The 57671-nt window shown below is 72.1% G+C and carries 48 protein-coding genes (2 of these 48 running past the window's edge); 34 read left to right on the forward strand and 14 right to left on the reverse strand.

Annotated features, from left to right (window positions below; all coding sequences use genetic code 11):
- On the reverse strand, positions 1 to 1257 hold the 5' portion of the coding sequence (locus ABZ865_RS34895) for a SpoIIE family protein phosphatase (protein WP_361239448.1). 822 nt of this gene lie to the left of the window's left edge; 1257 of the gene's 2079 nt are visible here — the first part of the coding sequence; the start codon lies at positions 1255 to 1257; its stop codon lies off the left edge, out of view.
- 346 nt (positions 1258 to 1603) lie between these two features.
- Here ABZ865_RS34895 and ABZ865_RS34900 point away from each other — a divergent pair, with 346 nt between their 5' ends.
- The 4 genes from ABZ865_RS34900 (at position 1604) to ABZ865_RS34915 (ending at position 5810) form a co-directional block, all read left to right on the forward strand.
- Positions 1604 to 2485, forward strand: a complete 882-nt coding sequence (locus tag ABZ865_RS34900; RefSeq protein WP_361239450.1) for a hypothetical protein — start codon at positions 1604 to 1606, stop codon at positions 2483 to 2485.
- A gap of 150 nt (positions 2486 to 2635) precedes the next feature.
- Positions 2636 to 3010: a hypothetical protein gene (locus tag ABZ865_RS34905; protein ID WP_361239452.1), complete on the forward strand. Its 375-nt coding sequence runs from the start codon at positions 2636 to 2638 to the stop codon at positions 3008 to 3010.
- A gap of 165 nt (positions 3011 to 3175) precedes the next feature.
- On the forward strand, positions 3176 to 5191 hold the full coding sequence (locus ABZ865_RS34910; protein ID WP_361239454.1) for an NADPH-dependent 2,4-dienoyl-CoA reductase: 2016 nt from the start codon (positions 3176 to 3178) through the stop codon (positions 5189 to 5191).
- A gap of 31 nt (positions 5192 to 5222) precedes the next feature.
- Positions 5223 to 5810, forward strand: coding sequence for a PadR family transcriptional regulator (locus ABZ865_RS34915; protein WP_361239456.1), 588 nt, complete (start codon positions 5223 to 5225; stop codon positions 5808 to 5810).
- A gap of 86 nt (positions 5811 to 5896) precedes the next feature.
- Here the strand turns inward: ABZ865_RS34915 and ABZ865_RS34920 are convergent, their stop codons facing one another.
- Entirely contained in the window at positions 5897 to 6445 is a 549-nt protein-coding gene (locus ABZ865_RS34920; protein ID WP_361239458.1) for a hypothetical protein, read from the reverse strand.
- A 217-nt stretch (positions 6446 to 6662) separates the two neighbouring features.
- Positions 6663 to 7640 (reverse strand): fibronectin type III domain-containing protein, encoded by a 978-nt coding sequence (locus tag ABZ865_RS34925; protein ID WP_361239460.1) that lies wholly within the window; start codon positions 7638 to 7640, stop codon positions 6663 to 6665.
- A 394-nt stretch (positions 7641 to 8034) separates the two neighbouring features.
- Here ABZ865_RS34925 and ABZ865_RS34930 point away from each other — a divergent pair, with 394 nt between their 5' ends.
- Positions 8035 to 8733, forward strand: coding sequence for a glycoside hydrolase family 75 protein (locus ABZ865_RS34930; RefSeq protein WP_361239462.1), 699 nt, complete (start codon positions 8035 to 8037; stop codon positions 8731 to 8733).
- 66 nt (positions 8734 to 8799) lie between these two features.
- On the opposite strand, the gene ABZ865_RS34935 is transcribed toward ABZ865_RS34930, so the two are convergent.
- Genes ABZ865_RS34935 through dhaK form a run of 3 tightly spaced genes read right to left on the reverse strand, consistent with a single transcriptional unit; the run spans position 8800 to position 10856 of the window.
- Positions 8800 to 9210, reverse strand: coding sequence for a PTS fructose transporter subunit IIA (locus ABZ865_RS34935; RefSeq protein ID WP_361239464.1), 411 nt, complete (start codon positions 9208 to 9210; stop codon positions 8800 to 8802).
- 1 nt (position 9211) lies between these two features.
- Positions 9212 to 9814, reverse strand: a complete 603-nt coding sequence (gene dhaL / locus ABZ865_RS34940; RefSeq protein WP_361239466.1) for a dihydroxyacetone kinase subunit DhaL — start codon at positions 9812 to 9814, stop codon at positions 9212 to 9214.
- Positions 9815 to 9860: 46 nt separating this feature from the next.
- Positions 9861 to 10856 carry a dihydroxyacetone kinase subunit DhaK gene (dhaK, locus tag ABZ865_RS34945; RefSeq protein WP_361239468.1) on the reverse strand — a complete coding sequence of 332 codons (996 nt, stop codon included), beginning with the start codon at positions 10854 to 10856 and terminating at the stop codon, positions 9861 to 9863.
- Positions 10857 to 11238: 382 nt separating this feature from the next.
- On the opposite strand from dhaK, the gene ABZ865_RS34950 reads away from it, so the two are divergent.
- From ABZ865_RS34950 to ABZ865_RS34975, 6 genes are all read left to right on the forward strand, one after another.
- Positions 11239 to 12246 (forward strand): alpha/beta fold hydrolase, encoded by a 1008-nt coding sequence (locus tag ABZ865_RS34950; protein WP_361239470.1) that lies wholly within the window; start codon positions 11239 to 11241, stop codon positions 12244 to 12246.
- Positions 12243 to 14378 (forward strand): hypothetical protein, encoded by a 2136-nt coding sequence (locus ABZ865_RS34955; RefSeq protein ID WP_361239472.1) that lies wholly within the window; start codon positions 12243 to 12245, stop codon positions 14376 to 14378. The genes ABZ865_RS34950 and ABZ865_RS34955 overlap by 4 nt, the downstream gene beginning before the upstream one ends.
- Positions 14378 to 15343 carry an AAA family ATPase gene (locus ABZ865_RS34960; RefSeq protein ID WP_361239474.1) on the forward strand — a complete coding sequence of 322 codons (966 nt, stop codon included), beginning with the start codon at positions 14378 to 14380 and terminating at the stop codon, positions 15341 to 15343. Before ABZ865_RS34955 ends, ABZ865_RS34960 begins: the two co-directional genes overlap by 1 nt.
- A complete protein-coding gene (locus ABZ865_RS34965; protein ID WP_361239476.1) occupies positions 15336 to 17537 on the forward strand; it encodes an SAV_2336 N-terminal domain-related protein in 2202 nt (733 codons plus the stop codon). The genes ABZ865_RS34960 and ABZ865_RS34965 overlap by 8 nt, the downstream gene beginning before the upstream one ends.
- Positions 17538 to 17703: 166 nt before the next feature.
- Complete coding sequence (locus ABZ865_RS34970; RefSeq protein WP_361239478.1) at positions 17704 to 18036, forward strand: DUF3040 domain-containing protein; 333 nt, start codon at positions 17704 to 17706, stop codon at positions 18034 to 18036.
- 86 nt (positions 18037 to 18122) lie between these two features.
- Positions 18123 to 18578, forward strand: a complete 456-nt coding sequence (locus ABZ865_RS34975; RefSeq protein ID WP_361239480.1) for an RpiB/LacA/LacB family sugar-phosphate isomerase — start codon at positions 18123 to 18125, stop codon at positions 18576 to 18578.
- 133 nt (positions 18579 to 18711) lie between these two features.
- On the opposite strand, the gene ABZ865_RS34980 is transcribed toward ABZ865_RS34975, so the two are convergent.
- The gene (locus ABZ865_RS34980) at positions 18712 to 19077 is read right to left on the reverse strand and encodes a DUF6479 family protein (protein ID WP_361239482.1); all 366 of its coding nucleotides are present in this window, start codon (positions 19075 to 19077) and stop codon (positions 18712 to 18714) included.
- A gap of 110 nt (positions 19078 to 19187) precedes the next feature.
- On the opposite strand from ABZ865_RS34980, the gene ABZ865_RS34985 reads away from it, so the two are divergent.
- From ABZ865_RS34985 to ABZ865_RS34995, 3 genes are all read left to right on the forward strand, one after another.
- Positions 19188 to 19562 (forward strand): ferredoxin, encoded by a 375-nt coding sequence (locus tag ABZ865_RS34985; RefSeq protein WP_361239484.1) that lies wholly within the window; start codon positions 19188 to 19190, stop codon positions 19560 to 19562.
- A gap of 123 nt (positions 19563 to 19685) precedes the next feature.
- The gene (locus ABZ865_RS34990; protein ID WP_361239486.1) at positions 19686 to 20864 is read left to right on the forward strand and encodes an acyl-CoA dehydrogenase family protein; all 1179 of its coding nucleotides are present in this window, start codon (positions 19686 to 19688) and stop codon (positions 20862 to 20864) included.
- A 321-nt stretch (positions 20865 to 21185) separates the two neighbouring features.
- Positions 21186 to 22478, forward strand: coding sequence for a cytochrome P450 (locus ABZ865_RS34995; RefSeq protein WP_361239488.1), 1293 nt, complete (start codon positions 21186 to 21188; stop codon positions 22476 to 22478).
- 36 nt (positions 22479 to 22514) lie between these two features.
- On the opposite strand, the gene ABZ865_RS35000 is transcribed toward ABZ865_RS34995, so the two are convergent.
- Positions 22515 to 23072, reverse strand: a complete 558-nt coding sequence (locus ABZ865_RS35000; protein ID WP_361239490.1) for a GNAT family protein — start codon at positions 23070 to 23072, stop codon at positions 22515 to 22517.
- 140 nt (positions 23073 to 23212) lie between these two features.
- On the opposite strand from ABZ865_RS35000, the gene ABZ865_RS35005 reads away from it, so the two are divergent.
- The 6 genes from ABZ865_RS35005 to ABZ865_RS35030 all read left to right on the forward strand — a co-directional run bounded on the left by ABZ865_RS35005 (position 23213) and on the right by ABZ865_RS35030 (position 30866).
- Entirely contained in the window at positions 23213 to 24124 is a 912-nt protein-coding gene (locus ABZ865_RS35005; RefSeq protein ID WP_361239492.1) for an oxygenase MpaB family protein, read from the forward strand.
- A 67-nt stretch (positions 24125 to 24191) separates the two neighbouring features.
- Positions 24192 to 25751, forward strand: a complete 1560-nt coding sequence (locus ABZ865_RS35010; protein ID WP_361239493.1) for an NAD(P)/FAD-dependent oxidoreductase — start codon at positions 24192 to 24194, stop codon at positions 25749 to 25751.
- A 140-nt stretch (positions 25752 to 25891) separates the two neighbouring features.
- Positions 25892 to 27019 carry a nitronate monooxygenase family protein gene (locus tag ABZ865_RS35015; protein ID WP_361239495.1) on the forward strand — a complete coding sequence of 376 codons (1128 nt, stop codon included), beginning with the start codon at positions 25892 to 25894 and terminating at the stop codon, positions 27017 to 27019.
- A gap of 8 nt (positions 27020 to 27027) precedes the next feature.
- Positions 27028 to 28578 (forward strand): acyl-CoA synthetase, encoded by a 1551-nt coding sequence (locus tag ABZ865_RS35020; RefSeq protein WP_361239735.1) that lies wholly within the window; start codon positions 27028 to 27030, stop codon positions 28576 to 28578.
- A gap of 44 nt (positions 28579 to 28622) precedes the next feature.
- Entirely contained in the window at positions 28623 to 30119 is a 1497-nt protein-coding gene (locus tag ABZ865_RS35025) for an acyl-CoA synthetase (protein WP_361239497.1), read from the forward strand.
- A 228-nt stretch (positions 30120 to 30347) separates the two neighbouring features.
- The gene (locus ABZ865_RS35030; RefSeq protein ID WP_361239499.1) at positions 30348 to 30866 is read left to right on the forward strand and encodes a hypothetical protein; all 519 of its coding nucleotides are present in this window, start codon (positions 30348 to 30350) and stop codon (positions 30864 to 30866) included.
- 134 nt (positions 30867 to 31000) lie between these two features.
- Here the strand turns inward: ABZ865_RS35030 and paaK are convergent, their stop codons facing one another.
- Positions 31001 to 32296, reverse strand: coding sequence for a phenylacetate--CoA ligase PaaK (paaK, locus tag ABZ865_RS35035; RefSeq protein WP_361239501.1), 1296 nt, complete (start codon positions 32294 to 32296; stop codon positions 31001 to 31003).
- A 192-nt stretch (positions 32297 to 32488) separates the two neighbouring features.
- Here paaK and ABZ865_RS35040 point away from each other — a divergent pair, with 192 nt between their 5' ends.
- On the forward strand, positions 32489 to 33355 hold the full coding sequence (locus ABZ865_RS35040) for an alpha/beta hydrolase (RefSeq protein ID WP_361239503.1): 867 nt from the start codon (positions 32489 to 32491) through the stop codon (positions 33353 to 33355).
- A gap of 38 nt (positions 33356 to 33393) precedes the next feature.
- Positions 33394 to 34098 carry an alpha/beta hydrolase gene (locus tag ABZ865_RS35045; RefSeq protein ID WP_361239505.1) on the forward strand — a complete coding sequence of 235 codons (705 nt, stop codon included), beginning with the start codon at positions 33394 to 33396 and terminating at the stop codon, positions 34096 to 34098.
- A 4-nt stretch (positions 34099 to 34102) separates the two neighbouring features.
- Here ABZ865_RS35045 and ABZ865_RS35050 read toward each other — a convergent pair whose 3' ends face one another.
- Entirely contained in the window at positions 34103 to 35764 is a 1662-nt protein-coding gene (locus ABZ865_RS35050) for an acyl-CoA synthetase (RefSeq protein WP_361239507.1), read from the reverse strand.
- 188 nt (positions 35765 to 35952) lie between these two features.
- Here ABZ865_RS35050 and ABZ865_RS35055 point away from each other — a divergent pair, with 188 nt between their 5' ends.
- The 7 genes from ABZ865_RS35055 (at position 35953) to ABZ865_RS35085 (ending at position 41963) form a co-directional block, all read left to right on the forward strand.
- Complete coding sequence (locus ABZ865_RS35055; protein WP_361239509.1) at positions 35953 to 36753, forward strand: crotonase/enoyl-CoA hydratase family protein; 801 nt, start codon at positions 35953 to 35955, stop codon at positions 36751 to 36753.
- 22 nt (positions 36754 to 36775) lie between these two features.
- Positions 36776 to 37717 carry an OB-fold domain-containing protein gene (locus tag ABZ865_RS35060; RefSeq protein WP_361239511.1) on the forward strand — a complete coding sequence of 314 codons (942 nt, stop codon included), beginning with the start codon at positions 36776 to 36778 and terminating at the stop codon, positions 37715 to 37717.
- Entirely contained in the window at positions 37714 to 38784 is a 1071-nt protein-coding gene (locus ABZ865_RS35065; RefSeq protein ID WP_361239513.1) for a thiolase domain-containing protein, read from the forward strand. The genes ABZ865_RS35060 and ABZ865_RS35065 overlap by 4 nt, the downstream gene beginning before the upstream one ends.
- Positions 38781 to 39947 (forward strand): thiolase domain-containing protein, encoded by a 1167-nt coding sequence (locus ABZ865_RS35070; RefSeq protein WP_361239515.1) that lies wholly within the window; start codon positions 38781 to 38783, stop codon positions 39945 to 39947. Before ABZ865_RS35065 ends, ABZ865_RS35070 begins: the two co-directional genes overlap by 4 nt.
- 93 nt (positions 39948 to 40040) lie before the next feature.
- Complete coding sequence (locus tag ABZ865_RS35075; protein ID WP_361239517.1) at positions 40041 to 40283, forward strand: DUF397 domain-containing protein; 243 nt, start codon at positions 40041 to 40043, stop codon at positions 40281 to 40283.
- Between the two features lie 176 nt (positions 40284 to 40459).
- On the forward strand, positions 40460 to 41362 hold the full coding sequence (locus ABZ865_RS35080) for a universal stress protein (RefSeq protein WP_361239519.1): 903 nt from the start codon (positions 40460 to 40462) through the stop codon (positions 41360 to 41362).
- A gap of 103 nt (positions 41363 to 41465) precedes the next feature.
- The gene (locus ABZ865_RS35085) at positions 41466 to 41963 is read left to right on the forward strand and encodes a hypothetical protein (RefSeq protein WP_361239521.1); all 498 of its coding nucleotides are present in this window, start codon (positions 41466 to 41468) and stop codon (positions 41961 to 41963) included.
- Between the two features lie 25 nt (positions 41964 to 41988).
- On the opposite strand, the gene ABZ865_RS35090 is transcribed toward ABZ865_RS35085, so the two are convergent.
- The gene (locus ABZ865_RS35090) at positions 41989 to 43962 is read right to left on the reverse strand and encodes a peptidoglycan recognition family protein (protein ID WP_361239523.1); all 1974 of its coding nucleotides are present in this window, start codon (positions 43960 to 43962) and stop codon (positions 41989 to 41991) included.
- A gap of 257 nt (positions 43963 to 44219) precedes the next feature.
- Positions 44220 to 45365 (reverse strand): aminoglycoside phosphotransferase family protein, encoded by a 1146-nt coding sequence (locus ABZ865_RS35095; protein WP_361239525.1) that lies wholly within the window; start codon positions 45363 to 45365, stop codon positions 44220 to 44222.
- 342 nt (positions 45366 to 45707) lie between these two features.
- On the opposite strand from ABZ865_RS35095, the gene ABZ865_RS35100 reads away from it, so the two are divergent.
- Positions 45708 to 47198 carry a hypothetical protein gene (locus tag ABZ865_RS35100; protein ID WP_361239527.1) on the forward strand — a complete coding sequence of 497 codons (1491 nt, stop codon included), beginning with the start codon at positions 45708 to 45710 and terminating at the stop codon, positions 47196 to 47198.
- A 126-nt stretch (positions 47199 to 47324) separates the two neighbouring features.
- Here ABZ865_RS35100 and ABZ865_RS35105 read toward each other — a convergent pair whose 3' ends face one another.
- Positions 47325 to 48809, reverse strand: a complete 1485-nt coding sequence (locus ABZ865_RS35105) for a SpoIIE family protein phosphatase (RefSeq protein WP_361239529.1) — start codon at positions 48807 to 48809, stop codon at positions 47325 to 47327.
- 348 nt (positions 48810 to 49157) lie between these two features.
- Between ABZ865_RS35105 and ABZ865_RS35110 the strand changes: the two genes are divergently transcribed.
- Positions 49158 to 49571 carry an SsgA family sporulation/cell division regulator gene (locus ABZ865_RS35110; protein WP_361239531.1) on the forward strand — a complete coding sequence of 138 codons (414 nt, stop codon included), beginning with the start codon at positions 49158 to 49160 and terminating at the stop codon, positions 49569 to 49571.
- A 140-nt stretch (positions 49572 to 49711) separates the two neighbouring features.
- Positions 49712 to 51736, forward strand: coding sequence for a phosphocholine-specific phospholipase C (locus ABZ865_RS35115; RefSeq protein ID WP_361239533.1), 2025 nt, complete (start codon positions 49712 to 49714; stop codon positions 51734 to 51736).
- Here the strand turns inward: ABZ865_RS35115 and ABZ865_RS35120 are convergent.
- Positions 51726 to 52751 (reverse strand): Gfo/Idh/MocA family oxidoreductase, encoded by a 1026-nt coding sequence (locus ABZ865_RS35120; protein WP_361239535.1) that lies wholly within the window; start codon positions 52749 to 52751, stop codon positions 51726 to 51728. The two genes, ABZ865_RS35115 and ABZ865_RS35120, sit on opposite strands and share 11 nt — an antisense overlap.
- 405 nt (positions 52752 to 53156) lie before the next feature.
- Here ABZ865_RS35120 and ABZ865_RS35125 point away from each other — a divergent pair, with 405 nt between their 5' ends.
- Positions 53157 to 54881 carry a fatty acyl-AMP ligase gene (locus ABZ865_RS35125; protein WP_361239537.1) on the forward strand — a complete coding sequence of 575 codons (1725 nt, stop codon included), beginning with the start codon at positions 53157 to 53159 and terminating at the stop codon, positions 54879 to 54881.
- Positions 54882 to 55117: 236 nt separating this feature from the next.
- Positions 55118 to 57671, forward strand: partial view of an SDR family NAD(P)-dependent oxidoreductase gene (locus ABZ865_RS35130; RefSeq protein WP_361239539.1) — the 5' end (the start) only. It continues 11831 nt past the right edge of the window; 2554 of the gene's 14385 nt are visible here — the first part of the coding sequence; it begins with the start codon at positions 55118 to 55120; its stop codon lies off the right edge, out of view.

A 57671-nucleotide genomic window follows, 5' to 3' on the forward strand; every position in this document is an offset into this window, starting at 1 on the left:
CAGGGCGCCGAGCACCTCGCCGCGGGCGATCAGCGGGACGGCCAGGTAGGAGTGCAGGCCCGCCCGGCCGAGCAGCATGGCCGCCTCGGGGTCGCGGGCGATCCGCGGCAGGTCGTCGGCCTTCACCTGGGGCACCAGCACGGCCTCGCCCGTGCGGACGCACTCGGTGACCAGGAGGTCGGGCGCGTACCGGGCGATCCGGCCGGGCGGGTCGGCGGCCCGCAGGGCGTCCGAGTCGGTCTCGCCGCGCAGCGCCAGGGCCTGGATCACCGCGGGCTCCGACGGCCCGAGCGTGCTGGGCCGGCCCTCCACGACCGCCTCCAGCAGGTCCACGGCGGCCACGTCGGCCAGCTCCGGCACGGCCACCTCGGCCAGTTCGAACGCGGTGCGCTCCAGCTCGAGGGTCGTACCGATCCGGGCGGACGCGTCGGCGATGACGGCGAGCCGTCGCCGCGCGGCCTCCGCCTCCACGGAGGCCCGGTGCTGCTCGGTGATGTCGACCAGGGACAGGGCCACGCCGAGGACGTTCTCCATCGCGTCGTCGAGGCGGTACAGCGACAGCGACCAGGTGTGGTCCTCGTCCGGATCGGCCGGGGTACGGCCCACGACGGTGTCGTCGATCAGCGGGTCGCCGGTGTCCAGGACCCGGCGGGCCGCGCTCTCCAGGGCGTCGAGGGCCAGTTGCGGCAGCACCTCGCGCAGCGTGCGCCCCACGTGCCGCTCGGCCGTGACCCCGTTGATCTTCTCCAGCGCGGGGTTCACCGAGACGAAGCGCAGCTCGGTGTCGAGGACGGCGAGTCCGATGGGCGACTGCTTCACCATCCGCTCGGACAGCGCCACGTCCTGCTCCAGCCGGCGGACCGTCGACTGGTCGGCGGCCAGGCCCAGCGCGTACACGTCGCCCCGGTCGTCGAGCAGCCGCATGTTGCGGAACTCCACCAGCCGGGTGCTGCCGTCCTTGTGACGGATCGGGAAGCCGCCGGCCCAGCTCTCGCCGGTGCGCATCACATCGGCGAAGAGCTTGCCGACGAGGTGGAGGTGCCGCTCGTGCACCATCAACCGGGCCGCGTACTGGCCGAGCGCCTCCCGCGCGGTGTAGCCGAACAGCTCCTCCGCCTGGGGGCTCCACAGGACGATCCGGCCGTCGGTGTCCAGGACCACCGACGCCACGCCCAGGACGTCCAGCAGACCGCCGGGCCGCACCGGCCCGCGCGCGGGCTCGCCGCTCTCCGTCACCGGAGCCTCGGCTGCACTCATGCCACGCACCGCCTTCGCCCGTCCGCACGGCACGTCGTCCCCCGTGCCGACTCCCCTTGTTCTATCGCGCTCACACCCGACTCTCCGACGCCGTCGTCGTCCATCTCCACCATCTCTCAACACAGGGGCGGGCGTGTGCCGAAGTCACCACGTCGGTGGCGGGCGGGGTACGGCGGTCGTCCCGGGGCCGTGCGGTGCCGTCCGGCCGGAGAGCCCGGCAGGGCCGGTCCCGGGGCGCCCGTGAGAGTTCACGCCCATGTTGCTCGCTTGGTCTGTACATGACCAGCCGACACGGCCAGACTGTCCGCCGACCGAGTGTCCCCACCCCCCTCTTCGAGGAGTCGGCATGCCCGCGCTCGCCCGGCAACGTTGTCACACAGTCCTCGCCGGACTCGTCACCCTGGCCACCGCCGCCGTCGTGTCTCTCGGCGCCTCCGCCCCCGCCTCCGCCGCGGAGACCTGGAGCGAGACCGGGTCCGACCGTGCCGAGCCGCTGACCGAGAGTCAAGGTCTGACCTCCGTGGAGATCCCGGCGAACAGCCCCAACCACTACACCGGCATCGGCACCATCCCGTTCGGCGTCTCCAGCCGCGGCTGGAACCACGTCGGCGACCCCGACGCCTCGTACAACGGCTACTACATCGAGCCCTACCAGCGGGACTCCGGCAACTCCAAGATGTTCCGGGTGCAGGCGCCCGGCGGCGCCTGGTCGGAGTACGTGCACACGCTGAGCGCCGGCGAGGCCCTGAACAACTCCTGGGACGCGATCTCGCCCGACGGCCAGTGGATGCTCGCCGGCGAGTGGGGCACGATGAACCGCCTGCTGGTCTTCCCGACCCCGGGCGTCAACCCCGCCACCTCCCCCTCGGCGAACCTCCCGCAGGCCTCCACGGTCAACCTCGACCACGCCGTGCGCGACATCCAGGGCTGCGACTTCTCCGGTCCGACCACGCTCCTGTGCTCCTCCGACGACCCGGACGGCTCCCTGTTCGGGGTGACCAAGCCGCTGCTCCGGATCGACCTGTCGGCGGCCCCGAACGGCACGGCGGACGTCTCCGGGCATGTCACGGCCCTGCGGCAGCTGCCCTTGCGCAGCTCCTGCTCGGGCACCTTCGAGACGGAGGGCATCGACTACGACCGCCGGTCCGGCATCCTGCGCGTGATCGTCATGTCGCCGGGGTTCTGCGTGCTCACGGACAGCAAGACGTACAAGTTCTCCCGAGGGTGACCTGACGTACTCCCCGGCGGCCGCCGGAGGCGACGCACCCGTTCTCCCGCCGCTGGGGTGTGCTCGTCGGCCGGTGGTGCTTTGCTGGGGTTGGACGCGGTTCGGCGGGGTACCCCGTTCCACCGCAGCGGGGCCACGAAAGGAGCGATCATGAAGCAGACGGAGCGGTCGCACCCGGAAACCGTCTCGGTGGAGATCAGCGGATGCTCCAAGGAGGACGCCCGTGTCGTCTTCGACGTGCTGAGCGCGTGCTTCGCGTCGGACCGCGGCAAGGACGAGGTCCCGAAGCAGCTCCACGAGACCCGCCCGATGGTGTGGCTCGGTACGTACGACGTCGCGCAGGCCCGCAGGGAGAGCTGCCCGCCGGTGCACCTCAGCTCGTCCGTCCTCGCCGACATCCAGGGCGGCTACTGGGCCGTCGACCGGTTCCGGCACACCCTGGACTCGATGTTCACCGTCCACGAGACCTGCACGGCCTCCGGCGACCAGGAGCGCGACCTGCATTTGCGCCTGGAAAGCCGCTGACCCGGGCCCGCACCCGAGGGCGCCCCGGTCGGCTGTTCCCCGGCCGGGGCGCCCTCGTGCGCCGCGCAGTGGCCGGACTCACCCTCCCGCGTTTATGCAACTAGTTGCACAACGCCGGGCCCGTCCTCTACAACAAGAGGGACGACACCGCGCACGGAGGGCCCGATGAGCCGTTACCCGCACCTGATGTCCCCGCTCGACCTGGGATTCACCACGCTGCCCAACCGCGTGCTCATGGGCTCCATGCACGTGGGCCTGGAGGAGGCCGAGCGAGGCTTCGAGCGGATGGCCGCGTTCTACGCCGCCCGCGCGCGCGGGGGAGTGGGGCTCATCGTCACCGGCGGCATCGCGCCCAACGACGAGGGACGGCCGTACGAGGGCGGCGCCAAGCTCACCACCGACGCGGAGGCCGAGCGGCACCGGGTCGTCACCGACGCCGTGCACCGCGAGGGCGGCCGCATCGCGATGCAGATCCTGCACTTCGGGCGGTACGCCTACCACCAGGACCTCGTCGCACCGAGCGCCCTGCAGGCCCCGATCAGCCCGTTCGTGCCGCGCGAACTCAGCGACGCCGACGTCGAGCGGACCATCGACGACTACGCCCGCGCCGCCCGCCTCGCCCGGCAGGCCGACTACGACGGCGTCGAGATCATGGGCTCCGAGGGCTACCTCATCAACGAGTTCATCGCTCTCCAGACGAACCGCCGCGAGGACCGCTGGGGCGGCTCGTACGAGAACCGGATGCGCTTCCCCGTCGAGATCGTCAAGCGCGTGCGCGAGGCCGTCGGCGAGGACTTCATCATCGTCTACCGGCTGTCCATGCTGGACCTGGTCCCGGGCGGCTCCTCCCTGGAGGAGGTCGTCACCCTCGCCAAGGCCGTCGAGGCCGCCGGCGCGACGATCATCAACACGGGCATCGGCTGGCACGAGGCCCGCATCCCCACCATCGCCACCTCCGTCCCGCGCGGCGCCTACACCTGGGTCACCAAGAAGCTCATGGGCGCGGTGAACGTGCCGCTGGTGACCACCAACCGCATCAACACCCCCGAGGTCGCCGAGGAGTTGCTCGCGAACGGCCACGCCGACATGGTCTCCATGGCGCGTCCGATGCTCGCGGACCCCGACTTCGTCGCCAAGGCCGCCGCCGGCAAGCCCGAGGCCATCAACACCTGCATCGGCTGCAACCAGGCCTGTCTGGACCACACCTTCAGCGGCCAGATCACCTCCTGCCTGGTCAACCCGCGCGCCTGCCACGAGACCGAGCTGGTGCTCTCCCCGACCCGGCTGCGCAAGACCGTCGCCGTCGTCGGCGCCGGCCCGGCGGGCCTCGCCTGCGCGGTCTCCGCCGCCGAACGCGGCCACCAGGTCACCCTGTTCGACGCCGCGAGCGAGATCGGCGGCCAGCTGAACGTGGCCCGCAAGGTCCCGGGCAAGCAGGAGTTCGACGAGACGCTGCGCTACTTCCGCCACCAGCTCGACGAGCAGGGCGTGGACGTCCGCCTCGACACCTGGGTCACCGCCGCGGACCTGGCCGACTTCGACGAGGTCGTCGTCGCCACCGGCGTCACCCCGCGCACACCCGACATCCCCGGCGTCGACCACCCGCGCGTCCTCGGCTACCTCGACGTCCTGCGCGACGGCGCCCCGGTGGGCGACCGCGTGGCCGTCCTCGGCGCCGGCGGCATCGGCTTCGACGTCGCCGAGTTCCTCACCGACGGCGGTGACAAGGCGAGCGAGGACCCGGAGACGTACTTCCGCAACTGGGGCGTCGACATGGACTACGCGGCACCGGGCGGCCTCGCGGCCCCGCGGCGGCCGGCCCCGCCGCGCTCGGTCCACCTGCTCCAGCGCAAGACGACCAAGGTCGGCGCCGGACTCGGCAAGACCACCGGCTGGATCCACCGCACCGAGCTGAAGCACCGCGGCGTGACCATGGTCCCGGGCGTGCGCTACGACCGCATCGACGACGCCGGACTGCACATTACCGTCGGCGACGAGAGCACGGTCCTGGAGGTCGACACGGTCGTGCTGTGCACCGGGCAGGAGCCGCGCCGCGACCTGTACGACGAGCTGATCGCCGCCGGACGCGGTGCGCACCTCATCGGCGGCGCCGACGTCGCGGCCGAGCTGGACGCCAAGCGTGCCATCAAGCAGGGCACCGAGCTGGCGGCGACGTTGTAGGGGCGGTACGGCCGATCCCTAGGATGAGCCCATGTCCCTGCCGCACGCCATCCTCACCGCCCTGCTGGAGAAGCCGTCGTCGGGGCTGGAACTGACCCGTCGGTTCGACAAGTCGATCGGATACTTCTGGTCCGCGACGCACCAGCAGATCTATCGCGAGCTGGGGAAACTGGAGACCGAGGGCTTCATCCGCACCCTGCCGGCCGAGCAGCCGGCCCGCGGGCAGAAGAAGAGCTACGAGGTTCTGCCCGCGGGCCGCGCCGAACTGGCCCGCTGGACCGCCGCCGCCCAGGACCCCAGGCCGCTGCGGGACGTCCTGCTGCTGCGCCTGCGCGCAGCGGCGGTGGTCGGCACGGCGGGCCTGGAGGACGACCTGCGCCGCCATCTGGAGCTGCACCGGCGGCAGTTGGCCGAGTACCAGGACATCGAGCAGCGCGACTTCCCGCCGGACCGGAACACCCCGGAGGACCGGCTGCGCCACCTGGTCCTGCGGGCCGGCATCGACCTGGAGACCTTCTGGACCCAGTGGCTCACGCACGCCCTGGAGGAGTTCGCCGAACTGCCCGGCGAGGCGCCGGGACAGGACGGTCCGGAACCGACGGACGGCACACCCGACTGAGGGCCCCGCCCGCTCGGAAGGACGTACGGCTTTCAGCGCCCGTACGTCCTTCCGCGCCTGTACGTCCTTCCGCGCCTGTACGGCTGTCAGAACCGGTACGGCTTCGAGCGGCGGCGCAGGAACCAGGCCGTGGCGATGACGCCCGAGCCCACCAGGGCCCCGCCGACCGCCAGGGTGATCGGGCCGTAGTCACGGGCGGCGCCGCCCAGACCGCCCGCGACGCCGCGCGACGGTGCCGCCTTCGACGTCGACGAGATCGTCGGCACGGAGGGCGCGGCGGGCGAGGACACGATCACGGACTGGGTGCCCGCGGTGACGCCGTTGGAGCAGACCACCACCACCGTGTACGTCCCGGGGCTCACGCCCGACCAGGCCGCGGACTGGCTGATCGTCGTGCCCGAGAGGGCGACCTGCCGGCCCTGGGCGAAGTTCGCCTGGCCCTTGGCGAGCAACGAGGCGGTGCCCCAGCTGCCGTTGTTCTGGGTGCAGGAGCTGGTGACCACGGAGACCGTGGAACCGGTGGTGCTCACGGAGATTCCCGAGACCGCGGCGGACGGCCCGGCGATTGAGACCGGGAGCGCGGCGGCAGCAGCCAGGGTCAGACCGGAGCGGAGCAGAATTCGTGAGTTGCGCATTGGCTGGCCTCCGGCGGCACGGTTGGCGGTACGTCCCATGCGCCGCCGAGGTCGGGAAACGTCCGTGCTGCCTTCATGGGAAGCCAACGCGGCCTCGTACCGGCCCGCACCCGTAGCGCGTCCGCTCAGGTGACGGTTGCTCCGTCCGGGGCCGGTTCCGCCGCCCCGTGCAAGGCGACACGCCCGACGGCGCCGGCGCCGACACCGGCACCGGTCGTCAGCCCTCCGTGCCCGCGGTCACCGTCCGCTCCGCCGAGAACCCGCCCCAGGTGCCGTCGGGCAGCCGTGCCCGCAGCCGCACCCGGTGCCCGGATCCCGCCTCGCGCCCGAGGTAGAAGCTGTAGCGGGCCCGGCCGCGTGGCGGCTCGCCGCCCCACACCAGGGAGGTGGCGGTCCGGCCGTCGAGCTGGATCTGGTACTCGGTGATCACTCCGTCCACGTCCGGCGGATCCCAGGACAGGTCCGCGTAGTAGGCGCCCGCGGACCGGTGCGTGGTGGCGGTGAAGCCGGTCGGCGCGGTGTCGCGGCCGTCGTCGGAGCCGGGTGTGGTGAGGCGGACCGGCACGCTCGCGGGCGAGAGGTTGTCGGCCGCGTCCCGGGCGCGGACGGTGAAGACGTAGCGGGTGCCGGCACGCAGCCCGGTGACCACGGTCGCCGTCTGGCTCCCGCCCACGCTGTGGATCTTCGCCCCGCCCTGGTAGACGTCGTACGACACCACGCCCCGGTCGTCCCGGGAGGCGGACCAGGACAGCTGGACCGCCCGGCTGCCCACCGTCCGCCCGGCCGGTCTCGACGGGCGGGTCGGTGCCGAGCGGTCGGCCGCCGTCCTGGGAGGCGTCCTCGCTCGCACCGCGCGGCTCGGCGGGCCGAGACGGCCGTCGGTGTCCCGGGCCCGCACGGTGAAGACATACACAGTGGACGGCCTGAGCCTGGTGACGTCCACCATGTGCTGCGAGCCCGGCACTTCGGTGACTTTCGTGGGGCCGCGATAGACCTCGTAGCTGCGGATACCGGGTCCGTCCGGTACGTCGTTCCACATCACGTGCACGCTCGTGGCGCTCCCGGCCGCCGCGGTGACGCCCGTCGGGGCGCCGGGCGCCCGGCCCTCGTCGTCGGCCGCGCCGCTCCAGCCGCAGGACGCGACCAGCACCAGGACTGCGCAGGCCGGCAGGGGCCGGAGGGCAACACGTCGCACGGCTCTGCCTCCCAGGGGACGGCATCACGGCAATGGTCCGGACCAATATGGCGCGGTTGGTGCGGCCGGGGCAAGGGGGCCGTGTTGGTGACCGTGCGGGGGAGTTACGTATGCTGGGGTCTCCCTATGGCTGAACTGCCTGAGAAAGCAGGGGAGTTCATGCCTGTGGCGCGGAAACGCTGTCGTCGCCGAACCCGCGCCGACGCGGGTGGCCGGGGGGTCTGAGCCGACAGCGACTCAGACCCCCGGCCCCTGTTGTCTTCTCACGGCGCGTCAGGGCGATACGAGAAGCCAGGCGATGCTCCATCCGGCCCCATACGGCCCGCCGTCCGTGCGCACCCGCACCAGATTGTGCAGGGTGTCCGGAATGTTCCTATTGAGAGGATTTCCGACAGTGCGTGTCCAGCCGTTGACGCTGGCCGCGGCCGGTGCCGCCCTGCTTGCCCCGACGACACTCCCCGCTGCCGCCGTCCCACCGCAGGAGCGGCTCGTGGCTCATCGGGAGGGCGGCGTGAGCGCCGCCGACCTGCTGGCCCGGGTGCGTGCGTGCGACCGGGTCTCCCGGGGCCGGTACCGCACCGACGACGGCGCGGCGGCCACCGTCGCCGTCTGCGGCACCCGCGACGTGGTGTTCTGGAAGGCCGACCTGGACATCGACTGCGACGGCCGGCCCACCGCCCGCTGCAACCGCCGCTCCGACCCGTTCTTCTCCGCCGCCACCGCCTTCCAGCAGTCCGACGGGCGCTATCTGAACGCCGAGACGCTGCCCTACATCGTGGTTCCGGCCCCGAGCGGTATCTGGAACCACCGGGCGCAGGGCGTCCGGGGCGGGTCCGTGGCCGCCGTGATCTACCGGAACCGGGTGCAGTACGCGGTCGTCGGCGACACCGGCCCCCGCGACCTCATCGGCGAGGCCTCCTACGCCACCGCCCGCGGTCTCGGCATCCACCCCGACCCGCGCGGCGGCGGCGCGCCCTCCGGCGTCACATACATCGTCTTCAAGAACGCGCGCATCCACCCCATCGAGAACCACAAGTCGGCGACGACCACGGGCGAACGCCTGGCCCGCCAGTTCATCGGACAGGCCGGCTGACGAACGGCATTTGCTGCGACGGCTCCGGGGCGGCAGTCAGCACGGCGGGCCCCGCCCCGGCCGGCCTCACACCTTCCGGTAGCTGTACGCCTCCGCTGCCGCTGCCTCCACCGCGTCCAGGTCGGCGCCGGTGGCCGCCGTGACGACCGCGGCCACCGCGCCCTCGACGAACGGCGCGTCCACCAGGCGGGCGCCGTCGGGGAGTTCGTCGCCCTCGGCGAGCAACGCCTTGACGGTGAGGACCGCGCTGCCGAGGTCCGTGAGGACGGCGACGCCGACGCCGCGGTCCACGGAAGCGGCCGCGGCGGAGATCAGCTCGGCGCTGGTGCCGAGCCCGCCGCCCTCGGTGCCGCCCGCCGCGGCGACGGGCACCGACGTGGCCCCGCCGGCCAGCCCCTTCGCCAGCTCGGCGACCGAGGTCGCCACCTCCGCGCTGTGCGACACCAGCACGATCCCGACCAGTTTCTCGTCACTCATCTCAGGCTCCCGCCGCCGCTTCTTCGAGCCCGGCGATCAGCAGGGCCGAGGACGTCGCCCCCGGGTCCTGGTGGCCGATGCTGCGCTCACCGAGATAGCTGGCCCGGCCCTTGCGCGCCTGGAGCGGGGTGGTGGCCACCGCGCCCTCCTCGGCCGCCGACCGCGCCGCGGCGAAGCCGTCACCGAGCGCGTCCATGGCCGGGACCAGCGCGTCGACCATGGTCTTGTCGCCGGGCGCCGCGCCACCGAGCTGCATCACCCCGTCCACGCCCGCCCGCAGCGCCTCGGCCAGCTGTGCCTCGCTGACCTCGCCGGCGTCCCCGAGCGCCTTGCCGGCCCGGCGCAGCAGGGTGCCGTAGAGCGGCCCGGACGCGCCGCCGACCGTGGAGATGAGCTGGCGCCCGGCCAGGGTCAGCACCGCACCCGGGGTGTCCGGCGCCTCCTTCTCCAAGGTGGCCAGGACGGCCGTGAACCCGCGCTGCATGTTGCTGCCGTGGTCGGCGTCACCGATGGCCGAGTCGAGGGCGGTGAGCCGTTCCGCCTCCCGGCCGACGGCAGCGGCCGTGACCGTCATCCAGCGGCGGAAGAAATCGGCGTCGAGCACTGGATCTCCTTGCGTCGTAGGGAACTTGACCGCTGCGTCCGCCGTCTCACATGCCCCAGCGCAGCGCCGGGGTCTTCACCGGCGCGTCCCACAGCCGCAGCAGCTCCTCGTCGACCTGGCACAGGGTCACCGACGCGCCCGCCATGTCGAGGGAGGTGACGTAGTTGCCGACGAGCGTGCGGGCCACGGCCACGCCCCGCTCCTCCAGCACCCGCTGCACCTCGGCGTTGAAGCCGTACAGCTCCAGCAGCGGGGTGCTGCCCATGCCGTTGACCAGCACGAGCACGGGGTTGCGCGGGGTCATGTCGTCGAGGATGGCGTTCACCGCGAAGTCGGCGATCTCCCCGGAGGTCATCATGGCCCTGCGCTCCCGGCCCGGCTCGCCGTGGATGCCAATGCCCAACTCCAGTTCCCCGGCGGGCAGATCGAAGGTCGGGGAGCCCTTGGCCGGGGTGGTCACGGCGCTGAGCGCGACGCCGAAGCTGCGGGAGTTCTCGTTCACCTGGCGCCCGATGGACTCCACCCGCTCCAGCGGCTGTCCCTCGGCCGCCGCGGCGCCCGCGATCTTCTCCACGAACAGGGTCGCCCCGGTGCCGCGCCGGCCGGCCGTGTACAGGCTGTCGGTCACCGCCACGTCATCGTTGACCAGCACCTTCGCGACCTGGATGCCCTCGTCCTCGGCGAGTTCGGCCGCCATGTCGAAGTTGAGCACGTCACCGGTGTAGTTCTTCACGATGAACAGCACACCGGACCCGCCGTCGACCGCGGCCGCGGCCCGCGCCATCTGGTCGGGCACCGGCGAGGTGAACACCTCTCCGGGACAGGCCGCCGAGAGCATGCCCGGACCGACGAACCCGCCGTGCAGCGGCTCGTGCCCCGACCCGCCACCCGAGACGAGCGCCACCTGACCGGCCACGGGAGCGTCCCGGCGCATGATCACCCGGTGCTCCACATCGACGGTCAGATCCCGTGGATACGCGGCCGCCATGCCCCGCAGCGCATCCGCCACCACGGTCTCCGGGACGTTGATCAGCATCCTCATCTGTCTCTCCTGGAAGCCTGGAGGGCAGGCCGTCGACCTGCGCCTTCGCTGGTCACATTAGGTGAGGTCGGGTTTTCGGGTGACTCGTCGTCAGGTAGGGGCGGTCGGACCGGTCCGTGCTGCCCGGGATCGTGCCGGCTCCGGCTCTCGGTACTGACAGTATCGGCCTTGCGGCGTCCAAGGTCACCTCCACGGCACGAATGCGCGAGGTCGCCGTCCGTGACCGGAACGCGCACAGGCGCGCGAGGTTTCCGGCCCGGGTCCCGGCGGGCACAGACCCACTCCCGCCGCATGGAACCCGCTTCCCGGGTTGCGGTGATCAGGGGGCTTCCGGGGCCGGGATTGCGGTATGTTCCCCTGCCGGGGGACGGGGAGGGGTGCCGTGGGGTCGACGGCGAAGCCGCAGCTGCTGCTGGTGCACGGGATCGGGGGAGTACGGGACGCCGACGAGGAGCGTCGGGAGTGGAAGCGGGCGCTGGCCGAGGGGGCGCGCGCCGCGGGATGCGAGCGGCACATCTCCGCGCTCACGGCCGACTGGCTGGCCGACAGCCGCTTCGCCGACTACAGCGACCTCTTCCGCCGCCGGGGCGCACAGGGCGAGTCGCCGGAACCGGACGCACTCGACGACGAGGCGGCGCTGATCACGCTCGCCCTGGCAGTCGCGTACGTCGACGAGCTGGACGGCTCGGCCGGCCACGACGGCGACCTCCGGCGCATCCGGGCACAGGCGTCCTTATACCTGGAGCGGGACGCCGCCGAACGCAAGTCCCAGGGGCTCATGTCCCCGGCGAGGCAGGCCGCCGCGGTGTGCGCCGCGCTCGCCCGGGTGCCGGGCGTCCAGCTGGGCCTGCAGCGGGTCAGCGCGGCACGGTGCCTGTCCATACTGTCGCAGCCGGGCCGCTATCTGCGGCGCAAGGAGCGGCTCACCGGGGACGACGGCAGGGTGACGACGCTCGACGAACGCATCCGTGAACGCGTGGCCAGCGAACTCGACCCGGACCGCCCCCTGGTCGTCATCGGCCACTCACTGGGCTCGGTCGTGGCCCTGGAGACGCTGGCCGCCTATCCGGGCAGGGCCGAACTGTTCGTGACCATCGGCGCCCCGATCGCCATGAACGCGTTCATCTGGCCCCGGTTACGACCCCAGCCGCCTGCGGTCCCCGACCGGGTCACGGAGTGGCTCGACGCATGGGACGGGGACGATCCCGTCGTACCGCTGCGCCGGCTGAGCGAGCTGATCGCGCCCAATGCGGCAGGGGTGCTGCCCCGGCCCCTGCCGCTGTCGTCGAGAGCGGCCTGGACCCATTCGGCCCTGACCTACCTGCGCCGGCCCGAGGTCGCCGGGCCGGTGATGCGCACGCTGGTCCGGCTGGGAGAGGCCGGATCGTGAGCCGAGCACGGGGCACGGCGTTGCGGCATCCCCGGCACGCCCTGGTCGTGGCCACCCAGTGCGGGGAGGAGGACGAGCTGCCCGAGCTGGTGGAGACCGCCGCCGAGCTGCACGCGGTGCTCACCGACCCGGCGCTCGGAGCCTGCGAGGAGACTCCCGCTGCCCACGCCGCGACGGTGCGCTCCGGTTGCGCGGACCGTGCCTGCGTGGACGCGACCGTCCGCGAAGCGATCACGCGCGCCGGTGCCGCCCATGCCGTTCTCGTGCTGGCGCTCATCGGCCACGGACAGTCGCCGCCCGGCTCGAACACCCTCTACTACATGTCCGCTGACGCCGAGTCCGGCAACGGCACCCACGCGGTCGACGTGAACACCCTGATCAGCTGTGCGGTCAACCAACCCGGGATCGCGGGTGTCGTCCTGCTGCTGGACACCTGCCACGCCGGTGCCGGACTGCCTTCCGCGCAGAGTCTGCTCGGCGGCTACCTCCAGGGGCGCACCCGTATTTCCGCACTCGCCGCCTCGCAGTCGCAGCAGGCCGCCTACGACCTGGATTTCACCCGCGAACTCACCCGGTTGATCCGTGAGGGATTCGACGACGTCGGCGAATTCGTGCCCCTGCGCAGATATCGATCGGCACTGACCGAGAAACTCGTCCAGCAGGAATCCGCCGCGCTGGAGTACGACGGGTCGCTGAGCGTGGCGGAAGAGGGACTGTGGCTGGCGGTGAACGCCAGGCACCGGGTCCAGCGGTCCTCCGTCCAGCTCAGCGATGTCGGCGAGGAGGATCTGCGGGAGGCCCTGCGGACCTGGCCCGAGGCCGCCGTCGCGCCGCGCACGGACGGGCGGCTGGATCTGGAGGACCTCCGCGACCGGGCCGCGCGCAGCGGCACACTCGGCGGGGTCCGTGTCGCGGAGGTCGCGCACGCCCTGGTACAGGCGGGCAGGACCGAGGCATTCATCGTCGGCTGGGCCGGAAATGCCCTCACCACCTTTACGATGACGCGTGCCATGAAGGAGCTGAACAAACGGCGCCGGGTGGGCACGCATCCGCTGCGGCCGCCCGCGGAATTACAGGGAAACGACCTGCTGCGGTATTTCCTGCAGCACGAGGCTCTGCGCGGAACGAGCATGGACGGCCGCACCTCGTGTGATCTCAGCCTGGCCCGGTGCCTGGTCGCCATCGCCGAGGTGTGCATGATGGACCTCACCGATCCGGCTCTGGAGGCATGGGCGGCCGAGAACGGCACCATCGTGGCGCTGAACGACGCGCGCGACGAAGTCCGTACGGCGGAGGGTGAACGCCGGGCCGGCGCGGTCATCAGCCTGCACGCGGCCCGGCTGGACTGGCCGGAATCCGTCTCGGCCTGGGTGCGCTACGACGGCACCTGCTCACCGCCCCGGCACTTCCCCTGCCGCGCCAGCCAGTCGGGCGTGGAGGAGCTCCTGCCCGATGTCGTCTACTGGGCCGAGGACCAACTGCCGGCCGGGACCTGGCTCAGCCACCTGGACATCGTGGTGCCCGCCGCGCTCTTCCCGCACTGGCGGCCCGAAGAGATCAAGGTGGGCCTCCAGTGGCTCGGAGTCGACCGGACCGTCACCCTGCGCTGGTCGGACCGCCTGGTGGAGCCACGCCATCTGCGGGGCCTGAACGAGCTGGGCAGACGTCAGCTCGAGGCGTGCAGCACCGCCGCCTTCACCCGCTCGGCGCCCGTCGACTGGCTGGGGTCGGCGGACGTGACCGACCTGCAGGAGCTGAAGTCGCGTCTGGCAATGGGGTGGTACGAGCGGGCCATCGGGCTCGGCCACCGCGACCGGGAATTCGCCCAGCTCCTGCAGACCCTCCTGCCGTACACGCCGGTGCTGCTGTGGCCGGGTGACGACCGGACGAACCTGCCCGAACCGCCGCCCGGTCTGATGCGCAGATGGGAACGTCTGCCGGCCGAGTTCACCCGCGCCTACCGCCGACGCTGGCTGACGAACCACGCCGGCCCCGGCGGGAGCGAACAGGGCGGCGACGAAGCGGACTGGGACGAACTGGCCCGGCTGCGGGCGGCATGGCACGACGAACCCTGGCTCGACTTCTGCCGCTGGTACCAGAAGAGCACAGCCTCTGCCCTGAGGAGTACGTGATGGCGTGGAACCCCTACTACGTGGGAACGGGCGAACCCCACCACACCGAGCTGCCGCCGCCTCCTCCCTGGCGCACCTTCCCCCGCCGCACCGCACCGCGCACGTTCCAGCCCCCCGAAGGACTGACCGACGCGGTCAACGCGGCCCTCTTCCTGCACCGCCCGCTGCTGATCACCGGGCCCGCGGGCAGCGGGAAGTCCTCGGTGATCGAGCAGGTCGCCGACGAACTGTCGCTCGGCCCGGTCCTGCGCTGGCACATCACCTCGCGCAGCACCCTGACCGACGCCCTCTACCGCTACGACGCACTGGGCCACATCCACACGCTGCGACTGGCGCAGTCCAAGGACAAGGCCGCCGAGGCGACGGACGACATCGCACAGTTCCTGCAGCTGGGACCGCTGGGCACCGCCCTGCTCCCGGGCGCCGACCGGCCCAGGGCCCTGCTCGTCGACGAGATCGACAAGAGCGATCTGGACCTGCCCAGCGACCTGCTCGACGTATTGGAGCGCGGCGAGTACGAGATCCCCGAACTCGTCCGCCACTCACGCAAGGACGTACAGGTCAGGCGCTGGCGCGGAGACAACGAGAATCCGGCGGTGGATCCCCCGCCCTACACCGTCCATGGAGGCAGGGTCAGTTGTGACCGCTTCCCCTTCATCGTCATGACGAGCAACGGGGAACGGGAGTTCCCGGCCCCGTTCCTGCGCCGCTGCATCCGCTACGACATGCCGCCCCTGACCGCCGACCTGCTGCGGGCCGCGGTCGAGGCCCACCTCGACCAGGTGGTGACCGACGACGCGCAGCGCCTCATCGACGACTTCGTCAACCGGGTCTCGCTGGGCGAGACCCTCGCCGTCGACCAACTGCTGAACGCGGTGAAACTGGTCACCGACGGCAACGCGCCCGCCGAGCCGCAACGCCAGCGGCTGATCGACTGCCTGCTGCGCGACCTGTCCGGTGCCTGACCTCCTGGGGCGCGTACTCGACGCCCTCCTCCACAGCCTGGACGACACCGGCCTGGACGCCGTCACCGTGGCGGACGCCCTGTGGCTGGCCGCGGGCCGGGCGGGACGGCAGGGGGCCACCGGGCCGGGCGGGCGGCCGGCCCACGAGGAGACCGCCGCCCCGGAGCGGCCCCCGACGCCGGCACAGCTCCCGGACCGGCCCCGGGAGCAGGAGTCACCCCTCCGGTCCGCCGCGACTCCCGGCACCGCGCGCGTCCGGTCGTATCCGCTCTACGAGGAACTGGACGACGAACCCCCCGCGCTGTCGGGGCCGTCGCTCTCCGTGCCGGCGGGCCGCGCGCTGTCCCAGACCGTGGAACTGGGACATTCCCTGCGCCCCTTCATGCGGCGCTACCCACGCGGCCGCAAGACGGGCCTGGACATGCAGGCCACCATCGACTCCTTCGCCCGGGACGGCGAACTGGTGCCGGTGATCGCGCCGTTGCCCGAGCCCTGGTTCGAGGTGGTCGTCATCGTCGACACCCATCTGACGACCGACGTGTGGCAGACGGCCATCGACGAGTTCGTCAACCTGCTGGAGAACACCGGGGCGTTCCGGCAGGTCCGGCGCTGGCACCTCACCACGGACGCGCAGAGCCCCTATCTGACCGACGCCCGCGGCCAGTTCGTGAACGTCTCCAATGTGACCGGTTCGCAGCAGCGCCGGTTCTACCTCATCCTGTCCGACTGCGCGGCACCCGCCTGGTACGAGCCGGCGGTGTGGCAGCTGCTGCGCCAATGGGCCCTGCGCGCGCCGCTGTCCATCGCCAGCCCGCTGCCCGCCAGGCTGTGGCATCGTACAGCCCTCGATCTGCCGGCCGTGCACGTGCGCAACCGCGTTCCCGGAGCCAGCAACGCCGCGCTCCGGGTGACGCCTCCCGCCCACCTGCCGTGGATCCTCCAACCCGGCGAACCCTATGTCGCCATCCCCGCGCTCACCCTGACCGCCCACTCGCTCCAACGCTGGGCCCATGGGTTCGTCCGCGGCGCTCCCGAAGGCTACGAGGCCGTTCTGGTGGGCCCGTACGGAAACGCGCCGTCCCCCTTCCTCGGCCTCAGCGCCCAGCCGGCCGAGACGGAGACCGAGGAATCCGAGACGGACGCGGCGCGGGCCTTCCTGCAGACCGCCGCCCCCGCGGCCGTGCGCCTCGCGGCGCTCTGCTCGTCCTTCCGCCGCCTCAGCCTGCCCCTGCTGCAGCTCATCCGGCAGGAAGTCGTCAGGGAGGCCGGCAACGCGGACATCGCCGAGCTGCTGACCAGCAGCCTGCTGCGGATCGACACCTCCCGCAGCGGACCGCCGCTCATCCTCTTCACGGAGGCCGCGCGCACACAGCTGTCCGCCCTCGTCGGCCGGCACGACGCATGGCGTACGTACGAGGCACTCAGCCACTACATCGCCCGCCGCACCCGACTGCCCGCGAAGAGCCTGGACGCGATCGCGGCGCTTCCGGCGGACGGTCTGCCGGAGGACCTGCGCCCGTTCGCCCAGGCCTCTCAGGAACTCCTCACCGCCCTGCGCAAGGGAGCCGCCGCTCTCGGCCCGACACCCCAGGAGACCGGCGAGGGGAACGCGACCGAGCAGCTCACACACCGGTGGGACGCCTTCGGCCGGCCCGACGACGACCCGAGCACGCCCCTCCTGGAGAACCCGCATGTGGAGGAGGCGTTCGCCAGGGTGAGGAGCGCGGTGTGGCACGGCGGCTTCGACGGTCTGACCTCTGCCCAGCGGCAGGCGGCCGATCGGATCGCCAAGGCCTTCATCGGCTTCCTCGCCGAGAACCTCGCGGAGCAGGGCGACGACGACACCCCGCTGGAGCCCGTCGCGTTCCTCGCCGCGCTGGGGCAGTCCCTCGCCCGCCGCGGTGTCGCGGCGGAGGTGGGGGTCGACGCCTCCTTCCTGGTCAGAGCACACGTTCCGGGGCCCGACGGGAACGTCGTCGTCCTCGCCGATCTCTTCACCTTCGCCGGCCGGCCCGTGGCCCGTCCCATCGTGTTCGTCGACACGGTCACCGGCCGCTCCGGCCTCCGGGTCGCCCCGTTCGCCATCGTGCTGTTCCTGAACAGAGAGGGACCCACGGGCCTGGAATCGATGAGTGACCGGGTCCGGGTCACACCGGGCAGCCCCACGACGGTCCAACTGCGCTTTCCCCGCTGAGCCCGGCTGAGTCCCGCTGAATCCCGCTGAGTCCGGCTGAGCCCCGGCCGGGCCGCCGCCGGGCTTCGGCCGGGGTGGTGCCGGAGCTTCGGCCGGGCCGTTCCGGGGAACTCGGCCGGCGGGAGCGGGAGCGTGAGGCCCGCCGGTCGGAGGAGGTGCCGCTTCCGTGGACGACTGGGAGATCCCCGAAGACGTACGGCTGTCGCCGCACGAGCGGATCGCGTTGCTGGAGATCGAGGCGAACCTCCTGCGGGACCGGCGGCTCGCGCACCGGATGCGGCGGAGGGAGCGGGACCGGGACCTGTGGCTGCGGCTGGCCGTCGCGCTGCTCGCGGTCGCCTCCCTCTTCGTGGCCGTGATGGGGATCCGCACCTCGGATCCGGCGCTGCTGTGGTGCTTCGCCCTGCTGTGGCCGCTGACCCTGCTGCAGACCCTCCGCCTGCTCCGCCGTGCCGCCCACCGGCACAGGACCGGCGACCGGCTCACGCCCTGGCTCTGAGCGGCGGCGCCGTGCACCCGGCGCCCGGGCCGCGTACTCCCCGCGACGCAGGAACGATCCGGAGGAGGGGCGCTAGGCTCCCAGACATGCGGATCTCCGTCTCCTCCGACATGGACGAACCCGTGGCCCACCTCCTCGTCGAGGAGCTGCGCCGGCGCGGTCACGAGGTGTGCGAGCATGGCGCGCTGCGGGCCGGGTCCGACCCGCAGTGGGCGGTGTGCTCGGAGGCCGCCGCCCGGGACGTGGCCGACGGGGCGGCCGACCAGGCGGTGGTGTGCTGCTGGACCGGCACCGGGGCCTCCATCGCCGCGAACAAGGTTGCGGGCGTCCGCGCGGCGCTGTGCACGGACGCGTACACGGCCGACGGCGCGCGCCGTTGGAACGACGCCAACGTCCTCGCGCTCAGTCTGCGGCTCACCTCGGAGCCGGTGCTGAAGGAAATCCTCGACGCCTGGTTCGCTGCCGAGCCGAGCCAGGACGCCGAGGATCTGCAGAACGTGGCCCGCGTCGGGCGTCTCGACGCCACCAGGACGGTCTCCTGAGGAGTCCGCTGAGGACGGTCTCCTGAGGACGGGTCCCGGCGACGGCGTACGACGGTCCGGTGCGGGCCGACGGAAAGGTCGTCGTTCGTTGAATGTTCGTTGAATGCCGTTCGGCGAGTGGGGTGGGTCGAATTCAGTGGGCGCCGAGTCCGCCGCCGCCGAACGAGCCGCTCGACCCCGTGCTCCAGCGCGGGCGCTCCTTGGTCGCGCTCGGCTTGCTGTCGATGTTGCCGACCTCGTACGGGGTGACCGGGCGATCACCCTTGGGAACCTTTGGAACCTCCAGGTAATCCCTGTTCTCCCGGATCTCGCGCACCGGCCCCTCCGGAGGCAGGTGCGGCTGCTCCTCGGGGCGCGGCCGGGGAGACTCGCGGTACTTCACGCGGGAGTTCATCCAGTAGCCCCCGGCGAGGAACGCCAGCACGGCCACGGCCACCACGAAGAGCCCGAGACTCATCAGGCCGCTGGCAGCGGCCATCTGCATCGTTGCGGTACTCATAGAACAGGAATACCCCGCCCGGAACAGGACGAACCGGACACCTTGGGTAGTCGGACGCCCACGCGGGGTCACCTGGGTTTGCGCCGCCGGGACTCGGCTACCCGCCCGGTGTGACAACGCCGACTTCACAGCAGCAGCTCTATCGGTTCCTCGAGGACCGGTTCGCCTGTGCCCAGGCCTGCACCGCGTGCGCGCGGGCCTGCGCGGTGCGCGCGAGCCTCGTGGATCCGGGCGGGACCGAGCCGCGGGACCGCGTACGCCGGCTGGCCATCATGTGTGCCGAGGTGTGCGACGCGACCTGCGCCATGCTCTCCGATCAGAACCACCAGGACGAGGAACGGATCAGAGTCCGGCTGGAGTGGTGCCGCTCGGTCTGCCTCGAATGCGCGAACGCCTTCGACGGGGAGTCCGGCGCGGACACCGCCGAGGCCGCGTGCCGGGCCTGCGCCGCGGCGTGCGAGGAGTTCATCGCGATCCTCGACTGACTCCCGGCGATCCTCGGCTGCCTCCGGGCGGGCCGTCCGACCCCGGCCGCGCCATTCCCAATTTCTGAAACACGTTCTACGGTGTGCGCCGTCAGGACCGCCCTTGGGGAGCCTGGAGGCGCCGTGCATCTCGACCACACGCCCGAGCAGCAGCGGCTGCGCAGCGAACTGCGCGCCTACTTCGCGGACCTGGTGCCGGCGGGCGCCTACGCCCGGTACACCGAACCGGCCGCGCAGAAGCGGTTCTACCGCGAGACCATCCGCCGGCTCGGCGCCGACGGCTGGCTCGGCGTGGGCTGGCCCAAGGAGTACGGCGGGCGCGGGATGACGGCGATGGAGCAGTTCATCTTCTTCGACGAGGCCGCGCAGGCCGGCGTACCGCTCCCGCTGATGGCGCTGAACACGGTCGGCCCGACGATCATGCGGTTCGGCACCGAGGAGCAGAAGGCGTACTTCCTGCCGCGCATCCTCTCCGGCGAGATCGACTTCGCCATCGGCTACAGCGAGCCCGGCGCCGGCACCGACCTCGCGTCCCTGAAGACGCGAGCCGTACGGGACGGCGACGAGTACGTCGTGAGCGGGCAGAAGATCTGGACCACCAACGGCGACACCGCGGACTGGGTGTGGCTCGCCGTGCGCACCGACCCCGGGGCGCCGCCGCACAATGGCATCACCATGCTCCTGGTGCCGACCTCCGACCCGGGCTACTCCTGCACCCTCATCAACACGCTCGCCTCGCACGACACCACGGCCAGCTACTACGAGAACATCCGCGTCCCCGTCTCCCGCCGGGTCGGCGAGGAGAACCAGGGCTGGCGGCTGATCACCAACCAGCTCAACCATGAGCGCGTCACCCTCGCCGCCCACGGCACCATGGCGATCCGTGCCCTGCACGACGTGCAGCGCTGGGCGATGGAGACCAAGCTGGCCGACGGCCGTCGCGTGGTCGACCTGCCCTGGGTGCGCCGGCTGCTCGCCCGTACCCACACCCGGCTCGACGCCCTCAAACTCCTCAACTGGCAGATGGTGACCGCCGTCCAGGACGGCACCCTTACGCCCCAGGACGCCTCCGCCGTCAAGGTCTACGGCTCCGAGGTCCGCCGTGACGCCTACGCCTGGCTGATGGAGATCGTCGCGGCGGCCGGCCCGCTGAAGGAGGGCTCGGCGGGCGCGGTCCTGCACGGTGAACTGGAGCGCGGCTACCGTTCCGCCGTGATCTTCACCTTCGGCGGCGGCAACAACGAGATCCAGCGCGAGATCATCTCCTGGATCGGCCTGGGAATGCCGCGCGTACGACGGTGATCCTCAGTCTGTCCAGTTTTGCCCCCTGTGCGACTGATGCTCTGAATATGGCATATGGGGTATCCATGGCAGTATGGCAGGTGTGGCATTTGGTGCTGAAGACAGGCGAGAGGAGTTCGTCATGATCGCCAAGCTGCTCGGCAAGCTGTCCTTCACCCGCCACTACGGTGCGTACGGGGAACACGACTGGGACGCGTACGCCGGCGACTAGTCCGACCGCACAACCGGCGGGCGCCCCCGGGCGACCGCCGGCTCCCCGCCACACCGCCGACGACATCGGCCTGGACAGGTACGGGAGCCAGGGACGATCTCATGGGCCGAATGAACGAGCCGCCGCGGTTGCCCGAAGGCGGCTTCGCCGCGTGGAGCCGTGACCGGCTGGCAGTGGCGCGCCGTGGCGCCGACGAGTGCGGGGACGTCTGGCAGCTGGAGCCGGACGTCTACGTAGTCGCCACGGCCGGGCCGTGTGAAGAAGTCCTGCGCCGCGCGCAGGACTTCGCCAAGGCACCCTCGCCTCTCTTCCCGCCGTTGAAGCGGTCGCGCGGAGCAGCGACGCCCGAGGAGCGTGCGCGCGCTCACGCCGCCCGCATGCGCGGACTGCGCGCGCAGGCGGTGGCAGCCCGGATCGGTGAGATCGCGCCCAGGGCCGCTCGATTCGCCGACCAGTGGCCCACGGACCAGGACGTCGAGACCCTGCCCCTGGTCCGGCACGCCCTGGCGGAGATCGGCGTGCATTACCTCTTCTCCGAGGACGCTCCCGCCCTGCTGCCCTTCGCCTCACAGCTCTTCCTGGCTCGGGAGGTCCTCGTACGCCCCTCGCGCTGGGTGTGGCCGCGCTGGTTCCCCACACCGGCACGGCGGTTCCGCACACGGCAGCAGGTCGCCTTCACCGACGCTCTGCGGCCCATCGTCCGCCGACGCCGTGCATCGGGCCGGCTCGGTGACGACACGCTGGGACAGATGCTCCGGCCCTCCGCCCGCTACGGCCTGCTGCCGGACGAGGCGATCCTCGACACTCTCCCCGGAATCACCGTCGCCACCTTCGAGACACCTACCCGGGCAGCCGGATGGATCCTGCTCCATCTGGCCCGGCACCCCCAGGCGGCGGACCGCGCAGCGGCCGAAGCCGCCCTGCTGCCCGCGGACCCGGCAGCGACGACCAGCACCCACCTGGACGGCCTGCACTACACCCAGGCACTGGTACGCGAGGTGCTCCGGCTGTACCCCCCGAGCTGGCTGCTGACCCGGCGCGCCACGCGACAGACTCAGCTCGCCGGCTACACCATCGACGCCGGGTCCACCGTTCTCGTCTGTCCCTACACCGCCCACCGCGACGCACGGGAACACTCCGAGCCGGACCGGTTCCAGCCCGAGCGCTGGCTCGAGGATTCGGGCTCGCCGGCCAGACCCGGGGTCTTCCTCTCCTTCGGCACCGGGCCGCACAGCTGCGAGGGAACCGCTCTGGCCATGGCGATGTTGACGCTCCTGACCGCGCAGACCGCCCGCCTCTACCACTTGAGCGAGCCGCCCGGACCGGAACCCGGCTACCAGGTCACCACCTTCGAAGGGCTCGCAACGGCCGGCCTGCGCCTGCGTGCCACCGTGCGCGGCTGAGGGCAGTCCTGCTTTTCTGTCACAGGCATGGCCGGTTCATGATTCGCTCGTCGTGTGCCGCTGGTCGAACTCGTCGGCGAGCATGCCCATCAGGACGAGGTCGTGGTGCCGGCCGGCGACGAAGACGTGTTCCCGCAGGCGCCCCTCCTCGGTGAAGCCGAGCCGACGAAACAGTGCCAGCGATGCCTCGTTGTGGTCGAAGACCGCTGCCAGGCATTTGTGATAGCGCCGCTCGGCGAACATGAAGCGCAGCAGGAGCACCACGGCTTCTGTCGCGTAGCCCCTGCGCCGGTGGTCGGCGCCGATCGTGACATTGAACTCGAACCAGCCTGAACGAGGGCCGGTGCGATGTGAGCCGACCGTCCCCACCAGCTCTCCCGTGGCCCTCGTTTCGACCGCCAACCGGAAGCGGTCGTCCTCGCACGGGGCAACGGCTTGCTCCGTCGCCCAGGTCCGGTAACTCTCGGCGGACCGCGGCAGATCCAGCCGGCTCCCTCGTCGACCGTCATCGTCGGCGAAGCGCATGAACGCCGCCCAGTCGTCGGGCTCGATGGCGCGCAGGCGTACCCGTCTACCGGTCCAGGACGATGCCATGCCCCATTTGATCACTCCGCGGTGCGAGCGAGACTGAGAGGCACGCCGAGGCAGGTGGTGCCCGGCGTGCTCCCCCTCGCGTCCTCGTCCGGAGCGGCGACGGGGACAATGGCGACGGAGTGGCGGCTTCCCGTCGGATCGTGGAGGTGCTTGTGGGGCTGCGGACCCGGATCGCGGACGAGCTCAAGGCGACCGTGCACGGCGGGGACCTGAAACTGGAGCGGTACGAGGGTCCGCCCGGCGATCCCGGGCTGCTCGGCGTCACCCCGGGCGATCCCGCCTGGCGGGTGCACGGACACCCGACCGGCATGCTCACCGGCGGGTTCGCGGCGCTGATGCTCCAGTCCCTGCACCCTCTGGCCATGGCCGGCGTCGACCAGCACTCGGACTACCGGTCCGACCCGGTCGGCAGGCTCGTCGGCACCGCTAGGTTCATCACCACGACGACCTTCGGCTCCACGTCGGCCGCGCGGGAGTCGATCGCCCTGGTGCGCCGGATCCACACCCGGGTGCACGGTACGGCCCCGGACGGACGGCCGTACCGCGCGGACGACCCCGAGCTGTTGACCTGGGTGCACACCGCGGAGGTGCGCAGCTTCCTGGCGGGTTACCAGACGTACGCGCCACGGCGGTCGCGGCTCACCCCCGCCGAGTGCGACGCGTACTACGACCAGGTCGCCCCGGTCGCCGAGATGCTGGGCGCACGGAACGTGCCGCGCGACGCGCGGGAGGTGGAGCGCTACTTGACCCGCGTACGCCCTCAACTCCAGGCGACCCAGGCCGCCTTGGACTCGGTCCGCTTTCTCCGCGGCTTCGGCCGGACGGGACGTGAGCGGCTGGTCGTGCGCGTGCTGATGAACGCCTCGGTCGGGCTCCTTCCGGACTGGGCGCGCGCCGAACTGGGCATTCACCGCCCGGCCGGGGTTCGCGCCGGCTGGGACCGGCCGGTGGCGACAGCGGTCGGCCGCACGATCGAGTGGGCGCGCGGTCCGTCCGAGATCCATGCCGCCGCGCGGCGCCGGCTGGCCGCGGGACCGGCACCCCTGCCGTGAGGACGACCCGGTTCCGATCGCGGGGCCGCCTCTGGCCGTCGTAGATCATCGCGTGTTACGAAGAACCATGTCTGCAAACGAAGGAACCCGGACGTACGACGCCGTCGTCGTCGGCGGGGGGCACAACGGTCTGGTCGCCGCCGCCTACCTGGCCCGGGCGGGCCGCTCCGTGCTGGTGCTGGAACGCCTGGACCACACCGGCGGCGCCGCCGTCTCCACCCGGCCGTTCGCCGGGGTCGACGCGCGGCTGTCGCGCTACTCCTACCTGGTCAGCCTGCTGCCGCAGAAGATCGTGCGCGACCTCGGCCTGGACTTTCGCGTGCGCGGGCGCACCATCTCGTCGTACACCCCCGTGGAGCGCGGCGGGCGGGCCACCGGGCTGCTCGTCGGCGGTGGCGAGGAGCGCACCCGGGAGGCCTTCGCCCGGCTGACCGGCGGCGAGCGCGAGTACGCCTCCTGGCAGCGCTTCTACGGCATGACGGGCCAGGTCGCCCAGCGCGTCTTCCCGACCCTCACCGAGCCGCTGCCCACGCGGGAGGAGCTGCGCCGCCGGATCGACGACGAGACCGCCTGGCGGGCGCTGTTCGAGGAGCCGATCGGCGTCGCCGTCGAGGCGAACTTCACCGACGACCTGGTGCGGGGCGTGGTCCTCACCGACGCGCTGATCGGCACGTTCGCCGACGCCCACGACGCCTCCCTCGCCCAGAACCGCTGCTTCCTCTACCACGTCATCGGCGGCGGCACCGGCGCCTGGGACGTGCCCGTCGGCGGCATGGGCGCCCTCACCGACGCGCTGGCCGCGGCCGCCCGGGGGGCCGGAGCGGTCATCGAGACCGGACACGAGGCGCTGCGCATCGCCACCGACGGACACACCGCCGAGGTCACCTTCCGCACCGCCGACGGCGAAGGTGTCGCCGCCGCCCGGCACGTCCTGGTGAACGCCTCGCCGCAGGAGCTGGCGGCCCTGACGGGGGACGCCGCCCCCGAGCCCGCCGAGGGCGCCCAGCTCAAGGTGAACATGCTGCTCAAGCGGCTGCCCAGGCTCCGCGACAGCGCCGTCGACCCCCGCGAGGCATTCGCCGGCACCTTCCACATCGCCGAGGGGTACCAGCAGCTGGCCGCCGCCCACGCCCAGGCCGCGGCGGGCGAACTCCCGGCCACACCACCGTCCGAGATCTACTGCCACTCGCTGACCGACCCCTCCATCCTCGGCCCCGACCTCGCCGAGCGCGGCTACCAGACCCTCACCCTCTTCGGCCTGCACACCCCGGCCCGGCTCTTCGCCCGGGACAACGACGGAGTCCGCGAGGAGCTGCTGAAGGCGACCCTCGCCCAGCTTGACGCCCACCTCGCCGAGCCGCTCGGTGACTGCCTGGCCACCGACGCCGAGGGCCGCCCCTGCATCGAGGCCAAGACCCCGCTGGACCTCGAACGCGACCTGCGCCTGCCCGGCGGCAACATCTTCCACCGCGCCTTGTCCTGGCCCTACGCCCAGGAGGGCACCGGGCGTTGGGGCGTGGAGACCCGGCACGGAAACGTCCTGCTGTGCGGAGCGGGCGCGGTACGCGGCGGCGGCGTGAGCGGCGTGCCGGGGCACAACGCGGCGATGGCGGTGCTGGAGGGGTAGCGGGCAAGGAATCCGACCGAAGGGATCCGAGCCGAGGATTCTGACCGATGGGATCCGACCGACGGATTCTGACCGAAGGAATCTGACTGAGCGTCAGTAAAACTCTTCCGTCGTCCGGAGGACTGCGGCATCCTGCGCGCATGCAGACGGAGCTGAGCAAGAGACTGGGAGTCGAGTACGCCGTCTTCGGCTTCACGCCGTTCCCGGCCGTCGCCGCGGCCATCAGCCGGGCCGGCGGCTTCGGCGTGCTCGGCGCGGTCCGCTACACCGCCCCCGACGACCTCAAACGGGACCTGGACTGGATCGAGGCGCACGCCGAGGGCAGGCCCTACGGGCTGGACGTGGTGATGCCGGCGAAGAAGGTGGAGGCCCCGAGAAATCAAACACTGAGCGAAGCCGACGTCGAGGCGATGATCCCCGAGGGGCACCGGCAGTTCGTGCGGGACACGCTTGCCGCACACGGGGTGCCGGAACTGGCCGAGGGCGAGGCGTCCGGGTGGCGCATCACCGGATGGATGGAGCAGGTCGCCCGCACCCAGCTCGACGTCGCCTTCGACTACCCGATCCGGCTGCTCGCCAACGCGCTCGGCTCCCCGCCCGCCGACGTCGTCGCCCGCGCCCACGACCGGGACGTGCTGGTCGCCGCGCTCGCGGGCAGCGCCCGGCACGCCCGCAAGCACCAGGAGGCGGGCATCGACATCGTCGTGGCCCAGGGCTACGAGGCCGGCGGGCACACCGGGGAGATCGCCTCCATGGTGCTGACACCCGAGGTCGTGGAGGCGGTCGATCCGCTGCCCGTGCTGGCCGCCGGGGGCATCGGCAGCGGACAGCAGGTGGCGGCCGCGCTCAGCCTCGGCGCCCAAGGTGTGTGGCTGGGCTCCATATGGCTGACCACCACAGAAGCAGACCTGCACTCCCCGGCCCTGACCCGCAAGCTGCTGGCCGCCGGGTCCGGGGACACCGTCCGCTCCCGCGCCCTGACCGGGAAACCGGCCCGTCAGCTCCGTACCGAGTGGACCGACGCCTGGGACGACCCGGCCGGACCCGGCACCCTGCCCATGCCGCTGCAGGGACTGCTGGTCGCCGAGGCGGTCTCCCGCATCCAGAAGTACGAGGTCGAGCCGCTGCTCGGCACGCCCGTCGGGCAGATCGTCGGCCGGATGACCAGCGAACGCAGTGTCCAGGCCGTCTTCGACGACCTCACCCGCGGCTTCGAGCAGGCCGTCGACCGCATCAACCGCATCGCCGGAAGGAGCGGCCAGTCGTGAGCGCAGCCGTGAGCACACCCCCCGCCGGCTTCTGGGCCCAGGCCGCCCAGAACCCCGACCGCACCGTCCTGATCGCCCCCGACGGCGAGCAGTGGACCGCCGGACGCCTGCACGCCGCCGCCAACCGGCTCGTCCACGGGCTGCGCGCGGCGGGCCTGCGGCGCGGTGACGCCTTCGCTGTCGTCCTGCCCAACGGCGTCGAGTTCTTCACCGCCTATCTGGCCGCCTCCCAGGCCGGGTTCTACCTCGTCCCGGTCAACCACCACCTGGTCGGACCCGAGATCGCCTGGATCGTCGCCGACTCCGGCGCCAAGGTACTGATCGCGCACGAGCGGTACGCCTCCGCCGCGCGCGACGCGGCGGACGAGGCGGGTCTTCCCGCCACCCACCGCTACGCGGCCGGCACGATCGACGGCTTCCGGCCGTACGCCGAACTCCTCGCCGGACAGCCCGAGTCGGCGCCCGCCGACCGCACGCTCGGCTGGGTCATGAACTACACCTCCGGTACGACCGGACGCCCGCGCGGCATCCGCCGCCCGCTGCCCGGAAAGGCCCCCGAGGAGGCCTACCTCGGCGGCTTCCTCGGCATCTTCGGCATCAGGCCGTTCGACGACAACGTCCACCTCGTCTGCTCGCCGCTCTACCACACGGCCGTCCTCCAGTTCGCGGGCGCGTCCCTGCACATCGGCCACCGCCTGGTCCTCATGGACAAGTGGACCCCGGAGGAGATGCTCCGCCTCATCGACACCCACCGGTGCACCCACACCCATATGGTCCCCACCCAGTTCCACCGCCTGCTCGCGCTCCCGGACGAGGTGAGGGCCCGCTACGACGTGTCCTCCATGCGGCACGCCATCCACGGCGCCGCCCCCTGCCCCGACCACGTCAAGCGGGCCATGATCGAGTGGTGGGGGCACTGTGTGGAGGAGTACTACGCGGCCAGCGAGGGCGGCGGGGCCTTCGCCACCGCCGAGGACTGGCTGAAGAAGCCCGGCACGGTCGGCAAGGCCTGGCCCATCAGCGAACTCGCCGTCTTCGACGACGACGGCGACCGGCTGCCGCCCGGTCGACTCGGCACCGTGTACATGAAGATGAGCACCGGTGGGTTCTCGTACCACAAGGACGAGGCCAAGACCCGGAAGAACCGCATCGGCGACTTCTTCACCGTCGGCGACCTGGGTTACCTGGACGAGGACGGCTACCTCTTCCTCCGCGACCGCAAGATCGACATGATCATCTCCGGCGGGGTCAACATCTACCCGGCCGAGATCGAGTCCGCGCTGCTCGCCCACCCCGCCGTCGCCGACGCCGCCGCCTTCGGCATCCCGCACGACGACTGGGGCGAGGAGGTCAAGGCCGTCGTCGAACCCGCCCCCGGCCACGAGCCCGGACCGGACCTCGCCGCCGCCCTCCTCGACCACTGCGCCGAGCGGCTCGCCGGGTACAAGCGCCCCAAGAGCGTCGACTTCATCGCCGAGATGCCCCGCGACCCCAACGGCAAGCTCTACAAGCGCCGGCTGCGGGACCCGTACTGGGAGGGGCGCGCACGGCCGGTGTGAGGGTTCTTGACCTGTCGGGTCCGGCGGCCCGAGGATCGGCTGTCATGACGCAGGGACACGGCAGCACGGTCGACGGGGTGCTGCGGCGCAGCGCCCGACGCACCCCGGCGCGCGTCGCGCTGGAGTACCGGGAGCGCACCTGGACGTACGAGGAACTCGACGACGCCGTCTCCCGCGCCGCCGCCCTGCTGCTCGCCCAGGGCCTCGGCCCCGGCGACCGCGTCGGCGCCTACGGCCACAACTCCGACGCCTACCTGATCGCCTTCCTGGCCTGCGCCCGCGCGGGCCTGGTCCACGTGCCGGTCAACCAGAACCTCACCGGCGCCGACCTGGCGTACATCGTCGGCCAGTCGGGCAGCGCACTCGTGCTCGCCGACCCGGACCTCGCCGGACGACTCCCGGACGGCGTACGGGTGATGACCCTGCGGGACGCGCCGGACTCACTGCTCGCCCGGCTGCCGGACACGCCGCCGTACGACGGGCCCGAACCGCGCACCGAGGACCTGGTGCAGCTGCTGTACACCTCCGGGACCACCGCGCTGCCCAAGGGCGCGATGATGACCCACCGGGCGCTGGTGCACGAGTACCTGAGCGCCATCACCGCCCTCGACCTGAGCGCCGGCGACCGGCCCGTGCACGCGCTGCCGCTGTACCACTCGGCGCAGATGCACGTCTTCCTGCTGCCCTACCTCGCGGTCGGCGCGACCAACATCCTTCTGGACGCGCCGGACGGCGACCGCCTCTTCGACCTGATCGAAGCGGGCCGTGTGGACAGCCTGTTCGCCCCGCCCACCGTCTGGATCGGCCTGGCGAACCGCCCCGACTTCGCCACCCGGGACCTCGGCGGCCTGCGCAAGGCCTACTACGGCGCCTCGATCATGCCGGTGCCCGTGCTGCGACGACTGCGTGAACGGCTGCCGGGGCTCGGCTTCTACAACTGCTTCGGGCAGAGCGAGATCGGCCCCCTGGCCACGGTCCTCGCCCCCGACGAGCACGACGGCCGGATGGACTCCTGCGGCAGGACCGTGCTGTTCGTGGACGCCCGGGTGGTCGACGACAAGGACGAGGACGTGCCCGACGGCACGCCCGGCGAGATCGTCTACCGCTCACCGCAGCTGTGCGAGGGCTACTGGGACAAGCCCGAGGAGACCGCCGAGGCGTTCCGGGGCGGCTGGTTCCACTCCGGCGACCTCGCGGTGCGGGACGCGGACGGCTACTTCACGATCGTCGACCGGGTGAAGGACGTCATCAACTCCGGTGGGGTGCTGGTGGCTTCGCGCCAGGTCGAGGACGCGCTCTACACGCACGAGTCCGTCGCCGAGGCCGCCGTGATCGGCCTGCCCGACGAGCGGTGGATCGAGGCCGTCACGGCGGTCGTCGTCCCGCGCGGCGACGTGACGGAGGACGCGCTCATCGCCCACGTGCGCGAGAAGCTCACCGCCTTCAAGGCGCCGAAGCGAGTGCTGTTCGTCTCCGAGCTGCCGCGCAACGCCAGTGGGAAGATTCTCAAGCGGGAACTGCGGGAGCGGTTCGGCGGCTAGCCGGCGGGGCACCCCTCCGGCGCCTTCCTGCCCCTTCCGGCTCCTCCCGGCCCCGTACGGGCTCTTCGGGCCCCTTTCCGGCCTCATGAACTAAGTTCAAGCCAACTTGCACTAAGTTCAGCTCCCGGTTTGCACTAAGTGCAAGTCTCGGTGCTACCTTGTTCTTGCACTTAGTTCAAGCGCTCCGGCGTCGGGCCGGGCGGCGCTCACCGTGAAGGGGAAACGACCATGAACGCATTCATCGCCGCCATGCAGCTGTCCGTCGCCGGCGCCTTCCTCAGCATCCCGGTGGTCCGGGCCCGCTTCGGCGCCACCGCCACCAGCGCCGCGCACGCCGAGCTGCGCCGTCAGGGCGTGCGCACCACGGTCCTGGAGGAGAACGGGATGCGGTTCGACGCCGGCGGGCACGAGACCTGGGCGCCGGTGTCCATCGCGACCGTCCTGGCCGCGACCGCCGCCCTCAACCTGGCCGGCAGCTCGTGGACCGGGGTGCTGAACTGGATCGTGCTCGGCCTGGTCCTGGCCATCAACTGCGTGATCCTGTGGAGCAACCTGACCGCCACCAGCTCCGTGCAGGCCGCCTTCGCCCGCAAGGGCGACCCCGAACTGGCCCGTATCGACGTCGCCGCCCTGCTCAAGGCCGCCGAATCCGGCTTCCCGCGCTGGGTCTGGGTCCTGCAGAACGCCCGCCACGTCATCGTCTTCGGTGCCGCCGGCCTCGCCCTGACCGCGGCCGTCCTCGCGTGATGCTCCAGGGTCCGGCCCGACCGGTACGGACGAACGCCCCACCCCGGCCCCTCCACGAGGGGAGCCGGGGTGGGGCGTCGGTCTGTGCCGACCCCGCCGGGACGCGTGCGCGTGCCGGGGGAGGGCGGCGCCGGCTAGCGCGGCCGCAGATCCACGATCCGGCGGATCTTGCCCACCGACCGCTCCAGCGACTCCGGCTCCACGATCTCCACGGCCACGGACACCCCGATGCCGTCCTTCACCGCGGCGGCGATCGACAGGGCCGCCGCGTCCCGTGCCTCGGGCGTCGCGCCGGGGCGGGCCTCGGCCCGTACCGTGAGGGCGTCGAGGCGGCCCTCCCGGGTCAGCCGCAGCTGGAAGTGCGGCGCCACGGCGGGCGTGCGCAGCACGATCTCCTCGATCTGGGTCGGGAACAGATTGACCCCGCGGAGGATCACCATGTCGTCGCTGCGCCCGGTGATCTTCTCCATCCGGCGGAACACCCGGGCCGTGCCCGGCAGCAGCCGCGTGAGGTCCCGGGTCCGGTACCGGACGATCGGCATGGCCTCCTTGGTCAGCGAGGTGAAGACCAACTCGCCCTGCTCACCCTCGGGCAGCACCTCGCCCGTGATCGGGTCGACGACCTCCGGATAGAAGTGGTCCTCCCACACATGGAGGCCGTCCTTGGTCTCCACACACTCCTGGGCGACACCCGGGCCGATCACCTCGGACAGCCCGTAGATGTCGACGGCGTCGATCGCGAACCGCTCCTCGATCTCGCGCCGCATCTGCTCGGTCCAGGGCTCGGCGCCGAAGATCCCCACCCGCAACGAGGTGCCACGCGGGTCCACGCCCTGCCGTTCGAACTCGTCGAGCAGCGTGAGCATGTAGGACGGGGTGACCATGATGACGCCGGGTTCGAGATCCCGGATCAGCTGCACCTGGCGGGCCGTCATGCCGCCGGACGCGGGTACGACCGTACAGCCCAGGCGTTCGGCGCCATAGTGGGCGCCCAGGCCACCGGTGAACAACCCATAGCCGTAGGCCACATGCACGACGTCGCCGGGCCGGCCGCCCGCCGCGCGGATCGAGCGCGCCACCATGTCGGCCCACACCGAAAGATCGTTGTCCGTGTAGCCGACCACCGTGGGCAGCCCCGTGGTGCCACTGGAGGCATGGAGGCGGCGTACACGGTCCCGGGGCACGGCGAACATGCCGTACGGGTAGTTGTCCCGCAGGTCGGTCTTGGTGGTGAAGGGGAAGTGGGCGAGGTCGGCGAGCGAACGGCAGTCCTCCGGACGGACACCGGCCTTGTCGAAGGACTCCCGGTAGAAGGGCACATGGTCGTAGGCGTGCCGCAGCGAGGCGCGCAGCCGCTCCAACTGCAGCGCCCGCAGCTCCTCCGGCCCGAGCCTCTCGCCCGCGTCGAGCAGGTCCGTCGCATCCGCCATCGGGACTTCTCCCTCGTCAGCCTCACAATACGGACGACCGATCATTCGGTCGAACTGTTCGGGGCCAGTAATTCAGGCCATCCGGCTCCAGGCAAGAGGCGGACCAGGATTTTCCCGCCGGACCTCGCCCTCGCCCGGAACGGGGCCCAAAGCCGTTGCGGCGCCGGGAGGCGGAACGGGATGATCGTGTGCATGCCGATCTTCACCACCGCCGACGGTACCCGGCTCGCCTACCACCTCCGGGGCGACGGCGAGCCGCTCGCCGTGCTGCCCGGCGGGCCCATGCGGGCCTCCGTCTACCTCGGTGACCTGGGCGGGCTGGCGGAGCACCGCCGCCTCGCCCTGCTCGACCTGCGGGGCACCGGCGACTCGGCGGTGCCGGCGGACCCGGCGACGTACCGCTGCGACCGGATGGTCGAGGACGTGGAGACGTGGCGTGCCCACATGGGTCTGGAGCACATGGACCTGCTCGCCCACTCGGCGGGCGCCTGCCTGGCGCTGCTCTACGCGGCCCGCCATCCGCACCGGATCCGGCGGCTGGTCCTGGTCACCCCCAACGCGTCGGCCCTCGGCCTGCGGACCACGCCCGAGGACCGGCTGGCCGCGGCCCGGCTGCGGTCGGGCGAGCCGTGGTTCGCCGAGGCGTTCCCCGCGTTCGAGGCATGGCTCACGGGCGGCGCCGACTTCGACGAGGTGTTCCTGCCGTTCTTCTACGGCCGCTGGGACGACGCCGTCCGGGCCCATACCGAGCCCGAGGAGCGGCAGACCAACGACGAGGCCGGCGACCGCTACTTCGCCGACGGCGCCTTCACCCCGGACGCCACCCGGGCCGCCCTCGCCGCGCTGACCGCCCCGGTCCTGGTGTACGCCGGCGAAGTCGACGGAGGACCGCGCCCCGACCTCGCGCGCCGCGCCGCCGAGGTCTTCCCGGACGCCGAGTTCACCGTCCAGCCCGGCGCCGCCCACTACCCGTGGCTGGACGACGCCGAGTACTTCGTCCGCCGCACCCTCGCCTTCCTCGACGGCGCCACCGACACCGCTCTGCCCTCGGCGAAGTAGACCGCCCGGGGACGGACCGGCCCGTTAGCGTGCCCGGCATGGACACCGCCCTGCCGCACACCGTCGAGGCGAACGGCATCACCCTGGCCTGCCGCAGCTGGGGCCCCGAGGACGCGCCGCCCGTCCTGCTGCTGCACTGCCGGGGTGCCGACGGCGCGGACTGGACCGCGATCGCCGAACGGCTCGCCGCGCCCCCGCACGCCCGCCGGGTGCACGCCCCCGACCTGCGCGGCCACGGACGCAGCGACCGGCCCGGGGACTACGGGTTCGAGGCGATGAGCGAGGACGTCCGCGCCCTGCTCGCCGTCCTCCGGATCGACAGGGCCGATGTCGTGGGCCATTCGCTGGGCGGCATCGTGGCGTACCTGCTGGCGCAGCGCCATCCCCAGGTCGTACGGCGTCTGGTGCTGGAGGACGTGTACGCGCTGCGGCCGCTCGATCCGCCCCGGCCGCCCGCCGAGCGGCCCGAGGGGGAGCTGCCGTTCGACTGGGCCATGGTGCGGGTCACCGACGAGCAGATCAGCGCGCCCGATCCTGTGTGGTGGGACCACATGGGCCGGATCACCATGCCGACGCTGGTGATCGCGGGTGGTCCCACCAGCCATGTCCCGCAGGACCAGGTCGCGCAGCTGGCGGAGCTGATCCCGGACACCCGACTGGTGACCGTCGACGCCGGGCACCTGGTGCACGGGACGCGGCCGGAGGAGTACCTCGCCGTGCTGGAGCCGTTCCTGTACGGATGAGTGCCTACCGGTCCGCCGCCACCGCCACCTCGCGCGCCCACCGGTAGTCCGCCTTGCCGCTCGGGGAGCGCCGGACGGCGTCCGTGATCACCAGCTGGCGGGGGATCTTGTAGCCGGCCAGCCGGGCCCGGCAGTGGTCCTGGATGTCGGTCAGGGACGGCCGACGGGCACCCTCGCGCAACTGGACCACGGCCGCCACATGGTTGCCCCACTTCGCGTCCGGCACCCCGGCGACCAGCGCGTCGTACACGTCCGGATGCGCCTTGAGAGCCTGCTCGACCTCCTCCGGATACACCTTCTCGCCGCCGGTGTTGATGCACTGCGAGCCCCGCCCGAGCACGGTGACCACGCCTTCCTCGTCCACCGTCGCCATGTCGCCCAGCAGTACCCAGCGCTGCCCGTCCTTCTCGAAGAACGTCTCCGCCGTTTTCCGCGGGTCGTTGTAGTAGCCCAGCGGGACGTGACCGCACTGGGCGACGCGGCCGACCTCGCCCACGGCCACCGGCTCGTGCGTGGCCGGATCCACCACCTGCGTACGGGAGTTGACCCGGATGCGGAAGCCCCGCTCGGGTCCCGAGTCCTCCGTCGCCGTGCCGTTGAAGCCGGACTCGGAGGAGCCGAAGTTGTTCAGCAGGAGGGCGTTCGGGACGCGTTCGCGGAACTGCCCGCGCACCGTCTCCGACATGATCGCGCCGGACGAGGACACGCTGAACAGCGCCGAGCAGTCCGTGCCCTTCATCGGGCCGTCGAGGGCGTCGATCAGCGGCCGCAGCATCGCGTCGCCGACCAGGGACATGCTGGTGACCTTCTCCTTCGCCACGGTCCGCAGCACCTCCTCCGGCACGAACCGGCGGTGCAGGACGACCCGTTGGCCGAAGTTGAAGCCGATGAACGCGGTGAGGGTGGACGTGCCGTGCATCAGCGGGGGAGTGGGGAAGAAGGTGATCCCGGACCCGCCCGCCGCGACCCGCTCGGCCAGCTCCTCCGGCGCCTTCACCGGCTCACCCGTCGGCGCCCCGCCGCCCAGACCCGCGAAGAACAGGTCCTCCTGGCGCCACATCACGCCCTTGGGCATGCCGGTCGTGCCGCCCGTGTAGATGATGAACTGGTCGTCTCCCAAACGCGCCGGGAAGCCCCGGCCGGGCGATCCGGCCGCCTCGGCCCGCGCGAACGGCACGGCACCCGGCACCTCGGTCGGCACGGCACCCGGCACCTCGCGCGGGACGACGCCGGGCGCCTCCCCGCCGCCCGCACCGACCTGGAGCAGGTGCCGCAGCTTCGGCGCACGCGGCAGGGCGGCCGCCACCCGGCCGGCGAACTCCGCGTCGAAGACCAGCGCGACCAGATCCGCGTCCCGGTAGAGGTAAACCAACTCCTCTTCCACGTATCGATAGTTGACGTTGACGGGAACGATCCTCGCCTTCAGGCAGGCCAGCACCGTCTGCAGATACTCGACGCCGTTGTACAGATGCAGGCCCAGGTGTTCCCCGGGCCGTATCCCGCTGTCGATCAGATGGTGGGCGACGCGGTTGGCCGCCGCGTCCAGCTCCGCGTACGTCAGGCGGCGTTCGGCGCCGGTGCCCGGATGGTCGAGGTACACGAGCGCCTCGCGGTCCGGGACCACGTCGACGACCGACTCGAACAGGTCGGCAAGGTTGTACTCCACCGCTCCTCCTGACCCCGGCAGCCCTGACGAAGAAAGGCGCATCTGTCGGTCCGCCGGTCATCAGAGCAAAGGGCGCCGCAAGTGTGAAGGGTCCGCGCGGAAGAAATCTGACTGCATGTCAGAAAACCCTTGAAGTGCCTCCCCGCCTCCTGCAACCTGTTCTCGTTCTTACCGAGGGGAGATGGCCCATGGGTGGGACCGAACACCTCACCGTGCAGCGCGAAGGCGCCACACTCGTGCTCACGCTCAACCGGCCCGAAGCGAAGAACGCGCTCTCACTGCCGATGCTCGTCGGTCTCCACGACGGCTGGACCGAGGCCGACGAGGACGACACGATCCGCTCGATCGTGCTCACCGGGGCCGGCGGATCCTTCTGCGCCGGCATGGACCTCAAGGCCCTGGCCGGGGACGGCATGGCCGGGCAGCAGTACCGGGACCGGCTCACCGCCGACCCCGACCTGCACTGGAAGGCCATGCTCCGCCACCACCGCCCCCGCAAACCGGTGATCGCCGCCGTCGAGGGGTACTGCGTGGCCGGGGGCACCGAGATCCTGCAGGGCACCGACATCCGCGTCGCCGGGGCGTCCGCGACCTTCGGCCTCTTCGAGGTCAGACGCGGCCTGTTCCCGATCGGCGGCTCGACGGTCCGGCTGCAACGCCAGATCCCGCGCACCCACGCCCTGGAGATGCTGCTCACCGGGCGGCCGTACGACGCGGCGGAGGCCGCCCGCATCGGGCTGGTCGGACACGTCGTGCCCGACGGCACCGCGCTCGCCGCGGCACTGGAGATCGCCGAGCGGATCAACGCCTGCGGACCGCTCGCCGTCGAGGCCGTCAAGGCGTCGGTGTACGAGACCGCGGAGATGACGGAGACCGACGGGCTCGCGGCGGAACTCGCCCGCGGCTGGCCGGTCTTCGACACCGCCGACGCCAAGGAAGGCGCCCGCGCCTTCGCGGAGAAGCGGCCCCCCGTCTACAAGCGCGCCTGAACCGCCGAAGGAGTCCCGCAGGATGCCCGAAGTCCTCAAAGCGCCCCTCGTCGTCGAGTTCCCCTTCACCCGGTCCCTCGGTCCCGTCCAGAGCGCCTTCCTCACCGGGCTGCGCGAACGCCGGATCCTCGGGGTGCGGACCGCCGACGGCCGGATCCTCGTCCCGCCCGTGGAGTACGACCCCGTCACCTCCGAGGAGATCCGCGACCTCGCCGAGGTCGCCCCCACGGGCACGGTCACCACCTGGGCCTGGAACCACGAACCCCGCCGCGGCCAGCCCCTCGCCGCCCCCTTCGCCTGGGTCCTGGTCCGGCTCGACGGCGCCGACACCGCCCTGCTGCACGCCCTGGACGCCCCGGGCCCGGACGCCGTGCGCACCGGCATGCGCGTCCGCGTCCGCTGGGCCGGCGAGCGCTCCGGCGCCATCACCGACATCGCCTGCTTCGAGCCGTACGACGGTGAACCGGAACAACCGGGCGGCCACACCGGCGTGTTCGAGAACCCGGTGACCGGCATCGTCACCCCGGCACGCCTCGACTACACCTACTCGCCCGGCCGCGCCCAGTCCGCGTACATCGAGGCCCTCTCCGAGCAGCGGACCGTCGGTGAGCGCTGCCCGTCCTGCCGCAAGGTGTACGTCCCGCCGAGGGGTGCGTGCCCCACATGTGGCCTCGCCACATCCGAACGGGTCGAAGTGGGTCCCCGCGGCACGGTCACCACGTTCTGCATCGTCAACATCAAGGCCAGGAACCTCGACATCGAGGTGCCGTACGTCTACGCGCACATCGCCCTCGACGGCGCCGACCTCGCCCTGCACGCCCGGATCGGCGGCATCCCCTACGACGAGGTGCGCATGGGCCTGCGGGTCGAGCCGGTGTGGACGCCCGGAGCGCGCTACCCCGACCACTACCGGCCGACCGGCGAACCCGACGCCGACTACGACACCTACAAGGAGCTGCTGTGACCAGCGCGGGAGCACCGGGCGGCCGGGACATCGCGGTCGTCGCCTTCGCCCAGACCGCCCACCGGCGCTCCACCGAGGAGTCCTCCGAGGTCGAGATGCTCATGCCCGTGCTGCACGACGTGCTCGCACAGACCGGGCTGAGGACGGCGGACATCGGCTTCACCTGCTCCGGCTCCAGCGACTACCTCGCCGGCCGCGCCTTCTCCTTCACCCTCGCCCTCGACGGCGTCGGCGCCTGGCCGCCCATCTCCGAGTCCCACGTCGAGATGGACGGCGCCTGGGCGCTGTACGAGGCGTGGACGAAGCTGCTCACCGGGGACGCCGACACCGCCCTCGTCTACTCCTACGGCAAGTCCTCACCCGGCTCGGTCCGCGACGTGCTGACCCGGCAGCTCGACCCGTACTACGTCGCCCCGCTGTGGCCCGACTCCGTCGCCCTGGCCGCGCTCCAGGCGCAGGCCCTCATCGACGCGGGCGACACCGACGAGACGGCCCTCGCCGGCGTCGCCGCACGCAGCCGGGCCGACGCCGCCGCCAACCCGCACGCCCAGCTCAACGGCCCGGTACCCCAGGGCGATTACGTCGTACGGCCCCTGCGCGCCGGCGACTGCCCGCCCGTCGGCGACGGCGCCGCCGCCGTGATCCTCGCGGCCGGGGAGCGGGCCCGCGAGCTGTGCGAGCGGCCCGCCTGGATCCGGGGCATCGACCACCGTGTCGAGGCCCACGCGCTGGGCGTGCGCGACCTGACCGACTCCCCGTCCACCCGGCTCGCGGCCGAACGGGCCGGCGCCTTCGAACGGCCCGTCGACACCGCCGAGTTGCACGCGCCGTTCTCCTCGCAGGAGATCGTGCTGCGCAAGGCGCTCCGGCTCGACGACCGTGTGCGCGTCAACCCCTCCGGCGGCGCGCTCGCCGCCAACCCCGTCATGGCCGCCGGGCTCGTCCGTATAGGCGAGGCCGCCGCCCGTGTCCACCGCGGGGACTCCGACCGCGCCCTCGCCCACGCCACCTCCGGCCCCTGCCTCCAGCAGAACCTGGTCGCCGTACTCGAAGGGGATCCACGATGAGCAAGGAGCCCGTGGCCGTCGTAGGGATCGGCCAGACCAAGCACGTGGCGGCCCGCCGGGACGTGTCGATCGCCGGACTCGTCCGGGAGGCGGCCGGGCGGGCCCTGGACGACGCCGGGTTGTCATGGGCCGACATCGACGCCGTCGTCATCGGCAAGGCGCCCGACTTCTTCGAGGGCGTGATGATGCCCGAGCTGTACCTCGCCGACGCCCTCGGCGCGGTCGGAAAGCCCCTGCTGCGGGTGCACACCGCCGGCTCGGTCGGCGGATCCACCGCGCTCGTCGCCGCGAACCTCGTCGCGGCCCGCGTCCACCGCACCGTGCTCACCCTCGCCTTCGAAAAGCAGTCCGAGTCCAACGCCATGTGGGGCCTGTCGCTGCCGATCCCCTTCCAGCAGCCGCTCCTCGCCGGCGCCGGCGGCTTCTTCGCCCCGCACGTCCGCGCCTACATGCGGCGCAGCGGCGCACCCGACACCATCGGCTCCCTCGTCGCCTACAAGGACCGGCGCAACGCGTTGAAGAACCCCTGGGCCCACCTCCACGAACACGACCTCACCCTGGAGAAGGTCCAGGCCTCGCCCATGCTCTGGGACCCCATCCGCTACTCCGAGACCTGCCCGTCCTCCGACGGCGCCTGCGCCATGATCCTCACCGACCGCGCCGGAGCCGCCCGCGCGCCCCGGCCGCCCGCCTGGCTGCTCGGCGGCGCCATGCGCAGCGAGCCGACCCTCTTCGCCGGCAAGGACTTCGTCTCCCCGCAGGCCGGCAAGGACTGCGCCGCCGACGTCTACCGGGAGGCCGGCATCGCCGACCCGCGTCGCGACATCGACGCCGTCGAGATGTACGTCCCGTTCTCCTGGTACGAGCCCATGTGGCTGGAGAACCTCGGCTTCGCCGCCGAGGGCGAGGGCTGGAAGCTCACCGAGTCCGGGGTGACCGAGCTGGACGGGGACCTGCCCGTCAACATGTCGGGCGGGGTGCTGTCCACCAACCCCATCGGCGCCTCCGGCATGATCCGCTTCGCCGAGGCCGCCCTCCAGGTGCGCGGACAGGCCGGGGAACACCAGGTGGACGGCGCCCGGAAGGTGCTCGGCCACGCCTACGGCGGCGGTTCGCAGTTCTTCTCCATGTGGCTGGTGGGATCCGAACCCCCGGACTCCTGACGGACTCCTGAAAGGTCCTCATGACACGGCCTGTCGGCCGTCGTAAGCGGTCGCTAGGCTGACCGCGGACGACGAACCGGGAGGAGCACGGACGTGGCCGAGAGCATCACCCAGCAGCAGCCGCTCATGGGCTGGGACAAGCCGGAACTGGACCTCAGCAAGGCCGAGTGGCAGTCCAGCAGCCGAGGGCTGGGCGACGTCCAGATCGCCTTCGTCGAGGGATTCATCGCGATGCGCAACAGCGAGCGGCCGGAAAGCCCTTCCCTGATCTTCACCCCCGCCGAGTGGGGCGCCTTCGTCTCCGGGGCCCGCGACGGCGAGTTCGACCTCACCTGATCCGGCTTCCTGAGCCGACTTCCTGAGCCGGCTTCCCGGGTCACCTCCGGCGCGGGCCGAACCGGGGGAGTTCCGGCCGGATTTCCGGACACGCGACCGGTCACGCCCTGCCGGGCCGCCGCCTGAGCCAGGCTGGCCCCAGCAAGGGGAAGGTCGCACACCGGAGGTGAGGAACGATGAGCGCTGCGCCGGTCATCGCCGCGGTCGACGGCTCTGAGGACAGCCTGCGCGCGCTGGAGTGGGCCCTGGACGCCGCCCGTCGCCGCGCGGCACCGCTCAGGGTGGTGCACGTACGGCAGTACGCGGCCTGGGGCCAGGCGGACGTCCTGGTCGCGGGGCCGCCCGACGAGGGGGGTGACCCGGTCCTCGACGAGGTGCGCGCCCTGCTGCGGGAGCGTGCGGGCACGCCGGCCGTGGAGTACGTCGCGGTGGAGGGTGTGCCGGGCGCGGTGCTGCCCGAACTCGGTACGGACGCCCAGCTGTTGGTGCTGGGCTCGCGCGGCCGCGGCGGTTTCGCCAGCCTGTTGCTGGGCTCCAACGGACTGGCCTGCGCACGGGACGCCGCGTGCCCCGTGGTGGTCGTCCCCCGGCCCGGCCGCGAGGTCCACGGCGAGGGCACCCCCGAACCCGGGCCCCGGGTGGTCGTCGGCCTGCACGTCGACAGCCCCGAGGAGGCCGCGCTCGACCTCGCCTTCACCGAGGCCGCGCTGCGCGGCGCCCGCGTCCAGGTGATCAGCGCCTACCCGTGGCCCGTGCAGACCTGGTCGGCGCCCGGGCAGCTGGTGCCCCCGCCGGTCGACCAGGAGGCCGTCGAGAACGAGACCCGCTCCCTCGCCGAAGGCTCGTTCGCGCCGCAGCGCACCCGGCATCCCGAGGTCCGCGCCGACATCGAGGTCCTGCCGGGCGACGCGGCCGGACACCTCGTCGCCGCCTCCCGGGACGCCGACCTGGTCGTCGTCGGCCGCCACCGGCGCCGGCTGCTCGCCCCGGCCCGCATGATGGGCTCGGTCACCCAGGCCGTCCTGCTGCACGCCGCGAGCCCGGTGGCCGTCGTGCCGCCCGCTGAGCCGGAGGAGTGACGCGCCCCGCCCCGGCACGCTGCGTGACGGACACGTCCGCTCGGGCGACGCCGACGAAGCGCCCGCACGTCATCGAACACGCCCGGGCACGTACCATGGCGGCATGTCGTTCCTCCGCCGCCGCAGCGCCACTCCCGCCGGACCCGACTTCGACGTGCTGGCCATGGACCCGGGCGACTGGCCGGGCAATCTCGGCGCGGGCCTGCTGCCCGCCCCCGACGGCTCCTGCCAGGGCGTCTTCCTGCGCTACGACCTCTTCGGCGGCCGCGGCCCCGCCATGATCATCGGCAATCTCCCCGAGGGCTCCCCGGCCCGGGACGTCACCGAGGGCGAGATCCCCTTCGAGGTCGGCCAGCTGCTGCTGGCGCTGGAGAACGACGAGGAGGTCACCGTCGTCGGCACCGAGGACACCCCCGTCCTGCAGGGCGACAACCTCCTGATCGTGCGCCGCCTGAAGCTCTCCGAGAGCCGGATCTCCTGCGTGCAGTTCGACCGCAGCGACGGCGTCCTGGTGACGATCGCCGCCTGGGACCGCCCCATCACGGACGACCTGTACGCCCTGCTGAAGCCGCTCCCGGCGGAGCTTTTCCAGCAGGGCTGACGCGCCGGCCGGGGCAGCCCCCCGGCTAGCCGACGGAGCCCTCCAGACGGACGTCCGCCGCACGGACGAACGCCACCCGGTGGCCGTACTGGATCTCGTAGTACAGGTCCTTGCCGATCACGACCCGGTGCGAGTCGGGGGTGAACGTGACCGCGTAGTAGTACTCGCCCGGCATCACATCACCGACCACGTACTTCTGACCCGCCGGGACGGTGTACGGCAGCGGCACCACCGACTGCGCGGGCACGCCCGCCGGGTAGGCCTCCTTCTCCGGGTACGCGCGCCCGTACACCGGGATGCTCGCCACGCCGTCCTTCGGGGTGAGGAGCAGACCGGACGCGGGCACCGCCGTCGGCTCCTTGGCCGGGTTCTGGAACCACGCCTTCTGCCCGAGGTACCAGATGGCCGTCCAGTCGCCCCAGTGGTCGGCGATCGCGAACTGCTGGCCGGTGGAGACCCGCGAGGACAGGTCGTTCACCCCGTTGGTCGGGCTGGTCTTCAGACCGATGTCCTTGATCAGCGGCGCGTTCACGTCGTGGTCGGTGTACAGCCGCACCTCGCTGGAGCCGTGCGCCGTGCAGGGCACACCGCTGGTGGTGCAGCCCGAGTACACCGGCTGGTTCGCCGCGTAGTCCGGCCGGATCGTCACCAGCCCGGCGTGCTTGCCGCCCGTGCGCTCGAAGGGGTGGCCGAGCAGCTGGAAATAGTGCCGCCAGTCCCAGTACGGACCCGGGTCCGTGTGCATGCCGGGAATGGTCGAGGTGGTCGGCCCCGGCACGTTGTCGTGGCCCAGGATGTGCTGCCGGTCCAGCGGGATGTCGTACGTACGCGCCAGGTACTTCACCAGCCGCGCCGAGGACCGGTACATGGCCTCCGTGTACCAGGCGTCCGGCGAGGCGAGGAAGCCCTCGTGCTCGATGCCGACGGACCGGGCGTTGACGTCCCAGTTGCCCGCGTGCCAGGCCACGTCCTTCGCCTTGACGTGCTGGGCGATCAGCCCGTCGGTGGAGCGGATGGTGTAGTTCCAGGACACATAGGTCGGGTCCTGGATCAGGTTCATCACCCCGTCCCAGGCGCCCTCGGTGTCATGGATGACGATGTACTTGATGCGCTGCGAGACGGGACGGTCGCCGAGGTCGTGGTTGCCGTAGTCGCCGGCGCCGAACTCCGCGTACGGGGCCGGGACCGACACGCAGGACACCGACGCCGGGCACTCCACGCCGTCCGCCTTCACGGTGCGCAGACCGGTCCGCCGCAGCTGGGCGGTGTCGGCGGCGAGGTCCGGCTGGGCGGCCAGCGCGACCAGCTGGCCGTCGTCCGTGCTGCGCTCCTCACCGGTGCGCAGCACGTCGTACACGTCGTTCGCGTACGCCGCCGCGGTCGCCGTGTCGTCGGCGCCGGAGAAGCGGGCCACCGAGCCGTACCAGTCGGCCGGGTCGGCGCTCAGCGGCTCGTCCATGTCCTTCTGCGCGGCGGCGAGCAGCGCGGCGCCGCCGGCCACGTTGGCCGCCGGATCGGTGCGCAGCCGGTCCGCCGGGATCCCGGTCAGCTCGGCCGCCTTGGTCAGCGTCGAGAGCCGGGCCGGAAGCGCCGACTCGTCCGGGACCTTGATGTCGGGGTGCAGGGCCTCGCGGGCGCTGTCACCGCGGGCGTCCTCGGAGCCCTCGGCGAAGTGTTCCGTGGTGGCGAGGGCGGTACGGGCGTCGGTGAGGTGCATCGGGCCGTAGCCACCGGTCACGCTGGGCGCCCCGGCGTGCGAGTCCCAGCGGGACTGGAGGTAGGAGACGGCCAGCAGGACGCTCTGCGGTACGTGGTACTCGTCGGCGGCGCCGGCGAAGGCGCTCTGCAGTCGGTCGGCCGCGGACGACTCGGTGGCGCCCTGGGCCGGGGCGGCACCGAGCAGGGGCAGCAGCAGCGCGGCGGAGGCCAGCGTGCCGGCGGTCCGCCGCAGATGTCTGTGGCCGGGTACGGACGTGGGGTCGGTGGCGGATCCTCGCAATGCTGCCTCCTGGGACGGGCGGGCGTGACGGGGCGTGCGGGGCCGAGCTGGGTCAGTGGTATCGGGTTGCCGACGATCCGTCAATGATGCCTTCGGAGCGGTGATTTCCCACGTCACGAAGGGGTTCGGCGAGTTTCGCCACGGCGGTGCGCGGGCCTGCGGGGCATCAGTGGTGTACACCAGTGATCGCACAGGCACGGACATACGAAGGCCCGCGGTGCGCCGCCGCTCTGGCGCACCGCGGGCCTTCGTCCCCGTCAGCGAGTGCCGACCGCCGCACGGACGGCCCGGCGGGCCATCTGGCAGTCGTCGTGCAGCCGCCGCAGCAGCAGCCGCTGTTCCTCGCCGGACGGCACAGCACCCGGGTGGGCCGTGCCCGGTGCCGCCGGGGCCGTGTCGTGCATCGAACGCTGGACGGCCGTCTCGTAGGTACGGATCTCCCGGGTGAGCACGAGCATCAGGTTCACGAGGAAGGCGTCCCGGGAGGCCGGACCCGCCGACTGGGCGATCTGGCTGATCTGCCGCCGGGCCACCGGCGCGTCCCCGAGGACCAGCCACAGCGTCGCCAGGTCGTACCCCGGCAGGTACCAGCCCGCGTGCTCCCAGTCCACCAGCACTGGACCGGCCGGTGAGAGCAGGATGTTCGAGAGCAGGGCGTCGCCGTGGCAGAACTGGCCCATCCCCTGGCGGCCCGCCGCGTGCGCGATGCCGTGCAGCAGCTTCTGCAGGTCGCCCAGGTCCCGGTCGGTCAGCAGGCCCAGCTCGTGGTACCGGGAGATGCGGGCCGCGTAGTCCAGCGGGGCGTCGAAGGTGCCGGCCGGGGGCCGCCAGGCGTTCAGCCGGCAGATCGCGCCGAGCGCGGCCCGGATGTCCGGGCGGGGCGGCGCCTCCAGCGGATGCCGCTGCAGCGCCGCCACCCGGCCGGGCATGCGCTCGATCACCAGGGTGCAGTTGTCCGGGTCCGCCGCGATCAGCCTGGGCACCCGGACCGGCGGCCGGTGCCGGACGAACGAGCGGTATGCGGCTATTTCGTGGCGGCTGCGCTCCGCCCAGGCGGGGGAGTGGTCCAGGAGACACTTGGCCACGGCCGTGCTGCGTCCGGTCGTCCCGACCAGGAGGACGGACTTTCCGCTGCGGCGCAGCACCTGCACCGGAGCGAACTCCGGGCAGATCCGGTGCACCGAGGCGATCGCGGTGCGCAACTGCGCTCCCTGGGGTCCGGACAAGTCGAGTCTTCCGCTGAGCGGTTGGGGACCCCCCTGGCCCGGGACACGGCGCGGCCGGCCCACGCCCAGCACGGGGGCTCCCGGTCGCGCCGCCGGGTCGAGGTACGGTCCGCCGCCCGCCGGGCGGGAACGCAGCGGCCGGGACGGAGCGGACACGGAGGACGATGCTGCGTACATGGGAGATACAGATCCCTTCGTGTGCCTGCGGTGCCTGCCTGTACGACCGCGTTCGAACGAATGGCTTCGAACGAGTCGCTCAAAGTGCTTGCTTCGAGTACGTACGCCCACCCGACCCGGCCGCCCGGGTGCACCCTGGGGAATGCACCCGCCACATCGACATATGCCACACATGCGGCGGCATCTTCGAAAGAGGCGACCGGGTCGGGGTGGCGCTTTCCTACCTGACACCCGATGACCACTGGCACACCATCTGGCGCACCCTGGCGAACCGTGGCGAATAGTCGCCCGGCAACCTCCACGGGGCTACTGTCAACTCAGCCGAGAACCTGGGGGCTTGACGTGAGCGGACAACCCAACACCCGTCTTTCCGACCTGTTCGGCCTGGCCGGCTGGTCGAAGGGCGAACTCGCGAGGCTGGTCAACAAGCAGGCGACGGCCATGGGCCACCCCCAGCTGTCGACCGACACCTCGCGGGTGCGGCGTTGGATCGACATGGGAGAGATCCCGCGCGATCCCGTGCCGCGGGTGCTGGCGGCGTTGTTCACCGAGCGTCTCGGCCGTGTCGTGACCATCGAGGACCTCGGTCTGGTACGGCACGGGCGTGCGGGGAAACGGCAGGGCGACGGGAATGCGGAACCTCCCGACGGAGTGCCGTGGGCGCCCGAACGGACCGCCGCGGTCCTCACCGAATTCACGGGAATGGACCTCATGCTCAACCGACGCGGCTTGGTGGGCGCGGGTGCCGCGCTCGCCGCGGGATCCACACTCAGCAGCGCCATGCACGACTGGTTGCACACCGACCCCACCCTGAAGGCCGACGCGCCTGTCCTCGACGACCCCCTGCACGCCGACCCCGCTGGGTTCGACCGCTATGAGGCCGCCCCCATCGGGTCGCAGGAGATCGAGGAACTGGAGCGTTCGGTCGAGGTGTTCCGCGCCTGGGACGCGGCCCGTGGCGGCGGGCTCCAGCGCAAGGCGGTCGTGGGCCAGCTCAACGAGGTGGGCGGCATGCTCGCCTACCACCATCCACCCCATCTCCAGCGGCGCCTGTGGGGCGTCGCGGCCAACCTCGCCGTCCTCGCGGGCTGGATGTCGCACGACGTCGGCCTGGAGCCCACGGCCCAGAAGTACTTCGTCATCGCCGCCCATGCCGCCCGTGAGGGCGGTGACCGGCCGCGCGCCGGTGAGGCCCTGTCCCGGGCGGCCCGGCAGATGGTGCACCTCGGCCGGCCCGACGACGCCCTGGACCTGATGAAGCTCGCCCAGTCCGGTGCGGGGGAGCGCCTGCAGCCCCGGACGAAGGCCATGTTCCACACCATCGAGGCCTGGGCACAGGCCTCCATGGGCAAGGGGCAGGCGATGCGCCGCACCCTCGGTCAGGCGGAGGACCTCTTCGTCTCCGACCGCGACGACGCCGAGACGCCGGACTGGATGCAGACCTTCAAGGACGAGGATCTGTACGGCATGCAGGCGCTCGCCTACCGCACTCTCGCGGAGTTCGACCCGGGGGCGGCCACACACGCCCAGTACTACGCGGAGAAGGCCCTGGCCCTGCGCATCGACGGGCGGGAGCGGTCGAAGATCTTCGACCATCTCTCCATGGCCTCGGCCTGTTTCATCGCCGACGATCCCGAGCAGGCGGACCGGTACGCACGGCTCGCGCTGATGTCGATGGGGTCCAACTCGTCCCGGCGTACGTGGGACCGGTTGCGGCAGATGTACCGGCTCACCGCGGAGTATTCCAGCTATCCGAGGATCCACGAGCTGCGGGAGGAGATCAGGCTCGCCCTGCCGAGGACCAGGAAGAGCGACGACAGCGCACAGGCATAGACGACAGCGCACAGGCATAGAGGCTCGTGCGCCTTACGCCGAGAGGGTCAGCCCTCCGGGGTGACCCGCCCGGAATGATGAGTCCGGGGTGACCCGTTGGTGATCCGTTCGGGGTGACCCGTCGGCTTATGCGGTCACCTGGGCGACGAGCACACAGGCGTCGTCCGTGCGCTCCGTTCCGCCGAACTCCTCGACCACCGTCCGTACGCAGTCCTGCGCGGTGCGCGCCGCGTCGAAGCGTGGGGCGAGGTCGAGCAGGCGGTCCGCCGCCGTGGTCCTGTGGTGCGCCGGCACCAGTCCGTCGGTGTGCAGCAGGAGCAGGTCGCCCGGCTCCAGGGTCACTTCGGCCTGCCCGTAGGCGGCGCCGGAGGTGGCTCCGAGCAGGACGCCGTCCGGTGCGTCCAGCACCCGCCCCGTCCCGTTGCGGTACAGCAGCGGGGCGGGGTGTCCTGCCTGCGCCCAGACCAGCGCCCGGGTCTCGGGCCGGTAGAGGCAGCAGACGGTGCTGCACAGGGCGGGCTGCACGGTGGCGTCGAGTAACTGGTTGAGCATGGTGAGCAGTTGACCGGGCTGGGTGCCGGCCATCGCCATGCCGCGTGCGGCGCCGAGCAGCGTCGCCATGCCCGAGGTGACGGTCATGCCGTGCCCGGTGAGGTCGCCGACGCTGAGCAGGGTCGCGCCGCCGGACAGTTCCAGGGCGTCGTACCAGTCGCCGCCGATCATCGTGGTCGTCGCGGCGGGCAGATAGCGGGCGGCCAGGTCGAGCGTCGGGGGCCCCGTGCGCGGGAGCCGCAGGGAGCCGCGCCATGGCGGCAGCACGGCTTCCTGCAGCTCGACCGCGAGCCGGTGCTCGGTCTGGGCCTCCCGGCGGTGGCGCTGCATCGAGTCACGGGTCTCGCGCACCGTCCGCCGGTGGCGGCGCAGCTCGCTGACGTCCCGCAGCACGGCCCACATGGAGGCGGTGCTGCCGTCGGCGCCCAGCACGGGCTCGCCCATCATGTGCACGGTCCGCACGGAGGCGTCGGGCCGTACGACGCGGAACTCGCCGTCGATCGGCTTGGCGTCCACCAGACAGTCCGTCACCATCGCGGTCAGCCTGGGCCGGTCCTCCTCCAGGACCAGCGACGGGAGTTCGTCGAGGGTGAGCGCGGGCGCTGCCGGGTCGAGGCCCAGGATCTGGTACAGCTCCCCGGACCAACTCGCCTCGTCCGTCAGCAGGTTCCACTCCGCGCTGCCGACCCGGCTGAGCAGTGAGCCGGAGGGGACGGCCGCCGGCGCGGACCGGGGGGACGGAACCGCGGCGGCCCCGGCGAATCCGGCGTGGTCGGCACGGTCGGGGTGCTCCACGGATTCGGCGGGCTCGGTCTCCAGGTGCTCCGGGCCGTCCCGCAGCTGCGCCAAGTGAGCGTCGAGATCGTCGAGTTGATGCAGCGCGAGGTCGTACAGCGCCCGCTGCCAGCGTTCCTCCGGGTCCGAACCGTCGCTCTGCGCGTCCCGCCGTACCGCGTCCACGTCGCCCTTGAGTCGTCGCGTCTGCGTTATCAACGCCTCGACCGAGCCGCGACTGGGTGGCTGGGCGGGTGGGCGGTCCGCGGAGACAGGGGACGGCATGACGCACTCCGATGGGGGATGGTACGGCCAACGGGGACGGAGGGACCGTTACGACTGTTGCACAGCCCGCGACGCCTCGTAAGGGATTTGGCAACACACGATACGGTGGTGCTTCGGGCATATGCCAGAGTCTTCCGGGCGTGCTCTGACCGGACGATTCGCCTAGGTGTGCGGCCGCTCAAGTCGTAGACGGACTACGGGATTTGACCGACTGTCGAACGCTTTCCCGTAGCGCTCCATCGCATGTTCGACGCTCGCGTGTTCCATGATGGCGCGGACCGGTCGATGCGCGCCAACTCTGTCCGGATCCGACGTCCTCTGAACCGCGGCTTCCGCCTCCTTATAGGCATGGACATCTTCGTCGAGCAATCCGCACAGGCCCGTCTGATCACCGCCGAGGACCAGGAGGTCCCGGTGTCGGCCACCCTGCGCTACAGCGCGGACGACCCGCTGGCCGTCTTCGTGGACTTCCCGCCCGAGGCCACCCTGGAGGGCGGCGAGGTCACCTGGACCTTCGCGCGCTCGCTGCTGGACCAGGGGCTGCGCGCCCCGGCCGGACACGGGGACGTACAGATCTGGCCGCACGGCCGCACCCGGACGGTCCTGGAGTTCCACTCGCCCCAAGGGCTGGCGCTGTTGCAGTTCCCGACCTCGGCCCTGCGCCGGTTCCTGCTGCGCACCTACACCGTGGTCCCGGCAGGTCAGGAGGATGTGGCGGCGGTCGTCGAGCGGGGTCTCAGCGCCCTGTTCGGAGGCGTGTGACGGCCATGTGGCGCGGCGGTGGCCGACTTTGAATATTGTTCACTTCCGCCTCACCGCCGGGGTCTGGACCCTGACGACCGCCGGCGGCACCCTGGCGCGCGGTGTGCCGCACGGGCACGCCGGTGACGAGGACGGGGCCAATGACACCGATCAGCCGACGAGGCTTCGTGGGGCTCGGCGCCTCCATGGCGGCCGGCATGGCGCTGGGCGCCAGCTCGCGCACGGCCGCCGCGGCCGAGACCGCAGCAACCGGCACGATCAAGGACGTGAAGCACGTGGTCATCCTCATGCAGGAGAACCGCAGCTTCGACCACTACTTCGGCCGTCTCAAGGGCGTCCGCGGCTTCGACGACCGCAGCGGCATCACCCTGAGCGGCGGCTACCCGGTCTTCAACCAGCCGAACGGAACGGGCCGTCAGTACCCGTGGAAGCTCAGCGCGACCCCGGCGGCGGGCGGCAAGGACGGTGAGACCCTCGCCCAGTGCAGCGGCGACCTGCCGCACTCCTGGTCCTCGCAGCACTCCGCGTGGAACAAGGGCCGCCTGGACAACTGGGTCGCGGGCGTCGGCAACGTCCGTACGCTCGGCTACCTCGACCGCTCCGACATCCCCTTCCACTACGCGCTCGCCGACAACTACACCGTCTGCGACGCCTACTTCTGCTCCGCGCTCAGCGCGACCGGCCCCAACCGCACCTTCCTGTGGAGCGGCAAGGTCGACTCCACCAGTTACGACGGAGGCGACGAGTCCGGCCTGACCTGGCAGAACTACGCCGAGGCGCTCCAGGCAGCCGGGGTGAGCTGGAAGGTCTACCAGAACGCGGCGGACAACTACGGCGACAACGGCTGCGCCTACTTCAAGAACTTCGCGGGCGCCAAGCCGGGCGACCCGCTGTACGACCGGGGCATGTCCTCCGTCCCGAGGGTCACCGGCTCGACCCCCGACGACATCGCCGCCGCCATCAAGGCCGACGTCGTCGCGGGCACCCTCCCGCAGGTCTCCTGGGTCGTGCCCAACCAGGCCTTCTCCGAGCACCCGTACGCCCCGCCCGGCGACGGCGCCCACTTCGTCAACCTCGTCTACCAAGCCCTGGCCGCCGACAGCGCCGTGTTCGACTCGACCGTGCTGTTCCTCAACTACGACGAGAACGACGGCTGCTTCGACCACGTCCCTCCCCCGGCGCCGCCCGCCGGCACCGCGGGCGAGTTCCTCAACGGCGTGCCCTACGGCTTCGGCTTCCGCGTGCCGATGATCGTCATCTCGCCCTGGACCCGCGGGGGCTGGGTGTCCTCCGAGGTCTTCGAGCACACCTCGGTGTTGCGGTTCCTGGAGACCTGGACCGCGGCCCTCGGCAAGCCGGCCGCCTGCCCCAACATCAGCGCCTGGCGGCGCAAGGTGAGCGGCGACCTGACCGGTGTCTTCGACTTCGGCAACCCGGTCTACGGCCCGGTCTCGCTGCCCGCGACCGGCGTCATCGGCATGAGCACCTGCGGGCCGCTGCCCAACCCGGTGCCCACGAACAACGCCCTGCCCGCCCAGGAGCCGGGCACCCGTCCGGCCCGCGCGCTGCCGTACCAGCCGGGCGGCTACCTGGACCACCTGGAGTTCGGGGCCGCCGGCAAGATCCTGGCCTGGTTCACCATGACCAACCAGGGCGGGCCGGCCTCGCGGGCGGCCCACTTCTCCCTCCACCCCAACGCCTACCGCGACACCACGCCCTATCAGTACACGGTCGACGCGGGCGGCACCGCCTCCGACTACTTCAACATCGGCACGGGCTTCGGCGCCGGCAAGTACGACTTCACCATGGTCGGCCCGAACCGCTTCCTGCGCCGCTTCAAGGGCGACGCCACCAAGCCGGGCAAGTCGGCCGAGGTGAGCACCCGATACGCCGTGGAGTCCGGCACGGGCAAGCTGGCCGTCTACTTCAAGATGGCCAACTCGGGTGCGGCGCCGGTGAAGTTCACCATCACCGCCAACCACTACCGCAGCGACGGCCCCTGGACCTACACCGTCGCCGCGGGTGCCTCGACCGAGGACTACTTCAACGCCGTCGCGTACCAGAACGGCTGGTACGACTTCACGGTGACCGTCGACTCCGACGTGACCTGGTCGCGCCGGTTCACCGGGCACCTGGAGACGGGCGCCGCGAGCGTCAGCGGCTGACCTCCGCGTACAGGTCCGGGCGCGGAGCAAGGTCGACGGCCACCCGGCCGCCGGTCTCCAGCGCCCGGACCCCCGCCTCGGCGACGACCGAGGCGGCATAGCCGTCCCAGACGGTCGGGCCGGTGACCTCGCCGCGCCGGGTGGCGTCCACCCAGGCCTGCACCTCGCGGTCGTAGGCGTCGGCGAAGCGGACGAGATAGTCCTGCGCCACCTCCTCGGTCGCGCCGCCCCTGGTGGTCACCACCATGGTGTGCGCGTCGCCGATCCGGGCGCTGCCCGCCTCGCACACGGCCTCGCAGCGCACCTGGTAGCCGAAGCCGCTGTTGACGAAGACCTCCACGTCGACGAGGGTGCCGCGCTCCGTCTCGAACACCACGAACTGCGGGTCGATCAGCCCCTCAGGCGCGCCCGCAGAGGACGCCGGACGCAGCACGGTGACCGCCGTCAGCTCCTGCCCGAGCAGCCAGCGGGCCGCGTCGATCTCGTGCGAGACGGAACTGTCGATCAGCATGGCGCTGGTGAAACCGGGCGGCGAGGAGACGTTGCGGTGCGTGCAGTGCAGCATCAGCGGACGGCCCAGGGCGCCCCCGTCCAGCAGGGACTTCAGGCGCCGGTGCTCGGCGTCGTAGCGGCGCATGAAACCGATCTGCGCCAGCCGGCGGCCGAGCCGCGCCTCCGCCTCCACGATCCGCAGCGCGCCGGTGGGGTCCGGCACCATGGGCTTCTCGCACAGCACGGGCAGCCCGCGCTCGAAGGCCGCGAGAAGCGCCTCCTCGTGCGCGGGGCCCGGGGAGGCGATCAGCACGGCCGCCACACCGGGCGCGTCGAGCGCGGCCAACGGGTCCGTATGCACGCCGACCCCGTCCAGGCCGGCCACGGCCGCCTTCGCCCGCTCGACATCGGGATCGGCCACGGCAGCCACCCTGGCGCCGCTCACCACTCCGTCGAGGCGTCGTATGTGATCGGCTCCCATGTGGCCGGCACCCAGTACCGCCACGCCCAGCAGGTCACCCATGTGTGCTCCCTTTGCACCGACGATCAGGTCGTAGCGTACGCAATGTGTCGGAGATCGCACGCGTGGCGTGAGGGGACCGACATCCGGGGCAAGCGCCCTGGAAAACGGGCCTCGTTCACGCGTTCGTCACGCACCGTCGGCCTGGCCAACTCCCTTGGATACGCAGCGTTTACATGTGTTCGACGGTTCAATCAAACTGAGTTGCTATGGTGCTACTTGTCGGTAGCGAATTGCTGCCGGGGGGAGCACGAGGAGCCGTTCGACCCACGGCTTCCCGGGCGGGGGGTCGAGGCCTGCGATCCGGCCACGGGGCCCATGCGGCCGCGGCTCTGACGCGTTCACGCGACGCGGCACTCGAACTCCGGTTTCCTCGCCCAGCTATTTCAGACAGGTGAGATTCGTCCTATGGCACGTTCCCTGGTCGATCTGCTGACCGCACACGCCTCGAACCACCCTGACCGCACCGCGTACCGCTACCTCGTCACCGGCGACTGCGACGGGGAGATCCAGGAACTCACCTACGCCCGCCTGGCCACCCGCTCCCGCGCCGTCGCCGCCTGGCTGCAGGAGCGCGGACTGGCCGGCTCGCGCGCCATGCTGCTGTACCCGCCCGGCCCGGAGTTCATCTGCGGCTACCTCGGCTGTCTGGCGGCCGGCGTGGTCGCCGTACCGGGCGTGCCCCCGCAGGGCCGGGCGCAGAACCACCGTGCGCTGACCCGGATGAAGCGCCTGCTCGCCGACGCCGACGCCAAGGTCGTCCTGGGCGGCCGCGACGTGATCGCCGCGCTGGACGGCATGGCCGAGCACCTGCCCGAACTCGACGGGATCGCCCGCGTCGCCACCGAGGACATCCCCGACGAGGCCGCCACCGCCTGGCGCGAACCCGAACTCACCCCGGACACCGTGGCGTTCCTCCAGTACACCTCGGGCTCCACCTCCGCCCCGCGCGGTGTCGTCGTCACCCACGGCAACCTGCTGGACAACGAGCGCGTCATCACCGAGCGCATGGGCCACACGCCCGAGGCGATCGCCGCGCACGGCCACGAGATGTTCGTCAGCTGGCTGCCCGTGTACCACGACATGGGCCTGATCGGCCCGGTCCTGAACACGGTCTACCTCGGCGTGACCGCCACCCTGTTCTCCCCGCTGCACTTCCTCCAGCGGCCCGACCGCTGGCTGACCGCCGTCAGCCGCTACCGCCCGCACACCAGCGGCGGGCCCAACTTCGCCTACGAACTCTGCCTGAAGCACGCCGACCCGGACCTCCTCGGCGGCCTCGACCTCAGCTCCTGGAAGGTCGCCTTCAACGGAGCCGAGCCGGTGCGCCCGGCCACCCTGCGCCGCTTCGCCGACACCTTCGCACCCGCCGGATTCCGCCGCGAGGCCTTCTACCCCTGCTACGGCCTGGCCGAGGCCACCCTCATGGTCACCGGCGGCACCGTCGGCATCCCGCCCACCCTGCTCGCCGCCGCCGCCGGCACCCCGAACGCCGGGGAGGCCGACGCGGCCGCCGTGAGCTGTGGCCGGCCCGGACCCGGCGTCACCGTGGCCATCGTCCACCCCGAGCGGCAGGAGGAACTGCCCGAGGGAGAAGTCGGCGAGATCTGGGTCGGCGGGGACAGCGTCGCCCACGGCTACTGGCGCAACGCCCTCGCCACCCGCCAGACCTTCCGCGTCCAACTCCCCGGACAGGACGGCCGGTTCCTGCGCACCGGCGACCTGGGCTTCCAGCGCGACGGCGAACTGTTCGTCACCGGCCGGCTGAAGGACCTCATCGTCATCGACGGCCGCAACCACTACCCCCAGGACCTCGAACTGACCGCCGAACTGTCCCACCCGGCACTGCGCCCCGGCTGCACCGCCGCGTTCTCCGTGGAAGCGGGCGAGCAGGGCGAACGGCCCGTCCTCGTGGCCGAGATCGCGCCGGACCGGGCCGGCGAGGCCGAGAAGATCACCGACCGGATCCGCAGCGCGGTCGGCGAGGCCCACGGGCTGTCCCTGCGGGACGTCGTCCTCGTCCAGCCGGGCACGATCCCCAAGACGTCCAGCGGGAAGATCCAGCGCCGCGCCACCCGGACGGCGTACCTCGACGGCACCCTCTCCGAGGTGACCGCGGCCCCCGTGGAATGACACCGGCCGCCGGGCCGCACCCATCGGTGCGCGCGGCCCGGCGGCGCTGCATGCGCGCGGCCTGCGCCGCCCCGCGCCACCCCCGTGCCGCCCCGGCCGCCGCTGCCGTCGTACGGCCGCCGGACCATGCCGTACGACCGCCCCCGCACCCCTGCCCCGCCTCTTCGCCGTGCCGCGCCGCCCGCCGCCGGTACGGACTTCCGCCTGAGCCCGAGTTCACGAGGACACCTGCCCAGATGCCTGCGAACGAGTCCCCGAAGCACACCTCCGAGCCGTCCCTGACGACCGCCGAGGGCGTCCGGGCCTGGCTGACCGCGGCCGTCGCGGAGGCGGCCGCGATCGACCCGGCCGCGGTCGACCCCGACCGGCCGATCGCCGAGTTCGGCCTCGGATCACGCCAGTTGGTGACCCTGGCGGCCGAACTCGCCCCGCTGCTCGGCCGCACCCTGGAACCGTCCCTGGTCTTCAACCACCCGACGATCGGCGCGCTCGCGCGGGCCGTCTTCGAGGAAGCGCCGCAGGCCGCCGTCCCGTCGGCGGGAGCGGCGACGAGGGAGCGGACACCGTCGGCGCGTACGGGAGGGGAAGCCACCGGCTCCGGGGATGACGTGGCGATCATCTCCATGGCCTGCCACTTCCCCGGCGGCGCCGACACCCCCGAGGACCTGTGGCGCCTGCTGACGGGGAGCGAGGACGCCATCTCCGAGGCCCCGCCCGGCCGTTGGGACACACGCGGACTGTACGACCCCGACCCCGAGGCCACCGGCAAGGCCTACACCCTGCGCGGCGGCTTCCTCGACGGCGGCATCGACCGCTTCGACGCGGCGTTCTTCGGCATCTCCCCGCGCGAGGCCGCCGCCATGGACCCCCAGCAGCGGCTCCTCCTGCAGACCAGCTGGGAGACCTTCGAACGCGCCGGAATCCTCCCGGAATCCCTGAACGGCAGCTCCACCGGCGTCTACCTCGGCCTGTACGACAGCGGCTATCTCGCTTCCGCCTCGCTCGGGCAACTCGACGGACACGTCGGCACCGGCTCGGCGGCCAGCGTGGCCTCCGGGCGCATCGCCTACACCCTCGGCCTGCAGGGGCCCGCGGTGACGGTGGACACCGCCTGCTCGTCCTCCCTGGTCGCGCTGCACCTGGCGGCCCGGGCGCTGGCGAGCGGGGAGTGCGACCTCGCCCTGGCCGGCGGTGCCACGCTGCTGGTCACGCCGCGCGGGCACGTCGAGTTCAGCAGGCTGCGCGGGCTGTCTCCGTCCGGGCGGTGCAGCCCCTTCGCCGCCGGGGCCGACGGTGTCGTCTGGGCCGAGGGCTGCGGCCTCGTGCTGCTCAAGCGCCTCGCGGACGCGCGCCGGGACGGCGACCGGATCCTGGCCGTCGTCAAGGGCTCGGCGATCAACCAGGACGGCCGCAGCCAGGGCCTCAGCGCCCCCAACGGCCCGGCCCAGGAGCGGGTGCTGCGCGCCGCCCTCGACGCGGCCGGGCTCGCCCCGCACGAGGTGGACTACGTCGAGGCGCACGGCACCGGCACCCCGCTCGGCGACCCCATCGAACTCCGCGCACTGGCCGACGTGTTCGGTCCGGACCGGCCGGCCGACCGGCCCCTCGGCATCGGCTCGCTGAAGTCCCACGTCGGACACACCCAGGCGGCGGCCGGCATCGGCGGCGTCATCAAGACCGTCCTCGCCCTCGGCCACGAGCGCATACCGGCCTCCCTGCACGCCGAACACCTCACCGACCACATCGACTGGGCCGGCAGCGGGCTGCGGGTGATCACCGACGCGCCGGCCTGGCCACGCGACCCCGAGCGCGTTCGCCGGGCCGGGGTCAGCGCGTTCGGCATCAGCGGCACCAACGCGCACGTGGTCCTGGAGGAGGCACCGGCCGACGCCGTACGCGAGGAGGCACCGGCCGACGCCGTACGCGAGGCCGCACCGGCCGACACCGTACGCGAGGCCGCACCGGATCGCCCTGCCCCGTCCGGCCCCACCCTCTTCCCCCTCTCCGCCCGGAGCCTCCCCTCCCTCCAGGGCCAGGCCGCCCGGCTCCTCGGCGCCCTCGAAACCCGCCCGGAGCTGCCCCTCGCGGCGGTCGCCGCGACCCTCGCCCACCACCGCACCCACTTCGACCACCGAGCCGTCGTCCAGGCAGCCGACCGGGGCCGGCTGCTCAACGCCCTGCGCGGCCTCGCCGAGGGACACGCCGACCCCGAGCACACCGTGGGCCCCGCCGAGCCGGCCGGCCCCGCCGGAAAGCTGGCCTTCGTCTTCCCCGGGCAGGGCAGCCAGTGGGCCGGGATGGCCCGGGACCTGCTCGACCAGGACCCCGTGTTCGCCGACGAACTCGACCGGTGCGACACCGCCCTGCGCCCGTTCACCGAATGGTCCGTAGCATCGGTGCTGCGCGGCGACCCGAGCGCGCCGTCCCTGGACCGCGTGGACGTCGTCCAGCCCGTGCTGTTCGCCGTGATGGTGGCCCTGGCCGCCGTGTGGCGAGCGCGAGGTGTCCGTCCGGACGGCGTGATCGGGCACAGCCAGGGCGAGGTGGCGGCGGCCTGTGTCGCGGGCACGCTCAGCCTCAACGACGCGGCCGCCGTCGTGGCCCTGCGCAGCCAGGCCCTGACCCGCCTGTCCGGCACCGGCACCATGGCCGTGATCGCGCTGCCCGACACCGAGGTCCGGGCCGCGCTCGACGGCCTCGGCACCGACGTCTCGGTCGCCGCCGTCAACAGCGGCCGGGCGACCGTCGTCGCCGGCGCCGTAGAACCGCTCGAAGCGCTGCTCGCCGCCA

The sequence above is a fragment of the Streptomyces sp. NPDC047085 genome, from assembly GCF_040643735.1.
Taxonomy (GTDB): Bacteria; Actinomycetota; Actinomycetes; order Streptomycetales; family Streptomycetaceae; genus Streptomyces.

Excerpts from the sequence above, each read along its gene's own strand:
- ABZ865_RS34900 (WP_361239450.1), top strand. The coding sequence starts at position 1,604 with ATGCCCGCGCTCGCCCGGCAACGTTGTCACACAGTCCTCGCCGGACTC.
- ABZ865_RS34905 (WP_361239452.1), top strand. The coding sequence starts at position 2,636 with ATGAAGCAGACGGAGCGGTCGCACCCGGAAACCGTCTCGGTGGAGATC.
- ABZ865_RS34910 (WP_361239454.1), top strand. The coding sequence starts at position 3,176 with ATGAGCCGTTACCCGCACCTGATGTCCCCGCTCGACCTGGGATTCACC.
- ABZ865_RS34915 (WP_361239456.1), top strand. The coding sequence starts at position 5,223 with ATGTCCCTGCCGCACGCCATCCTCACCGCCCTGCTGGAGAAGCCGTCG.
- ABZ865_RS34920 (WP_361239458.1), bottom strand. The coding sequence starts at position 6,445 with ATGCGCAACTCACGAATTCTGCTCCGCTCCGGTCTGACCCTGGCTGCT.
- ABZ865_RS34935 (WP_361239464.1), bottom strand. The coding sequence starts at position 9,210 with ATGAGTGACGAGAAACTGGTCGGGATCGTGCTGGTGTCGCACAGCGCG.
- dhaK (WP_361239468.1), bottom strand. The coding sequence starts at position 10,856 with ATGAGGATGCTGATCAACGTCCCGGAGACCGTGGTGGCGGATGCGCTG.
- ABZ865_RS34960 (WP_361239474.1), top strand. The coding sequence starts at position 14,378 with ATGGCGTGGAACCCCTACTACGTGGGAACGGGCGAACCCCACCACACC.
- ABZ865_RS34975 (WP_361239480.1), top strand. The coding sequence starts at position 18,123 with ATGCGGATCTCCGTCTCCTCCGACATGGACGAACCCGTGGCCCACCTC.
- ABZ865_RS34980 (WP_361239482.1), bottom strand. The coding sequence starts at position 19,077 with ATGAGTACCGCAACGATGCAGATGGCCGCTGCCAGCGGCCTGATGAGT.
- ABZ865_RS34995 (WP_361239488.1), top strand. The coding sequence starts at position 21,186 with ATGAACGAGCCGCCGCGGTTGCCCGAAGGCGGCTTCGCCGCGTGGAGC.
- ABZ865_RS35000 (WP_361239490.1), bottom strand. The coding sequence starts at position 23,072 with ATGGCATCGTCCTGGACCGGTAGACGGGTACGCCTGCGCGCCATCGAG.
- ABZ865_RS35010 (WP_361239493.1), top strand. The coding sequence starts at position 24,192 with ATGTCTGCAAACGAAGGAACCCGGACGTACGACGCCGTCGTCGTCGGC.
- ABZ865_RS35015 (WP_361239495.1), top strand. The coding sequence starts at position 25,892 with ATGCAGACGGAGCTGAGCAAGAGACTGGGAGTCGAGTACGCCGTCTTC.
- ABZ865_RS35025 (WP_361239497.1), top strand. The coding sequence starts at position 28,623 with ATGACGCAGGGACACGGCAGCACGGTCGACGGGGTGCTGCGGCGCAGC.
- ABZ865_RS35030 (WP_361239499.1), top strand. The coding sequence starts at position 30,348 with ATGAACGCATTCATCGCCGCCATGCAGCTGTCCGTCGCCGGCGCCTTC.
- paaK (WP_361239501.1), bottom strand. The coding sequence starts at position 32,296 with ATGGCGGATGCGACGGACCTGCTCGACGCGGGCGAGAGGCTCGGGCCG.
- ABZ865_RS35040 (WP_361239503.1), top strand. The coding sequence starts at position 32,489 with ATGCCGATCTTCACCACCGCCGACGGTACCCGGCTCGCCTACCACCTC.
- ABZ865_RS35045 (WP_361239505.1), top strand. The coding sequence starts at position 33,394 with ATGGACACCGCCCTGCCGCACACCGTCGAGGCGAACGGCATCACCCTG.
- ABZ865_RS35055 (WP_361239509.1), top strand. The coding sequence starts at position 35,953 with ATGGGTGGGACCGAACACCTCACCGTGCAGCGCGAAGGCGCCACACTC.
- ABZ865_RS35060 (WP_361239511.1), top strand. The coding sequence starts at position 36,776 with ATGCCCGAAGTCCTCAAAGCGCCCCTCGTCGTCGAGTTCCCCTTCACC.
- ABZ865_RS35070 (WP_361239515.1), top strand. The coding sequence starts at position 38,781 with ATGAGCAAGGAGCCCGTGGCCGTCGTAGGGATCGGCCAGACCAAGCAC.
- ABZ865_RS35080 (WP_361239519.1), top strand. The coding sequence starts at position 40,460 with ATGAGCGCTGCGCCGGTCATCGCCGCGGTCGACGGCTCTGAGGACAGC.
- ABZ865_RS35085 (WP_361239521.1), top strand. The coding sequence starts at position 41,466 with ATGTCGTTCCTCCGCCGCCGCAGCGCCACTCCCGCCGGACCCGACTTC.
- ABZ865_RS35095 (WP_361239525.1), bottom strand. The coding sequence starts at position 45,365 with ATGTACGCAGCATCGTCCTCCGTGTCCGCTCCGTCCCGGCCGCTGCGT.
- ABZ865_RS35105 (WP_361239529.1), bottom strand. The coding sequence starts at position 48,809 with ATGCCGTCCCCTGTCTCCGCGGACCGCCCACCCGCCCAGCCACCCAGT.
- ABZ865_RS35110 (WP_361239531.1), top strand. The coding sequence starts at position 49,158 with ATGGACATCTTCGTCGAGCAATCCGCACAGGCCCGTCTGATCACCGCC.
- ABZ865_RS35115 (WP_361239533.1), top strand. The coding sequence starts at position 49,712 with ATGACACCGATCAGCCGACGAGGCTTCGTGGGGCTCGGCGCCTCCATG.
- ABZ865_RS35120 (WP_361239535.1), bottom strand. The coding sequence starts at position 52,751 with ATGGGTGACCTGCTGGGCGTGGCGGTACTGGGTGCCGGCCACATGGGA.
- ABZ865_RS35125 (WP_361239537.1), top strand. The coding sequence starts at position 53,157 with ATGGCACGTTCCCTGGTCGATCTGCTGACCGCACACGCCTCGAACCAC.